General features: G+C 72.9%; 55 protein-coding genes (2 of these 55 only partly in view). 32 read left to right on the top strand and 23 right to left on the bottom strand.

What is annotated here, in order from left to right:
- From IE308_RS19000 to IE308_RS18990, 3 genes are all read right to left on the bottom strand, one after another.
- Nucleotides 1-283 carry the 5' portion of a succinate dehydrogenase hydrophobic membrane anchor subunit gene (locus IE308_RS19000; RefSeq protein ID WP_110629955.1) on the bottom strand. Its footprint begins 200 nt before the window's first position, so only the first 283 of its 483 coding nucleotides appear in the window; the start codon lies at nt 281-283; its stop codon lies beyond the left edge, outside the window.
- A 5-nt stretch (nt 284-288) separates the two neighbouring features.
- On the bottom strand, nt 289-669 hold the full coding sequence (sdhC, locus tag IE308_RS18995; RefSeq protein ID WP_110629956.1) for a succinate dehydrogenase, cytochrome b556 subunit: 381 nt from the start codon (nt 667-669) through the stop codon (nt 289-291).
- Nucleotides 670-890: 221 nt separating this feature from the next.
- Nucleotides 891-1,475 carry a 2-oxo-4-hydroxy-4-carboxy-5-ureidoimidazoline decarboxylase gene (locus IE308_RS18990; RefSeq protein ID WP_190218815.1) on the bottom strand — a complete coding sequence of 195 codons (585 nt, stop codon included), beginning with the start codon at nt 1,473-1,475 and terminating at the stop codon, nt 891-893.
- Between the two features lie 155 nt (nt 1,476-1,630).
- Between IE308_RS18990 and IE308_RS18985 the strand changes: the two genes are divergently transcribed.
- The 5 genes from IE308_RS18985 (at nt 1,631) to IE308_RS18965 (ending at nt 6,795) form a co-directional block, all read left to right on the top strand.
- Nucleotides 1,631-3,292: a beta-N-acetylhexosaminidase gene (locus IE308_RS18985; RefSeq protein WP_190218814.1), complete on the top strand. Its 1,662-nt coding sequence runs from the start codon at nt 1,631-1,633 to the stop codon at nt 3,290-3,292.
- 148 nt (nt 3,293-3,440) lie between these two features.
- Nucleotides 3,441-3,947, top strand: a complete 507-nt coding sequence (locus tag IE308_RS18980; RefSeq protein WP_190218813.1) for a hypothetical protein — start codon at nt 3,441-3,443, stop codon at nt 3,945-3,947.
- Nucleotides 3,948-4,024: 77 nt separating this feature from the next.
- On the top strand, nt 4,025-4,582 hold the full coding sequence (locus tag IE308_RS18975; RefSeq protein ID WP_190218812.1) for a hypothetical protein: 558 nt from the start codon (nt 4,025-4,027) through the stop codon (nt 4,580-4,582).
- 176 nt (nt 4,583-4,758) lie between these two features.
- A complete protein-coding gene (locus IE308_RS18970; RefSeq protein WP_110629961.1) occupies nt 4,759-5,160 on the top strand; it encodes a hypothetical protein in 402 nt (133 codons plus the stop codon).
- Nucleotides 5,161-5,322: 162 nt separating this feature from the next.
- Nucleotides 5,323-6,795 (top strand): MFS transporter, encoded by a 1,473-nt coding sequence (locus tag IE308_RS18965; RefSeq protein WP_110629962.1) that lies wholly within the window; start codon nt 5,323-5,325, stop codon nt 6,793-6,795.
- A 268-nt stretch (nt 6,796-7,063) separates the two neighbouring features.
- Here the strand turns inward: IE308_RS18965 and IE308_RS18960 are convergent, their stop codons facing one another.
- Entirely contained in the window at nt 7,064-9,766 is a 2,703-nt protein-coding gene (locus IE308_RS18960) for an FG-GAP-like repeat-containing protein (RefSeq protein WP_229908932.1), read from the bottom strand.
- 248 nt (nt 9,767-10,014) lie between these two features.
- Between IE308_RS18960 and IE308_RS18955 the strand changes: the two genes are divergently transcribed.
- The 6 genes from IE308_RS18955 to IE308_RS18930 all read left to right on the top strand — a co-directional run bounded on the left by IE308_RS18955 (nt 10,015) and on the right by IE308_RS18930 (nt 15,212).
- Nucleotides 10,015-10,530: a hypothetical protein gene (locus tag IE308_RS18955; RefSeq protein WP_190218811.1), complete on the top strand. Its 516-nt coding sequence runs from the start codon at nt 10,015-10,017 to the stop codon at nt 10,528-10,530.
- Nucleotides 10,531-10,718: 188 nt separating this feature from the next.
- Nucleotides 10,719-11,195 (top strand): hypothetical protein, encoded by a 477-nt coding sequence (locus IE308_RS18950; protein ID WP_373314519.1) that lies wholly within the window; start codon nt 10,719-10,721, stop codon nt 11,193-11,195.
- A 151-nt stretch (nt 11,196-11,346) separates the two neighbouring features.
- Nucleotides 11,347-11,955: an RNA polymerase sigma factor gene (locus IE308_RS18945; RefSeq protein WP_110629965.1), complete on the top strand. Its 609-nt coding sequence runs from the start codon at nt 11,347-11,349 to the stop codon at nt 11,953-11,955.
- A 174-nt stretch (nt 11,956-12,129) separates the two neighbouring features.
- Nucleotides 12,130-13,008, top strand: a complete 879-nt coding sequence (locus tag IE308_RS37245) for a hypothetical protein (protein ID WP_190218810.1) — start codon at nt 12,130-12,132, stop codon at nt 13,006-13,008.
- 375 nt (nt 13,009-13,383) lie between these two features.
- Entirely contained in the window at nt 13,384-14,046 is a 663-nt protein-coding gene (locus IE308_RS18935; RefSeq protein WP_190218809.1) for an RNA polymerase sigma factor, read from the top strand.
- Complete coding sequence (locus IE308_RS18930; RefSeq protein ID WP_190218808.1) at nt 14,046-15,212, top strand: hypothetical protein; 1,167 nt, start codon at nt 14,046-14,048, stop codon at nt 15,210-15,212. The genes IE308_RS18935 and IE308_RS18930 overlap by 1 nt, the downstream gene beginning before the upstream one ends.
- 233 nt (nt 15,213-15,445) lie before the next feature.
- On the opposite strand, the gene IE308_RS18925 is transcribed toward IE308_RS18930, so the two are convergent.
- Entirely contained in the window at nt 15,446-16,282 is an 837-nt protein-coding gene (locus tag IE308_RS18925) for a L,D-transpeptidase family protein (RefSeq protein WP_444545357.1), read from the bottom strand.
- 197 nt (nt 16,283-16,479) lie between these two features.
- On the opposite strand from IE308_RS18925, the gene IE308_RS18920 reads away from it, so the two are divergent.
- On the top strand, nt 16,480-18,060 hold the full coding sequence (locus tag IE308_RS18920) for an acyl-CoA mutase large subunit family protein (RefSeq protein WP_110629972.1): 1,581 nt from the start codon (nt 16,480-16,482) through the stop codon (nt 18,058-18,060).
- A gap of 78 nt (nt 18,061-18,138) precedes the next feature.
- Entirely contained in the window at nt 18,139-18,789 is a 651-nt protein-coding gene (gene leuE / locus IE308_RS18915; protein ID WP_190218806.1) for a leucine efflux protein LeuE, read from the top strand.
- A gap of 31 nt (nt 18,790-18,820) precedes the next feature.
- On the opposite strand, the gene IE308_RS18910 is transcribed toward leuE, so the two are convergent.
- Entirely contained in the window at nt 18,821-20,233 is a 1,413-nt protein-coding gene (locus IE308_RS18910; protein WP_190218805.1) for an FAD-dependent oxidoreductase, read from the bottom strand.
- Nucleotides 20,234-20,316: 83 nt separating this feature from the next.
- On the opposite strand from IE308_RS18910, the gene IE308_RS18905 reads away from it, so the two are divergent.
- The gene (locus IE308_RS18905; RefSeq protein WP_190218804.1) at nt 20,317-20,967 is read left to right on the top strand and encodes a TetR/AcrR family transcriptional regulator C-terminal domain-containing protein; all 651 of its coding nucleotides are present in this window, start codon (nt 20,317-20,319) and stop codon (nt 20,965-20,967) included.
- A gap of 37 nt (nt 20,968-21,004) precedes the next feature.
- Here IE308_RS18905 and IE308_RS18900 read toward each other — a convergent pair whose 3' ends face one another.
- From IE308_RS18900 to IE308_RS18885, 4 genes are all read right to left on the bottom strand, one after another.
- Complete coding sequence (locus tag IE308_RS18900; protein WP_190218803.1) at nt 21,005-22,000, bottom strand: class I SAM-dependent methyltransferase; 996 nt, start codon at nt 21,998-22,000, stop codon at nt 21,005-21,007.
- Between the two features lie 136 nt (nt 22,001-22,136).
- The gene (locus tag IE308_RS18895; RefSeq protein ID WP_190218802.1) at nt 22,137-23,309 is read right to left on the bottom strand and encodes an acyltransferase family protein; all 1,173 of its coding nucleotides are present in this window, start codon (nt 23,307-23,309) and stop codon (nt 22,137-22,139) included.
- Nucleotides 23,310-23,371: 62 nt separating this feature from the next.
- Nucleotides 23,372-24,709 carry an alpha-2,8-polysialyltransferase family protein gene (locus tag IE308_RS18890; protein WP_190218801.1) on the bottom strand — a complete coding sequence of 446 codons (1,338 nt, stop codon included), beginning with the start codon at nt 24,707-24,709 and terminating at the stop codon, nt 23,372-23,374.
- Complete coding sequence (locus tag IE308_RS18885) at nt 24,706-25,683, bottom strand: glycosyltransferase family 2 protein (RefSeq protein ID WP_110629979.1); 978 nt, start codon at nt 25,681-25,683, stop codon at nt 24,706-24,708. Before IE308_RS18885 ends, IE308_RS18890 begins: the two co-directional genes overlap by 4 nt.
- A 198-nt stretch (nt 25,684-25,881) precedes the next feature.
- On the opposite strand from IE308_RS18885, the gene IE308_RS18880 reads away from it, so the two are divergent.
- The 4 genes from IE308_RS18880 (at nt 25,882) to IE308_RS18865 (ending at nt 30,837) form a co-directional block, all read left to right on the top strand.
- Nucleotides 25,882-27,237: a DUF6716 putative glycosyltransferase gene (locus tag IE308_RS18880; RefSeq protein WP_190218800.1), complete on the top strand. Its 1,356-nt coding sequence runs from the start codon at nt 25,882-25,884 to the stop codon at nt 27,235-27,237.
- 242 nt (nt 27,238-27,479) lie between these two features.
- Entirely contained in the window at nt 27,480-28,733 is a 1,254-nt protein-coding gene (locus IE308_RS18875; RefSeq protein WP_110629981.1) for an acylneuraminate cytidylyltransferase, read from the top strand.
- Between the two features lie 14 nt (nt 28,734-28,747).
- Nucleotides 28,748-29,686 carry an N-acetylneuraminate synthase family protein gene (locus IE308_RS18870; RefSeq protein ID WP_190218799.1) on the top strand — a complete coding sequence of 313 codons (939 nt, stop codon included), beginning with the start codon at nt 28,748-28,750 and terminating at the stop codon, nt 29,684-29,686.
- Between the two features lie 56 nt (nt 29,687-29,742).
- Entirely contained in the window at nt 29,743-30,837 is a 1,095-nt protein-coding gene (locus IE308_RS18865; RefSeq protein ID WP_190218798.1) for a hypothetical protein, read from the top strand.
- Nucleotides 30,838-30,850: 13 nt separating this feature from the next.
- Here IE308_RS18865 and IE308_RS18860 read toward each other — a convergent pair whose 3' ends face one another.
- The gene (locus tag IE308_RS18860) at nt 30,851-32,155 is read right to left on the bottom strand and encodes a phospholipase D-like domain-containing protein (RefSeq protein WP_190218797.1); all 1,305 of its coding nucleotides are present in this window, start codon (nt 32,153-32,155) and stop codon (nt 30,851-30,853) included.
- Between the two features lie 99 nt (nt 32,156-32,254).
- Between IE308_RS18860 and IE308_RS18855 the strand changes: the two genes are divergently transcribed.
- On the top strand, nt 32,255-32,920 hold the full coding sequence (locus IE308_RS18855) for a class I SAM-dependent methyltransferase (RefSeq protein WP_229908931.1): 666 nt from the start codon (nt 32,255-32,257) through the stop codon (nt 32,918-32,920).
- A gap of 11 nt (nt 32,921-32,931) precedes the next feature.
- Here the strand turns inward: IE308_RS18855 and IE308_RS18850 are convergent, their stop codons facing one another.
- Complete coding sequence (locus IE308_RS18850; RefSeq protein ID WP_229908930.1) at nt 32,932-33,771, bottom strand: class I SAM-dependent methyltransferase; 840 nt, start codon at nt 33,769-33,771, stop codon at nt 32,932-32,934.
- 304 nt (nt 33,772-34,075) lie between these two features.
- Here IE308_RS18850 and IE308_RS18845 point away from each other — a divergent pair, with 304 nt between their 5' ends.
- The 7 genes from IE308_RS18845 to IE308_RS18815 all read left to right on the top strand — a co-directional run bounded on the left by IE308_RS18845 (nt 34,076) and on the right by IE308_RS18815 (nt 42,556).
- Complete coding sequence (locus IE308_RS18845) at nt 34,076-35,302, top strand: amidohydrolase (protein ID WP_190218862.1); 1,227 nt, start codon at nt 34,076-34,078, stop codon at nt 35,300-35,302.
- Between the two features lie 301 nt (nt 35,303-35,603).
- Nucleotides 35,604-36,662, top strand: a complete 1,059-nt coding sequence (locus tag IE308_RS18840) for a BMP family lipoprotein (protein WP_110629986.1) — start codon at nt 35,604-35,606, stop codon at nt 36,660-36,662.
- Nucleotides 36,663-36,859: 197 nt separating this feature from the next.
- On the top strand, nt 36,860-38,395 hold the full coding sequence (locus tag IE308_RS18835; protein ID WP_110629987.1) for an ABC transporter ATP-binding protein: 1,536 nt from the start codon (nt 36,860-36,862) through the stop codon (nt 38,393-38,395).
- On the top strand, nt 38,392-39,519 hold the full coding sequence (locus tag IE308_RS18830; protein WP_110629988.1) for an ABC transporter permease: 1,128 nt from the start codon (nt 38,392-38,394) through the stop codon (nt 39,517-39,519). Before IE308_RS18835 ends, IE308_RS18830 begins: the two co-directional genes overlap by 4 nt.
- A complete protein-coding gene (locus tag IE308_RS18825; RefSeq protein ID WP_190218796.1) occupies nt 39,519-40,805 on the top strand; it encodes an ABC transporter permease in 1,287 nt (428 codons plus the stop codon). The genes IE308_RS18830 and IE308_RS18825 overlap by 1 nt, the downstream gene beginning before the upstream one ends.
- On the top strand, nt 40,802-41,206 hold the full coding sequence (locus IE308_RS18820; RefSeq protein ID WP_190218795.1) for a cytidine deaminase: 405 nt from the start codon (nt 40,802-40,804) through the stop codon (nt 41,204-41,206). The genes IE308_RS18825 and IE308_RS18820 overlap by 4 nt, the downstream gene beginning before the upstream one ends.
- Nucleotides 41,207-41,272: 66 nt before the next feature.
- A complete protein-coding gene (locus IE308_RS18815; protein WP_190218794.1) occupies nt 41,273-42,556 on the top strand; it encodes a thymidine phosphorylase in 1,284 nt (427 codons plus the stop codon).
- Between the two features lie 45 nt (nt 42,557-42,601).
- On the opposite strand, the gene IE308_RS18810 is transcribed toward IE308_RS18815, so the two are convergent.
- Nucleotides 42,602-43,522 (bottom strand): AEC family transporter, encoded by a 921-nt coding sequence (locus IE308_RS18810; protein ID WP_190218793.1) that lies wholly within the window; start codon nt 43,520-43,522, stop codon nt 42,602-42,604.
- Nucleotides 43,523-43,584: 62 nt separating this feature from the next.
- On the opposite strand from IE308_RS18810, the gene IE308_RS18805 reads away from it, so the two are divergent.
- Nucleotides 43,585-43,971, top strand: a complete 387-nt coding sequence (locus IE308_RS18805; protein ID WP_190218792.1) for an STAS domain-containing protein — start codon at nt 43,585-43,587, stop codon at nt 43,969-43,971.
- Here IE308_RS18805 and IE308_RS18800 read toward each other — a convergent pair.
- Both IE308_RS18800 and IE308_RS18795 read right to left on the bottom strand, forming a co-directional pair.
- On the bottom strand, nt 43,855-44,868 hold the full coding sequence (locus IE308_RS18800; protein ID WP_190218791.1) for a sigma-70 family RNA polymerase sigma factor: 1,014 nt from the start codon (nt 44,866-44,868) through the stop codon (nt 43,855-43,857). The genes IE308_RS18805 and IE308_RS18800 overlap by 117 nt on opposite strands.
- Before the next feature lie 242 nt (nt 44,869-45,110).
- Nucleotides 45,111-46,394: an MFS transporter gene (locus IE308_RS18795; protein WP_190218790.1), complete on the bottom strand. Its 1,284-nt coding sequence runs from the start codon at nt 46,392-46,394 to the stop codon at nt 45,111-45,113.
- Nucleotides 46,395-46,457: 63 nt separating this feature from the next.
- On the opposite strand from IE308_RS18795, the gene IE308_RS18790 reads away from it, so the two are divergent.
- Nucleotides 46,458-47,408, top strand: a complete 951-nt coding sequence (locus IE308_RS18790; protein ID WP_190218789.1) for a LysR family transcriptional regulator — start codon at nt 46,458-46,460, stop codon at nt 47,406-47,408.
- Nucleotides 47,409-47,454: 46 nt separating this feature from the next.
- On the opposite strand, the gene IE308_RS18785 is transcribed toward IE308_RS18790, so the two are convergent.
- Nucleotides 47,455-48,216 (bottom strand): alpha/beta fold hydrolase, encoded by a 762-nt coding sequence (locus tag IE308_RS18785; protein ID WP_190218788.1) that lies wholly within the window; start codon nt 48,214-48,216, stop codon nt 47,455-47,457.
- A 113-nt stretch (nt 48,217-48,329) separates the two neighbouring features.
- On the opposite strand from IE308_RS18785, the gene IE308_RS18780 reads away from it, so the two are divergent.
- Nucleotides 48,330-49,493, top strand: a complete 1,164-nt coding sequence (locus IE308_RS18780; RefSeq protein WP_190218787.1) for an adenosine deaminase — start codon at nt 48,330-48,332, stop codon at nt 49,491-49,493.
- Between the two features lie 139 nt (nt 49,494-49,632).
- On the top strand, nt 49,633-49,992 hold the full coding sequence (locus IE308_RS18775) for an ATP-binding protein (RefSeq protein ID WP_190218786.1): 360 nt from the start codon (nt 49,633-49,635) through the stop codon (nt 49,990-49,992).
- Nucleotides 49,993-50,073: 81 nt separating this feature from the next.
- Here IE308_RS18775 and IE308_RS18770 read toward each other — a convergent pair whose 3' ends face one another.
- The 5 genes from IE308_RS18770 to afsQ1 form a co-directional block, all read right to left on the bottom strand.
- Complete coding sequence (locus IE308_RS18770) at nt 50,074-50,274, bottom strand: PspC domain-containing protein (protein WP_110629998.1); 201 nt, start codon at nt 50,272-50,274, stop codon at nt 50,074-50,076.
- 81 nt (nt 50,275-50,355) lie between these two features.
- Nucleotides 50,356-50,937 carry a VanZ family protein gene (locus IE308_RS18765; RefSeq protein WP_190218785.1) on the bottom strand — a complete coding sequence of 194 codons (582 nt, stop codon included), beginning with the start codon at nt 50,935-50,937 and terminating at the stop codon, nt 50,356-50,358.
- Between the two features lie 311 nt (nt 50,938-51,248).
- Nucleotides 51,249-51,851, bottom strand: coding sequence for a hypothetical protein (locus IE308_RS18760; RefSeq protein ID WP_190218784.1), 603 nt, complete (start codon nt 51,849-51,851; stop codon nt 51,249-51,251).
- Nucleotides 51,848-53,413, bottom strand: coding sequence for an ATP-binding protein (locus IE308_RS18755; RefSeq protein ID WP_110630001.1), 1,566 nt, complete (start codon nt 53,411-53,413; stop codon nt 51,848-51,850). The genes IE308_RS18760 and IE308_RS18755 overlap by 4 nt, the downstream gene beginning before the upstream one ends.
- Nucleotides 53,410-54,087 (bottom strand): two-component system response regulator AfsQ1, encoded by a 678-nt coding sequence (afsQ1, locus tag IE308_RS18750; RefSeq protein ID WP_043503601.1) that lies wholly within the window; start codon nt 54,085-54,087, stop codon nt 53,410-53,412. The genes IE308_RS18755 and afsQ1 overlap by 4 nt, the downstream gene beginning before the upstream one ends.
- A 226-nt stretch (nt 54,088-54,313) precedes the next feature.
- On the opposite strand from afsQ1, the gene IE308_RS18745 reads away from it, so the two are divergent.
- On the top strand, nt 54,314-55,081 hold the full coding sequence (locus IE308_RS18745) for a SigE family RNA polymerase sigma factor (protein ID WP_190218783.1): 768 nt from the start codon (nt 54,314-54,316) through the stop codon (nt 55,079-55,081).
- Between the two features lie 170 nt (nt 55,082-55,251).
- Here IE308_RS18745 and IE308_RS18740 read toward each other — a convergent pair whose 3' ends face one another.
- Nucleotides 55,252-55,956 (bottom strand): uridine kinase, encoded by a 705-nt coding sequence (locus tag IE308_RS18740; RefSeq protein WP_190218782.1) that lies wholly within the window; start codon nt 55,954-55,956, stop codon nt 55,252-55,254.
- Nucleotides 55,957-56,027: 71 nt separating this feature from the next.
- Here IE308_RS18740 and IE308_RS18735 point away from each other — a divergent pair, with 71 nt between their 5' ends.
- Nucleotides 56,028-56,456 (top strand): hypothetical protein, encoded by a 429-nt coding sequence (locus tag IE308_RS18735; RefSeq protein ID WP_110630004.1) that lies wholly within the window; start codon nt 56,028-56,030, stop codon nt 56,454-56,456.
- Nucleotides 56,457-56,535: 79 nt separating this feature from the next.
- Here the strand turns inward: IE308_RS18735 and IE308_RS18730 are convergent, their stop codons facing one another.
- Nucleotides 56,536-56,921 carry the end of an aldehyde dehydrogenase family protein gene (locus IE308_RS18730; RefSeq protein WP_110630005.1) on the bottom strand. Its footprint extends 502 nt past the window's final position, so the window shows 386 of its 888 coding nt (coding positions 503-888); its start codon lies off the right edge, out of view; it ends in the stop codon at nt 56,536-56,538.

The raw sequence follows: 56,921 nt of genomic DNA, 5'->3' as shown, positions 1-56,921 counted from the left end.
GGCTGGCCCAGCGGCCGGCCACGAAGGCGAAGCCGATCTTCGAGACGCCGCCGTCCAGCACCAGCTGGATCAGCAGGTGCCCGATGACCAGCACGACCAGCACGACACCCGACAGGCGCATGAAGAGCCAGGCGGCCAGCTCGAAGTTGCCGCGGGTGGACTTCGGGGTCTTCTTGGTCCGCTTGCGCGGGGCCTCGATGAGCGGCGCCGGGTTGTCGACGGTGTAGACGGACCCGCCCTCGACCGGGCCGATGCCGGCAGCGGTGGATTCAGTCGTGGACATGGGCGTCAGCTCCCGAACAGTTCACGGTAGGCGTGGCCGAGGACGGGGTAGATGGCCCCGATCATCAGCAGCAGCCACAGGACGACGACGGTCCAGAGCATCTGCTTCTGGTAGCGGGGGCCCTTCGACCAGAAGTCGACGGCGATGACGCGGAGGCCGTTGAGCGCGTGGAAGAGGATGGCGGCGACGAGGCCGTACTCAAGGCAGGCGACGATCGGCGTCTTGTAGGTGGCTACGACCTTGTCGTAGTCCTCGGGGGAGACACGAACGAGAGCGGTGTCCAGCACGTGAACGAACAGGAAGAAGAAAATGAGGACGCCGGTGACTCGGTGAGCCACCCAGGACCACATTCCTTCCCGGCCGCGGTACAGCGTTCCAGCCGGCACGGAAGTTTCCTCCGGGAGCGGGGATTGGGGCCGCGCCGGCGTCGGGGTCGGTCGGGCCCGGCCGGGTACGGTCCACCGGCCCCCAGCATCGTAGCGATGCGCTGCCGCTGGGCTCAGCCGGGGCATACGGGTGTGATCAAACTGGCACTCTAAAGGGGTGCGGGTGGCCTAGTGAGGCCTGCGAGACGGGCGGTTTCTCCTGATATGCCGGGATCAGGCCGTCAGTGGTTGCTCGCGCGGTTCCCCGCGCCCCTGAGGGCATCGCACAACCGTTCCCTCGCCAGGCGCCGCAGCTCCTCCGCCGCGATGACCCGCTCCTCCTCCGGATCGTTGGCCAAACGTGATCGGATGCCTTCCAGGACGTGATCGAGGGCCTCGTCCGGGCTCAAGCCGCCCAGGCAGATCACGAACACGTGTCCGAATTTTGCCTCGTAGGCCGCGTGCGCCGCGCTCAGTGCCGTGTGGGCCGCCCCGTACGAGTCCGCCGGCAGCGTCGGCATCGGCTCCGCCGCCAGGGCCTCGGCCAGGTCCGCCGGGGAGAGGTCGTACGCCGCCTCGTCGCAGGCCGCGAGCAGGGCGTCCAGGTCGGGGTAGGGGCGGTGGGCCGTGAGGCGGTGGGCCCAGCGGTTGCTGCGCAGGCAGGCCAGCAGGGCGCGGTGGGCCTCGTCGGCGGGGGCCGTGTTGAAGGCGTCGAGCCGCGGCCGGGGCGGTGGGCTCGTGCGCGGCTGCGCGGGCAGTGCCGGTACGGCCAGGCGGCCGGACGGTGGGGGAAGGCGGTGCGCTGGCAGCGTGGGTCCTCGCGTCACGTGGGTGGTGGCAGGGGAAAATGTGAGAGGTGTGACGACACGTTATCGAGTGTGGTCTTGACGTGTCCGACAGATGCCCGAATTTCACTCGGACGGGAGAGTTTCAGAACGTGTGGTGGACGCACTCCACCCGGCGAGGGTCGTAGGTTGGCGAGGTGAGCCAGCACAGGCGCCGGGCTCCGGCGAAGAAGATCAGGCAGAGGCGAGGGATCGTCGCGGCGGCGTTCGCGGGGACGGTGGCCCTCGGGGTCGGCCTCGGCGTGTGGGCGTCGTCCGGCGGCAGCGGCACGCCCACCGGGTCGGCCGCCACCACACGGCAGCCCTCCGACACCAAGTCGGGGGCGGCGCAGGCCGCGTCCCGCACGCCGTCGCCGAGCCCCACCCGCAGCTACCCCCTGTCCACGGCGCCCCGCACGATTCCGGCCGTGCGGGCGCACACCCCTGCCCGCGGGCCGGGCTGGAAACCGGCGCGCGGTGAGCGGGTCGTCGTCAGCGACCCCGAGCTGGCCGACGAGGGACGGCTGATCGCGGGCGAGCTGGGGCTGGCCTACGGCGGCGAGTCGGGCGACGTGCGCCCCGGGGACGTACGGCTCGCGCTCAACGACGACGAGGGCGCGAACCCGGAGTCGTACACCATGACCGTGCGCGGCGGGCACGTCGTCATCAGCGGGCCCGGCGAGGCCGGTGTCTTCTACGGCACCCGCACGCTCAAGCAGGAGGTGCACGGCGGCGGCAGCGCGCCGGAGGGCGTGGTGCGCGACGAGCCGGCCAAGCCGGTGCGCGGGCTGATGCTGGACATCGCGCGCAAGCCGTACAGCGCGGCCTGGCTGGAGGACCGGGTGCGCGAGCTGGGCGACCTGAAGTTCAACCAGCTCGGGCTGCACTTCTCCGACGACCAGGGCTTCCGGATCGAGTCCTCCACGCACCCGGAGATCGTCTCCAGGAACCACCTCACCAAGGCGCAGGTCAAGCGGATCGTCGACCTGGCGGCCAGTCGGCACATCACCGTCGTGCCCGAGATCGACTCCCCTGGGCATCTGGGCGCGGTCCTCGCCGCCCACCCCGACCTGAAGCTGTACAGCGCGCGCGGCAACGTCGCCCGCGGGGCCATCGACATCTCCAAGGACAAGGCCGCCTCGATCGTCGACGACCTGCTCGACGAGTACGCCGACGTCTTCCCCGGCGGCACCTGGCACCTGGGCGGCGACGAGTACGTCGCGCTGATGGCGTCCAACCCCGAGGCGTCGTACCCGCAGCTCGCGGCCGCCGCCCGGGACGCCTACGGCTCCGGCGGCACGATCGCCGACCTGGCCACCGGCTGGCTCAACGACCGCGCCGACACGGTCCGCGCCCACGACCGCACCCTGGTGGCCTGGAACGACGGCTTCTTCCGGAACACCTCCGTGCAGCCGGCCAAGGACCTCCAGGTCGGCTACTGGACCGGCAAGGAGATCGGCGCCCGGCCGCCCCTGGACTATCTGAGGGCGGGGCGGAAGGTCCTCAACTACAACGACAAGTACCTGTACTACGTGCTCGGGCAGCCCAACCAGTTCGTCTACCCGACCGGGCAGCGCATCTACGAGGAGTGGACGCCGCGGGTGCTGCGCGGCAGCACGGCCGTCCCGGCCTCGTACGACGCGCAGATCCCCGGCGGGTCCTTCGCGGTCTGGGGCGACCTGCCGAACAGCCAGACGCAGGCGCAGGTCGCGGCCGGGATCCGGATGCCGCTGCGGGCCACGGTGCAGAAGCTGTGGAATCCGGGTAAACCCTCTCTCACCTGGGCGCAGTTCCGGGCGCTCGCCGACCGGCTGGGGTGAGCGGCGCGCCGCATCCCGCCGTCCGGCTGCGAACACGGGTACGACTGTGGTGTATTCGGTCGGCCGGGGTGTCCGCGCCGGCGGTGAGCGTCCGGCCCGGGCCGTGCGGGCCGGCCGCACGGCGGGCCGGGAGAGGCGGGGGGACGGGATGGGCTACTGGGGGTACTTCGTCGTCGGGCGGTCGGTACGGCCGCTCACCGAGACGGAGGCGCTGACCGGCGTGGCCGGCGAGCTGCGGCAGCGCACATCGGCGCCGGACGGCTGGCAGGTCTGGGAGTTCCCGAGCGCGGACGGCGACGTCGGCAGCATGAACACGCTGGCCCGGGAGACCGGCGCGCCCGCGCTCTTCGGGTACGTCATGGACGGCGCCTGCGTGGTCGTCGAGGCGGCGGCGCCCGAGAGCGGGGCGTGGACCACGTGCCTGGCGCGGGCCGCGACCGCCCGCTACCTCGGGGCCGGCGACGCCGGGCTGACCCTGGAGGACTACTTCCTGCCGCCGGACGAGGCGAGTGCGCGGGCCGTCGCCTGGGCGGCCGAGGCGGGGCGCGAGGCGGACCCCTCGGCCCTCCTGGAGGTGCTGACCGCCGACGGCGACGAAGTGGCCGAAAACCTGCTGTTCCGTCTCCTCGACCGGCTCGGGGTCGTGCCCCTGTGACACTCCCGGGCCGTCGCACGCAGTAAGGGAAAGTGCGGGCTCCGTGTCGGGATGGCGCCCCGTCGAGGGAGGCGTGGATGAGCCTGGTGGAGCTGATCTCTCAGGCCGACGAGCGCGGACTGGCCGCGAGCGGCCTGGCTTGTTTGGATCGGTGCGTGCCCCTGCTGGGCGGCGACGACGAGACACTGCGACCGCTGTGGGGCAGCCTCGCCGAGGGCGCCGACGGCAGCGCCTGGGGCACCTCGCTCGAACAGGTGCGCGGCAAGCTGGCCGGGCCCGACGACACCGGCGAGGACGAGGCCGCGCAGCTGGCCCGGCGCATGCTGGCCGCCGCCCCCGCCGAGCCGGCCGCCCCCGCGGTGCGGGTGTGGGCCGACGCCTGCTCGGTGGCCTCCCTGCAGATCCACCGGCTGCTCGACCCCGCCACCGACGCGGGACCGGTCGACGCGCACCGGGAGGGCCGTACGGAGGGCATGTCGCCGCTCGTCACGGCCGAACTGCGCCGCCAGGTCACCGTGCTGGAACTGCTCGCCGAACACGGCGCGGCCGGCCTGCGCCCGGCCCTGGAGGTCTCCACGGAAGGCCGCCGGGTGCTGCGCGCGGTCGTCTCGCGCCGGGCGCGCGGGCGCGGCTGACCGTCGTCTGGCGCCGGGCGCGCGGGCCCGGCCGACCCTGCCCGTCCCTGCTCAAACCCCGGCGGGTGGGGGAGTCCTGTGACCGTCCTGGGGCGGAGCGGGGGCGGTTCCGCGCCGGTTGCGGGGAGCCGCCGGATCCGAGTGACGAATCGCCGGAGCCCGGCGCTCTTGGGGGTGTGACGACTTACCAGGCGACACCCCACGACACCCGGCCCTCGGCGGCGGCGAAGCCCGTGCGGTGGGCGGCGGACGCCGTCGCCGCCATGCGCGAGGGCGCGCGGCTGTACCTCGACTACTCGGCGCAGAGCCTGTGGCGCGTCGACCGGATGATCGACGAGATACGGCGGGACGGCGCCCCGTACGCCGCCGTGGAGCACGTGCTGCGCGGTTTCGGCGCGTACGCCGGCGAGGTCATCGCCCGGCAGGCCGGCGCCGAGTGGTGGACCGCGGGCGGCGACCACTGGATCCGCACCCCCGACGGCCGGCTCTGGGACCCCTTCGACGAGGCCCGCCGCTGCTTCGCCGGGAACGGCTCGCTGCGGCTGCTGTGCCGCGACGCCACGGGCGCGGGGCACTGACCGGAGGCGGATACCGGGGACGGACCGGGGCACTGGCCCGGACCCGGGCGTGCGGGGCGCAAAATCGCCGTAATTAAGAGACGGCGGCGTTCCCAAACGGGCGGATCGCGAGGGACGATGGAGGGCGACCTCGGGGACTGACGGTCCGATCCGGGAGGCCACATGGCCGAGAACCGACGGTGGTGGGCGCTTGTCGTCATCGCGCTCGCCCAGTTGATGGTCGTGCTCGACATGACCATCGTGAACATCGCACTTCCCTCCGCCCAGGCCGACCTGAACATGTCGGACGGCAACCGGCAGTGGGTGATCACCGCCTACACCCTCGCCTTCGGCGGACTGCTGCTGCTCGGCGGGCGGATCGCCGACCTCGCCGGCCGGAAGAACACCTTCATGATCGGGCTGCTCGGCTTCGCCGCCGCGTCCGCGCTCGGCGGAGCGGCGAACGGCCAGGGCATGCTCTTCGGCGCCCGCGCCCTGCAGGGCGTGTTCGCCGCGCTGCTCGCGCCCTCCGCGCTGTCGCTGCTCGCGACGACCTTCACCGATCCCAAGGACCGCGGGCGGGCCTTCGGCGTGTTCGGCGCGATCGTCGGCGCCGGCGCGGCGATCGGGCTGCTCGCGGGCGGCTTCCTCACCGAGTACCTGGACTGGCGCTGGTGCCTGTACGTCAACGTGCCCATCGCGCTGATCGCCTTCGCGGGCGCCTGGGCGCTGCTCGCCCCCGGCGAACGCCACCCCGACGCCCACCTGGACGTGCCGGGCGCGCTGCTCGGCTCGGGCGGCATGCTGGCGCTGGTGTACGGCTTCTCCGAGGCGGAGTCCCGCGGCTGGGGCGACGCCCTGGTGCTGACGCTGCTCTTCGGCGGCCTCGCCCTGCTCGCCCTGTTCGGGCTGTGGCAGACCCGCGCCCGCGTCCCGCTGCTGCCGATGACGGTGGTGAAGGACCGGCAGCGGGTCGGCGCCTTCCTGACGGTGCTGCTGGTCACCGTCGGCATGTTCGGCGTCTTCCTGTTCCTCACGTACTACATGCAGGGCGTCCTCGGGTACTCCCCGGTCAGGACCGGCCTCGCCTATCTGCCGCTCACCGCCGGCATGATCGTCGGCTCCACGCAGATCGCGGCCCGCCTGCTGAACAAGGTGCCGCCGCGCACCCTGATGGTGCCGGGGCTGCTGCTGGCCGCGGGCGCGCTGGCACTGATCGCGCAGGTCGGCGTGGAACCCGCGTACGCCTCCCACATCCTGCCCGGCATGATCATGCTCGGGCTCGGCATGGGTACGGCGATGATGACCTCGGTGTCCCTGGCCACGGGCAGCGTGGCGCCGCGCGACTCGGGCGCCGCGTCGGCCACCTTCAACACCGCCCAGCAGGTCGGCGGCTCGATCGGCACGGCCCTGCTCAACACCATCGCCGCGAGCGTGACCTCCCGCTATCTGACCGCGCACGGCGGCCCCGGCGTGAACCGCCGCGCCCTGCAGGCCGAGGCGACCGTGCACGGCTTCAACGTCGCCACCTGGTGGGCCATGGGCGCCCTGCTGCTGGCCGCGCTGATCGCGGGCGTGGTCGTGGACGCCCCGCGCGCCCCGGCACCGCGGGGCGCGGAGACGGCACCGGAGCCGGTGGAGTCGCGGGCGGGGTGAGGCGTCCGGCGGGTGCGCGGGGCCGGGCGGCGGCGCGGGACCGGGTCGGGCGTGAGTGACGTACCGGGCCGGGCTGAGGGACGTACCGGGCCGGCCGGACCCCGTGCGTGGCGGGGGCCGGCCGGCCCGGGGCTCCCGCCGCGCCGCCCCCGCAGGAGGAGGTCGGGAGCGGCCCGTGCGACGGGAGAGGGGTCTCCCGCCGCACCGCCCCCGGGGGGAGACGGGCGGTACGGCGGGACGCGAGCGGCCCGGTCCGGCCGGGCGCCGGCTACGGCGTGAGCTGCTGGCCCAGGTGGGCGCCGGCCGGGGTGCCCAGCGCCGACCGGCTGAGGACGAGCATCGTCGAGTAGCCGAGGCCGGAGCTGTTGCTCGGCAGGTACATCACCACGCCGTCGCCCGCGTCCTCGCCGGACACGCCGAAGGTCAGGTCGGCGCGCCCGCCGCCGGTCAGGTCGGTCAGCGACACCGCGGAGCCGAACCGGTCGCCCGTCTCGGTGGCGCCCGGCACGCCGGAGGTGTCCTGCGAGACGCTGATCGCGCCCGCGTCCGTCAGACCGGTGGACGACCCCCGCAGCAGGACCGCGCTGCCCGCGTTGCCGCGGTTGGCGCCGTCCCGGGTGAGGTCTTCGTCGGGTACGCCGACCAGGGCGTCCGGGTAGCCGTCGGCGTTGAAGTCGCCGGTCGAGACGGCGGTGCCGAACGCGTCCCCGGACTCGTTGGCGCCGGGCACGCCGCCGGTGTCCTGCTGGATGACCTTCATGCCGGTCGTGGTGAACCCGGTCGACGTGCCGAGCAGCATCGTCACCTGGCCGCCCGAGACGCCCCCCGACTCGGCGGCGTACGGCTGCCCGATGACGATGTCGTCGTAGCCGTTGGCGTTGAAGTCCCCCGCGGCGATGGACCGGCCGCCCTTCACGGACAGCACCCCGGCCTTGGTCAGGCCGGTCGCCGAGCCCGCGAACCGGATCACCCGGCCGATGCCGCCGCTGTCGCGGAGGTTCAGCGCGACGTCGGCGTACCCGTCCCGGTTGAAGTCGCCCACCGCGGAGTCCAGGGACGACACCCCGGCGGTCGAGGTGGTCAGCGTGCCGTAGGTGGTGGCGCCGCCGGTGAGGCGGACGTTGTAGGTGCCGCCGCGGCCGGTGCCCGCCGAGAAGACGTCCGCCTTGCCGTCGCCGTTGAAGTCACCGACGGCGACGGACGAGCCGAGCTTCGCGCCGCCCGCGGTCACCCCCGAAGTGGTGTACCAGAAGCCGGAGTTCAGCCCCGGCCCGTACAGGACCGTCACCGCGCCGCGGTCCGTGACGCCGGTGGTGTCCTCGCCGGGCGCGCCGATCGCCAGGTCGGCGTAACCGTCGCCGTTGACGTCGCCCCACGCGGTGGAGGCGCCGAAGTAGTCACCGGCCTCGGTGGAGTCGGGGACCCCGGCGCTGTTCTGGGTGAGCGTCAGCCTGCGCGAGGCGACCGGCCCGTCGACCCCGCCCGGGACCACGGTGACCGTGTTCGGGCCGGGCACGGGCGCGACCAGGTCCGCCGCGCCGTCGCGGTCGTAGTCGGAGGTCGGCAGGGCGTGCGAGATGCCCGGCGTCTTCGCGAGCGCGGCGATGAAGCCGAGCTTCGGGAAGAGGTTGGCGCCCGGGCAGGCGGTGTAGTTGGTGTCCCGGTGGCCGAAGACCCGCGGCAGGGTGACCGACTGCCCCTTGGGGATCTTGTTGCCGTCGACGCCCGCGTCGCTGCCGGAGGTCAGCGTCACCTTGCCGGTCGGGTCGATGCCGTACATGCCGAACTTCCACGCCACGATCCGCGCGATCGCGTCCATCGCGGCGCGGCTCGGCCTCGCGCTCTCGAAGTTGCCGATGTACGAGATGCCGACGGTGTTGGTGTTGAAGCCGATGTCGTGGGCGCCGACCACCGGCAGGTCCATGCCGCCGCTGCGGCCCTCGAAGATCTGCCCGCACCGGTCGACGACGAAGTTGTAGCCGACGTCGAAGTAGCCGCGGGCGAAGTGCGCCTGCTGGATGGTGCGCATCCGGGCCCGTGAGTCGACGCAGGAGACCGTGTTGTCGGTGTCCTCGCCGGTGTGGTGGACGACCGCGGCCTTGATCTCCGTGCCGTAGCTCGGCGTGCCGTTGTACCGCGTCGACGCGCCCCACTCGGCCTGCGTGATCACAGGCGGCTTGACGACGGTCGAGGGGCGGGGGGCGGGCACGGTGGAGGTCGGTGAGGGGGAGGCGGTGGCCGTGGCGGACGGGGACGTCGAGGGCGATCCGGTCACCGTCGGGGAGGCCGACGCGGAGTCCGTCACCGCCGGGGTTGCGCTGTCCGTCGCGGATTGCGTCACCGCCGGGGCCCCGCCGTCCGTCGCGGACCCGGTCGGCGTCGGCGCCGCGGACGTCGTCGCCGGTGCCGTCGTCTCCTCCGCGTACGCGGCGGGCTCCGTGGCGCCCCGCGGGTCGGTGCCCGGGTCGAGCAGCCGTACGTCCATACCGGCCGGCTGACCGCCCGCCGGCTTGCCGTCGGCGCCGACGATCCGCACCTCGACGCCGTCGGCGTCGCCGGTCCACATCGACTCCGTACCGCCGCGCACCGCGGTCCGCTCACGCTCGGCGCCGTCGGCCTGGTTGGGGTCCGGGGTCAGCCTGCGCCACGGGGACCACTTGCCGGTCTCCAGATCGCGGGTGCGCACCTGCGGTGTGCCCTTGGCGCGCGCGGCCGGATCGTCCCAGGTCAGCACCACCGCACTGAACCGGTCCGTATCCTGCTGAGCCAGGCCGCGGCGGCCGCCGCCCTGGTCCTTGAGCCTGACCGTGTGCACGGACGGCCCGCGCACCTCCGCCCCGGCGCGCGCACCCGGGTCCGCGATCGCGTACGTGACGACGCCCGCGCCGCTCACCAGCACGGCACCGGCCGTCAGCCACGCTCTGCGCTTCAGGCTCAGCGGCCGGTACGCACGCGTCCTGCGAGGACTCACTTGTTCCACCCCTGCTCGGCAAAAGAGAAGACGCCGTCGGTCCCGTCCCAGGGGACACAGGCGTCACTTGCGCAGCGCGAGGAGCGGTCGAAACGTCACTCCGGCCGTCACCGGCGGCCCTCTCCGGCCCTCTCCGGCCCTCTCCGGCCCTCTCCGGCCCTGTCAAGCCACGAAAAGCAGGGAAGTGACCGGGTGGGCCGTCCCCGGGCCTACTGGAGACACCCCGGCTCCAGAAGGAGAGAACCCCCATGACGACGCCGCCCCCCTTCCCGTACGACCGTCACCCCGCACCCCCCGCGCCCCCTGTTCCGCCCGCTCCCCCCGGGCCGCCCGTCCGCCCCCGCGCCGCGCGCAGTGCCGGTGCCGTCGTCGAGGGGGTGGTGCGCGGGGCGCAGGTCCGGACCGAGTACCGCGGCGAGCACGCGTCCGAGGTGATCTGGACCTTCCGGGTGGAGGAGTACGACACCGCCGGCACCCTGCTCTCCCTCGTCCCCGTCGAGATGCGCGGACTGACCTTCGAGGGGTCCGTCGCCGACGGCGACTGGGTGCGCGCCCGGGGCCGGACGAAGGCCGGCACCCTGCGGGTCACCCGGCTGGAGAACCTCACGACCGGTGCCGCCGTGCGCGCCAAGGGTGTCTCGCGGCCCGCCGTGGTCGTCGCCTACGTCCTGATGGCCGCGATCGCCGCGTTCGTCGCGTGGGGCTTCTACACGACCTTCTTCGGCGGGCCGGACCTCCCGCCGGGCTTCCCGGGCGACTGGTGAGACAGCGACCGGCGGACAGCGACTGACACGCGAGGACGGAGAAGGGTTGTACATGATGCCTGAGGCAACCGTGTGGTCATCGACACAGAAGCGACCCGTGATGTTCCGGGGCCCCGCCCCGCTGGGACATCCGGGGGAGTGGCGAGCGCGGCCTCCCCCTCGGCCGAGCGACAAAGGGGTGGGTACCGGTGAGCGCAGTGGACGAGCGGGTGCCGTGCGCCCGTGACATGCGGCCGGGCGCGGCGGCCTTCGTGGCCCGGCTCACCGCCCGCCGGCCGCTGCCCCTCGACTACACCGTGGCGAGCCTGCGCGTCGTCGACTTCCTCCTCGACGGGCTGCGCAAGGGCGGCGCCGACCGCGAGGGCGCGGCCGGGACGCTGTTCGGGCTCGGGGCGTACGTCGGTGAGGTGCTGGTGCGGCACGCGGGCGCGGTCTGGGTCGACCTCGACGCCGACCAGCGGGCCTACTTCGGCCAGCCGGTCGGGGTGCGGATGCCCGACGGCCGGGTGTGGAACCCCCTCGGCAAGGTCGTCAACCGGTTCGCCTCGGGCAGCCCCGACGACTCCCTGCGGACCTTCTACCTGACCCTGCACGGCCGCGCCCGCCGCCCGGCCGCCCGCCGCGGGACCGTGTCCGGCGGCCCCGGGCACCGGTCCGGGATCTGACACGCTGTGACACTTCTGTGAACCGTGACGCTGATCAGCGTGGAGGCGTGACCGCGGTCGGGGCGTCGCGGACGACGACGCCGGCGCGGGGGACGCGCCCCACGACGGCCGCCCGACGGCGGCCGTGACCCGGTACGAACGAGGACAGTCTTTGGGCCAGGGAGGCAAACCCCGGCGCGCGCAGGCGTACGACGGGGAACTGGGCGCCGCGGTGACGCGGGCCCAGCAGGGGGACGAGGCGGCGTTCGCGGTCGCGTACCGGATCGTGCAGCCCGGGCTGCTCGGCTATCTGCGGGGCCTGGTCGGCGAGGACGCCGAGGACGTGGCCTCCGACGCCTGGCTGGAGATCGCCCGTGACCTCGGGCGGTTCCAGGGCGACGGGGCGGGCTTCCGCGGCTGGACGGCGACCATCGCCCGGCACCGGGCCCTGGACCATCTGCGCCGCCAGCGGGTCCGGCCGCGCTCGGCGGTGCTGGAGGCGGACGTACTGGAGCTGCCCGGCCCGCACAGCACCCACGAGCAGGCGCTGGAGTCGCTGTCCACGGCGCGGGCGCTGGAGCTGGTGCGCGGGCTGCCCCGCGACCAGGCCGAGGCGGTGCTGCTGCGGGTGGTCGTCGGCCTGGACGGCCCCGCCGCCGCACGGGTGCTCGGCAAGCGCCCAGGCGCCGTACGGACCGCCGCCCACCGGGGCCTGAAGCGGCTCGCCCGGGAGCTGGGTGTGACGGATGAGGCCCGCCGGACGCTGGGTGAGTCGAAGTGAACAGCGTCGTCCGGCACGGCGACGCCCTGACTGGAACGGTCGGCTCCGCTCGCTCGTCTGTGTCACATGAACCCCACAGATCATGTGAGCCGTACAGAGTCCTCGAACCACTGACCTCACCAGTACCCACGACAGCATGTGCAGCAGCGAGACCGGACAGGGACGGAAACCGACATGGGTGAACGGCTGAGCGGCGGCGGTACCTCCGGCCGCCGTGCGCACCCTGACGCCGTCTTTGGGCCCCGGCACACGGAGGGCGACGCCGGCCTGGAGGCGCTGATCGCCGCCGCCGTACGGCAGGACGTCATCGACGCCGAGGCCGAGCAGCGGGCCGTGGCCGCGTTCTGCGCGGCCCGGGACGCGGGCGCCCACCGGGCACGCTCCCGGCGCCGTGACGACTGGAGCCCGAGCGGGCGGCGCACGCGCCTGTCGGTGCGCGCCACGCTCTCCGTCCTCGCGGCGAGCCTCACCCTGGGCGGGGTGGCGTACGCCACGATCGGCTCCGGCGCCTTCCCCGACGGCCCCGACGGCCGCACCGGACGCCCGCAGCCCGGCACCAGCGCCCCCGACCGCGCACCGGAGCAGGCCGTCACCGACCCCTCCGCCTCCACCACTCCTTCCGGCTCCCCCTCCGCCGACCCCGACCGGCCGGCGACCGCCGAGGACACCGAGGCCCACTGCACCGCCTACGAGCAGGTCCGCGCCCAGGGCCGGGCGCTGGACGCGACGGCCTGGCGCCGGCTGGTGAGCGAGGCGGGCGGCGAGGACAAGGTCGAGGACTTCTGCGCCCGCCGGACCGACGCCGCGACGACATCCCCCCGCCCCTCCGCCGGGGCCGACCGCTCCGTCGGCAACGCGGGCTCCTCCCAGGCCGGCAGCGGCGCCGCCAACGCGGGGGAGGGCGCCGGCAACGCCGAGGGCGGTGGCGGCAACGCGGAGGAGGGTGCCGGCAACGCGAACGCCGGAGCGGACAACGGAGGTGACGCCGGCCGCGCGCCGACGCCGGCCCCCTCCGCCGCCCCGACCGGCGGCGCCGGGAAGAACCGGCCGTAGACATCCGCGGCGGCTCCGGCCGCCGTACGCGACAAGGGCCGCCCCACGTCCGCAGGGCGGCCCTTTCGCATGGTCGTGCGTGGCTGTGACGTGCCGCCATGGCAACGGCCGGGGCCGCCACCCCCCACAGGAGAGGCCCCGGCCGTCGCGCGGCACGGGCCGCGCGGCGGCCCGTACTCACTACAGCGCCGGGAGTGCGTTTTCTGTCACACCCCGTGGACGCCGCAGCTCGTCACGAGATAGTTGCATCTTGTACAGACATGGACGCGCAGTGGTTTCAGGTCGTAACGTGCCTTTCGCGCCGGACCGCGGGGGGCCCGGATCACCGCACTCACCTGCGGTCTTGAAACCGCGACCATTCGATCGAGGAACCAGGTGCTGGGGGACGACGCGGAGCTGACGGCCGCGGTGCTTGCGGCACAGGACGGGGACGAGACCGCGTTCCGGACTGTGTACCGCTCCGTGCACCCGCGGCTGCTCGGATACGTCAGGACGCTCGTCGGCGAACTCGACGCCGAGGACGTCGCCTCCGAGGCCTGGCTGCAGATCGCCCGCGACCTCGGCCGGTTCAGCGGCGACGCCGACCGCTTCCGCGGCTGGGCCGCCCGGATCGCCCGCAACCGCGCCCTGGACCACATACGGATGCGCGGCCGCCGCCCCGCCATCGGCGGCGACGAGACGGAACTGACCGGCCGGCCCGCCGAGTCCGACACCGCCGGCGAGGCAATCGAGGCCCTGGCCACCGACCGCACCCTCGCCCTCATCTCCCGCCTCCCGCAGGACCAGGCCGAGGCGGTCGTCCTGCGCGTGGTCGTCGGCCTCGACGCCAAGACCGCCGCCGACACGCTCGGCAAGCGGCCCGGCGCCGTCCGCACCGCCGCCCACCGCGGCCTCAAGCGCCTCGCCGAACTCCTCGGCACCGACCCGGAGTCGGCCGGAGTCCTCGACGCACTGCCCGCCCAGCGAGAGCCGTGCCCCCGCGCGGTGACGTCCGCCGGTGTGACGCATCCACGCGCGCGGACGCAGAAGGACATGTGATGGCCGACGAGCGCAGTGACCTCCCGGGGGACGGCTCCAGGGCCACCGGCCGGTGGCTGGACCGCGACACAGCCGAACGCCTGCTGCGCGGCGAACCCCTCGACCACCTCGCCCCGCCCGCCCGTGACCAGGCCGGACAGCTCGCCGACGCCCTCGGCGCGCTGGCCGCCGCGGCCGAACCGAGCGGCACCGCCCTCCCCGGCGAGGACGCCGCCCTGGCCGCCTTCCGCGCCGCCCGCTCCGAGTACGCCCACCAGGGCGCCGGCGCCGGCCGCCCGGCCCGCGACCAGCACCCCGCCGACGCCGGCCTCGTCCGCATCGGCCCCGCCTCCGCCGCGCGGGACCGCGCCCGCCGGTTCCGCCCGGCACGCTTCGCCGTCGCCGCCGCGCTGACCGCCGGCCTGTTCGGCGGAGTCGCCGTCGCCGCCGGGACCGGCGCCCTGCCGTCGCCCTTCGACGGCCCCGCCGCACCCGGCACCGCCGCCTCCGTGTCGGCCGACCCCACCCCCGGCCGCCCGCTCACCTCGCCGTCCCCGGGCGGCACCGCCACGCCCGGCGGCGACGCGCACGCCACCACCGGTCCGGGTGGCACCCGCGACACGGCCGGCGGCGCCACCACCGACCCCCGCGACCCCGCCGGATCCGGCCGCCCCGAGCCCGGCTGGCCCGGCGCCGCCCGCGCCTGCCGGGACCTGCACTCCGGACACCCCCTGGACGACGCGCGCCGCCATGCCCTGGAGGGGGCGGCGGGCGGGTCCGCACGGGTACGGACGTACTGCAAGGGCGTCCTCGCCAAGGAACCCGGCAGCGGCCACGAGCAGGGCGGCGCCGGCACCACCGGCTCCGAAGGACACGGCAAGGGCCAGGACAAGGGCAACGGCAACGGCAACGGCCAGGGTCAGGGCCAGGGCAAGACCGGCGGCACCGGCAAGGGTGACGACGACGAGGACCGGGACGGCCCCGGCGCCGGCAACGAGAGGGGCCGCGGCGACGGGAACGGCGGGGGCGGCGACGCCGACGGCGGAAACGGCAGCGGCGGCGGCAATGCCAACGGCGGCGGCAATGCCAATGGTGGGGGCCAGGGCGGCGGCCCCGGCCACTCCGGCGGAGACCCCGGCCGTCACTCCGGCGCGCACTCCGGCGACCGCGCCCCGTCCCACCCGTGACAGCCTCTGACCTGCGTAAACACACCCCGCAGAAATTTCTTCTCGCGGGGTGTGACGTTTTCGGGGGCGCGAGCGCAGTAACTAGTGAGCCGACTGGTCATCGGCCGTCGCACTGAGCCGGGGTTCCCCCCGTACCTACGGCTCGTGCACCTGGCGCGGGCGGGACACGTTCCCCCGGTCCCGCTCGCGCCCCACTCTCCTCACCGGCGGACCAGCCGCACCGCGCGCGGGTCTCACCAGTAGATGACGACCTTGTCGCCGCTGCGCACCTGCGCGAACAACTGCGCGATCGCCGTCTCGTCCCGGACGTTCACGCACCCGTGCGAGGCACCGCCGTACCCGCGGGCCGCGAAGTCGTACGAGTAGTGCACGGCCTGGCCGCCGCTGAAGAACATGGCGTACGGCATCGGCGAGTCGTACAGCGTGGAGACGTGGTGCCGGGACTTCCAGTAGACGTGGAAGACGCCCTCCCGGGTGGGCGTGTACTGCGAGCCGAACCGCACCGGCAGCGTCATCACGGTCCGCCCGTCGACCATCCAGCGCAGCGTCCGGCTGGTCTTGCTGATGCACAGTGCCCGTCCGGTCAGACAGCGCGCATCCGGCGCGGCCGCCGGCTGGCCGCCCATGCGGTACAGCTCCCACGTGCCCGGCTCGCGGGTCATCCGCAGCAGCCGCTGCCAGGTGACGGTGTCGACCTCGCCGGTGCGGGGCAGCCCGCGCTTGCGCTGGAAGCCCTCGACGGCCTCCTCGGTCAGGTCGTCGTACGTCCCCGTCGGGCCGTCCCAGAGCCAGGCCACCTGCCGCAGCCGGGCCTGCAGTTCGCGCACGGCGAGGCCGGTGTCGCCGGGCCGCCACAGGACCGCGGGCGCCGGAGCCGTCCCGGGCGCCGTACGCTCCCCGGCCGGCGGGGACGCGGCGGACGACGGCGGCCGGCCGGTGAGGTCGATGTGCACGGGCGACCGGTGCTTGCCGTCCTGGCCGACGGTCTGCGCGGTGCACCCGCACAGCGCCGCGAGCGCCGACACGGCCGCCACCGCCGACAGCACCCTCCTGCCGCTGTTCCCACCCACCAGCACAGCCCCCCTCGGCCCACCTGCGTCCCCTGAGATGTTCCCCACGGATGACGGGTTGCGAACGGCACGGCATCGTTGTGAGGAAGGTCCCAGCGTGGGGACCTCCTCCCGGGCGCACGGGCGCCGCTACAGTCCGTGGCGAGAGTCGGGACGTACTGGCGAGTAGCGAGTTGCAAGGGAAGCGGGGAGCGATCATGGCACGCGAGTCGGAGTCCGGACTGCCCATCGAGCCGGTCTACGGGCCCGACGCCCTGGCGGGCTGGGACGCGGCGGAGAAGCTGGGTGAGCCGGGCGCGTACCCCTTCACCCGCGGCGTGTACCCGTCGATGTACACGGGCCGGCCGTGGACCATGCGCCAGTACGCCGGTTTCGGCACGGCGGTGGAGTCCAACGCCCGCTACAAGCAGCTGATCGCCAACGGCACGATGGGTCTGTCGGTCGCCTTCGACCTGCCCACCCAGATGGGCCACGACTCCGACGCGCCGATCGCGCACGGCGAGGTCGGCAAGGTCGGTGTCGCCATCGACTCGGTCGAGGACATGCGGGTGCTGTTCGACGGCATCCCGCTGGACAAGGTGTCCACGTCCATGACGATCAACGCGCCCGCCGCGCTGCTGCTGCTGATGTACCAGCTGGTGGGCGAGGAGCAGGGCGTCAGCGCCGACAAGCTGACCGGCACGATCCAGAACGACGTGCTGAAGGAGTACATCGCCCGCGGCACGTACATCTTCCCGCCGAAGCCCTCGCTGCGGCTGATCGCGGACATCTTCAAGTACTGCAAGGCCGAGATCCCGAAGTGGAACACCATCTCGATCTCCGGCTACCACATGGCCGAGGCGGGTGCCTCGCCCGCGCAGGAGATCGCCTTCACCCTCGCGGACGGCATCGAGTACGTGCGCACGGCGGTCGCGGCCGGCATGGACGTCGACGACTTCGCGCCCCGCCTGTCCTTCTTCTTCGTCGCCCGTACGACGATCCTGGAGGAGGTGGCCAAGTTCCGTGCCGCGCGCCGGATCTGGGCGCGGGTGATGAAGGAGGAGTTCGGGGCGAAGAACCCGAAGTCCATGATGCTGCGGTTCCACACCCAGACCGCGGGTGTGCAGCTGACGGCCCAGCAGCCCGAGGTCAACCTCGTCCGTGTCGCCGTGCAGGGCCTCGCCGCGGTGCTCGGCGGCACGCAGTCCCTGCACACCAACTCCTTCGACGAGGCGATCGCGCTCCCGACGGACAAGTCCGCCCGCCTCGCCCTGCGCACCCAGCAGGTCCTCGCCTACGAGACGGACGTGACCGCGACGGTCGACCCGTTCGCCGGCTCCTACGTCATCGAGAAGATGACCGACGAGGTCGAGGAGGCCGCGCTGGAGCTGATGGGCAAGGTGGAGGACCTCGGCGGCGCGGTCAACGCGATCGAGCACGGCTTCCAGAAGAACGAGATCGAGCGCAACGCCTACCGCATCGCCCAGGAGACCGACGGCGGCGAGCGGGTCGTGGTCGGCGTCAACCGCTTCCAGCTCGACGAGGAGGAGCCCTACGAGCCCCTGCGCGTCGACCCGGCGATCGAGGCCCAGCAGGCCGAGCGCCTGGCCAAGCTGCGCGCCGAGCGCGACCAGCAGGCCGTCGACGCGGCCCTGGCCGCGCTGAAGAAGGCGGCCGAGGGCGAGGACAACGTCCTCTACCCGATGAAGGACGCCCTGCGCGCCCGCGCCACGGTCGGCGAGGTCTGCAACGCGCTGCGGGACGTGTGGGGCACGTACGTGCCGTCGGACGCTTTCTGACCTGGGCGTTCGCCCTCGGCGTCCCGCTCTCCGAAAACCGGGACAGGAGTGTCGTACCCCCGTGCGACACTCCTGTCCATGTTCGGCGTCATCGACCTCCCCACCTATCTGGCCGGCCTCGTCCTGATCGTCCTGCTGCCCGGCCCCAACTCGCTCTACGTGCTGTCCGTCGCCGCCCGCCGGGGCGTCCGCGCCGGGTACACCGCCGCGGCCGGCGTGTGGTGCGGGGACACCGTGCTCATGACGCTGTCCGCGGCCGGGGTCGCCTCGCTGCTCCAGGCCAACGCGCTGCTGTTCGGGATCGTGAAGTACGCGGGCGCCGGGTACCTCAGCTGGCTCGCCGTCGGGATGCTGCGGGCGGCCTGGGGGATGTGGCGGACCCGGCGGGAGCGGAGCGTGCTGCGGGAGAGCGCGCCGGTCGCCGCCGACGAGCGGCCGTTCCGCCGCGCGCTGGTGATCAGCCTGTTCAACCCCAAGGCAATCCTGTTCTTCGTCGCCTTCTTCGTGCAGTTCGTCGACCCCGGCTACGCCTATCCGGCGCTGTCCTTCGTCGTCCTCGGCACCCTCGCCCAGATCGCCAGCTGTCTCTACCTCAGCGCGCTGATATTCAGCGGCACGAAGCTGGCCGACGCCTTCCGCCGCCGCAAGCGGCTGGCCGCGGGGGCGACTTCGGCGGCGGGTGCGCTGTTCCTGGGGTTCGCGGTGAAGCTGTCGCTGGCCAGCGCGTAACCCTTCGGCGCGGGGTTCCTCTCCGCCCGGGTCAGCGAAGGCCCACCCGCTTCGCGTACTCCGCCAGCCCCTCCTCCGCGTCGCCCGTCCAGCCGACGTACCCGTCCGGGCGGACCAGGAACAGGCCGGTGCCGTACGACGCGGGGGCCGGTGCCTGCCGGACGTGCTCCGGCAGGCCGGCCGGGCGGTGGGGTGCCAGCAGCGTCCAGTGCGGACCCCGGAAGGTGTCGAAGAGCCGTACGCCGTCCACCACCGCGTCCGGCGCGCGGTCGCCCGCCCGCACCGGGCCGGGCGTGGGCCGGGTCTCCGCGGCCAGCGACGACTCCCGGTAGCCCAGCCCCAGTTGGCCGGTCGTCGCCGTGCCGCGCCGCACCTCGCCCCGATGCACCCGCGTCGACAGGCCGAGCACCCCGGCCGCGACCGGGCGCCGCTCCTCCTCGTAGGTGTCGAGCAGCGCCTCCGGCGCGTCCCCGGCCAGCACCGCGCCCAGCTTCCAGCCCAGGTTGTAGGCGTCCTGGACGCTGGTGTTCAGGCCCTGCCCGCCGGCGGGGGAGTGGATGTGCGCCGCGTCCCCCGCGAGGAAGACGCGCCCGGCGCGGAAGCGGTCGGCGAGGGCCGCACGCGGCCGGAACTCCGACGCCCAGCGCACCTCGGTGACGTCCTCGGCGGCGAGGTGGGACCGCGCGGCGACGACCTTGCGCACGGCGTCCGCGGAGACGTCCACCACGGTGTCCTCCGGGAACTGCGCCGTCAGCTGGAAGTCCTCCGTCCCCGCGAGCGGGCAGAGCGCGAGGAAGCCGCCGTCCTCGCCGCGCGGCGGGAAGATGTGCCAGTTGTCCCGGTCGAGGCCGCTGATCCGCACGTCCGCGACCAGCGTCGGCTTCGGGTCGACGGTCTCCCCGGTCATGCCGACGCCCAGCGCCCGCCGCAGCGCGGAGCGGCCCCCGTCGGCGGCGACGGCGTACCGCGCGCGCAGCCCGGACCCGTCCGCGCACCGCAGGGTCACGCCCTCCGCGTCCTGCACGGCCCCCACGACCTCCCGGCCGAAGACGATCCGGCCGCCCAGCTCCTCCAGCCGCGCCCGCAGGATCTCCTGCGTCCGCCACTGCGGCACCATCCAGGGGCCGGTGTACGGCGCCCCGGCCCCCTGGGCCGGCGCCCCCTCGGCCTCGTCCGCGTCGAACATCCGGTGTTCGCCCAGCCGGCGGCCGTCCTGCCAGATCATCCCGACCGGGTAGGTCCCGCCGGCCGCGAGGACCGCGTCCAGCACGCCCAGGTCGTCGAAGACCTCCATGGTGCGCGGCTGCAGCCCCTTGCCCCGCGACCCCGGGAACAGCCCGTCGGCCCGCTCCACGACCAGGGCGGCCACGCCGCGCCGGGCCAGGTCGATGCCCAGCGTCAGTCCCGTGGGCCCCGCGCCGACGATCAGCACATCGGTGTCCATATCGCACCTTCTTCCTTAACGTCGTTAAGTCCCGCTGCCTATGAGGGTGCCCTTAACGGCGTTAAGGTGTCAAGCTGTGCTGCGTGAGTACGGAACGCCGCGCCCCCCTGGACCGCACCCGCGTCGCGGACACCGCCCTGCGGCTGCTGAACGAGGTCGGCCTGGAGGGCCTGACCCTGCGCGCCATCGCCCGCGAGCTGGACGTCAAGGCACCCGCGCTGTACTGGCACTTCAAGGACAAGCAGGCGCTGCTCGACGAGATGGCGACGGAGATGTACCGGCGCATGGTCGCCGGCGCCGCCCTCGATCCCGCCGACACCTGGCGGGACCGCCTGCTGAAGACCAACCGCGGCCTGCGCGCGGCCCTGCTCGGCTACCGCGACGGCGCCAGGGTGTTCAGCGGCTCACGCTTCACCGGCCTCGACCACGCCCACGAGATGGAGGAGACGCTGCGCGTCTTCACGGACGCCGGCTTCACCCTCGCCCAGGCCGTCCGCGCCACACGGACCGCGTACGCGTACACGATCGGCTTCGTCATCGAGGAGCAGGGCGTCACCCCGCTGCCCGGCGAGCGCCGCGAGGGTTACGACCTCGACGAACGCGCCCGCCGCATGGCCGACTTCCCCCTGTCGGCCGCGGCGGGCGCGGAGATCTTCCAGGACTACGACACCCACTTCGAGGAGGGCCTTGACCTGCTGCTCGCGGGCATCGAGGCCCGCTCGGGCATCGCCTGAGCCCCGCCCTGCCCGCGGGGCGCGTCGTCCGCGTGCCTCAGCTCGCCCTCATCCGGCGCAGCGCCCGGGTCACGACCGGCGGCAGCACGTCGACGGCGATCCGGCGGGCGCGGCTGCGGGGGACGGGCCGGCGCGCGGGCCGGGAGGCGGCAGGGGCGGCGGGCCGCCCGCCGGCGCCCTGCGTCGGGAAACCCGTAGCACCCGGGGTCCCCGGCCCCTGCGGGGCGTCAGCGGCTGCCGCGGCCTGCGCTGCCCGCGCGGCCTCCTCCGCCTCCCCGTGCCGGGACAGCGGGAAGGCCGGCGGCTTCATGCCGTCGGACTTCAGCCGGATGATCCGGTGCCCGGCCGCCTCCTGCACGCTCAGCCGGCAGTCCTTCCGTTCCCGTACGGCCTCCAGCAGCGCCTCCTGCCAGGGCTCCGGGTCGTCCCAGGTGCCGTACAGCTTCTGCGTGCTCAGGCAGACCGGGTTCAGGCCCCGGTTGAGGACGGCCTCCCAGGCCGCGATGGAGACGCCGGGCGTGTGCTCGGAGCGGAAGTCGTCCAGGACGACGATGCCGCCCGGCTTGAGGGCCTTCTGGGCGGCGGCGATGTCGCCGTACACGTGCTCGTACAGGTGCGAGGCGTCGACGTGGACGAACCGGCAGGAGCCGGGGTCGACCTCCTGCGGGACCACCGAGCTGGGGCCCTGGAGGACACGCGGCAGCTCGTCGTGGAAGGAGAGGTAGTTCTCCTCGAAGGCCTGCCGGGTCAGCGAGCTGTAGGACTTCGTCGACTCGGCCCGGTTGGCCTCGTCCGGCGCGTCCCCCTCGAAGAGGTCGCACACGGTGTACCGCTCGCCCTCCCGCACGTGCCGGCCGGTGAAGATGGCGCTCTTGCCCATGTACACGCCGACCTCCAGCAGGTCCCCGGTGACGCCGGTGTCCTCCTGACGGGTCAGGAACCAGTCGAACAGCGTCTGGTCCAGCACGGGGAACCAGCCGGGGACGTCGTCCAGGCGGAGCGGGCGGCGCGTGGTGTGCGGTGCGGCGGACATGAGGTGGCAGTACTCCCTTGCCGGGCAACCAATGGGAAGCGGGGACGGACCTGTGGGCCGCCCCGGCCTCCACGGTGCCTGCCCGGGCGGTCGCGGGAAAACCCACACAGAGATGAACAGCCAGCCAACTTCCGTGTCAGCCGGTGCGGTTGAGGCGCGGCGGGCCCGCCAGCGCGCGGCGCAGCCGGGGCGTGAGCCGCTCCTCGACCAGCCGGTTCAGCAGCCACGCCAGCACCAGCATGGCGCCGACGGTGAGCAGGAAGGTGGCGTACGACGGCACGTGCAGCCCGCGGTGCAGCGCGCCGATGACGACCCAGCCGAGGTGCTCGTGCACGAGGTAGAACGGGTACGTCAGCGCCCCCGCGACCGTCAGCCAGCCCCAGTTCACCCGGCTCAGCCAGCCGAGGGCGATCGCGGCGACCGCCAGGAAGCCCAGGGTGATCACCAGCATGATGCCGAGGGAGCTGCGGTAGGAGAACGCGTCCACGGAGTGCGGATGCCACAGCCGCTGCACCGCGTAGTGCTGCCCGATCAGCCAGCTCACCACCGCGATGCCCCAGCCGTAGGGGTCGCGCCGGTCGCGGTGCACGAGATACAGCCCGACGCCGCCGATGAAGAACGGCGCGTACTCCGGCATCAGCACCAGGTCGAGCAGTGGCTCGTGGGCGCTCTGCGCGACGGCCGCGGCCAGCGTCCAGCCCGCGCAGAACAGGATCACCCGGTGCCGGTTGGCGCCCGGCAGCACGATGCACAGCGCGAACAGCGCGTAGAAGCGCAGCTCCGCCCAGAGCGTCCAGCACACGCCCAGCACCCGGTCCACGCCGAGCGGCATCTGCAGCATGGTCAGGTTGACCAGCGCGTCGCTGGGCGAGACCGCCTTGTACGCCACCATCGGCAGCGCGAACACGGCGGTGACCAGCACGATCGCCACCCAGTACGCGGGCAGCAGCCGGGCCGCCCGCGAGGCGAAGAACGACCTCAGGGGCCGGCCCCAGCCGCTCATGCAGATGACGAACCCGCTGATCACGAAGAAGATCTGCACACCCAGACAGCCGTAGGCGAAGTACCCGTGCAGGGTGGGGAACTGCTCCTTGGGCGAGGAGCCCCAGGCCTGGCCGACCTCGCCGCCCCGGCCGCCGTAGTGGTACGCCGCCACCATCAGCGCGGCCAGCAGGCGCAGCCCGTCCAGCGCGCGCAGCCGCGACTGCCGCGGCCGGGCCTGCCGCGGGACCGCGGGCAGCGGGGGCGCGGACGCGGGCGCCACGGTGCCCGTGGAGGTCACCCGGGGGTCCGCGGGCGTGTCGATCACAGGAGGTTCCCCTCTTCGGGATGCGGAAGAAGAAGCAGGGACACAGGAGGCAGCCGGCGGCCTCAGCGCCGCACGCCCCGCCCCAGCGACCGCGCGCGCCGCGCCACCCGCCGGACCGTCGCGTTGCGCGGGATGAACGCGAGCTGGGCGGGCACCGCGCCGGGCAGGGCGAGCGAGGTGAGCCGCTTGCGCTTGAAGTAGCGCCAGGTGCGCTGGTCCAGATGGGCCGACAGGAAGCGCTCGGCGGCCGGGCGCAGGTCCGGGTAGATCTTGGCCTGCATGGCGTACCCGACCGCCCGCACCAGCTCGGTCAGCCGGGCCGCGTCCATGCCCCGGCGCTGCCCGTCGACCGCCGCCCGGTCCGCCAGGTCGGGCAGCAGCGCGTCGACGATCGTCACCGGCACCCGGTTGCTGTTCTCGTACGGCGTCAGTCGCTCCAGCAGCAGGGCCGTGCCCACGCGGGCGACCGGGATGCCGTAGAAGGCGGCCGCCGTCAGCAGCGCGGTGGAGAAGCAGCCGACGACCAGGGCGGGACGCATCCGCTGGTAGAGGACCTCCGCCAGAACGGGCGAGTCGAGCACGGTCAGGTCGGCGCCGAGCCGCTCCGCCTCCTTCTCCAGGCGGCGCGACCAGCGGGCCGGCGCGGAGGGGTGCGGCTTGAACACCACGCGGGTGTGCCCGGCGTCGAGCGCGCCCCGTAGCATCCGCAGGTGCAGGTCCTCCTCCTCGTCTGCGGTGAGGATGCCGAGGGCGGACAGGTACTGGCCGAGGAGCAGGGCGGGTTCCTCCGGCAGCGCGGTCAACACGTCGCCCATGTCCGCGAGTTCGCCCAGCACCTTCAGGAAGGCGTCCGTCGGCACGATCTCCGGGCGGACCCCGAACTCGGTGAGCAGCAGCGGTGTGAGGCCCGGCACCAGGTCGAGGTGGAGGAGCCGGTCGATGCGCGTGCCGACCAGCGGGTCGATCTTGTTGCGGGTGGGGCCGTAGCTCATCAGCCCGTCGGCGTACACGGTGACGGGTGCGCCGGTGAAGATCTGGCAGACGCCGAGCGCCGGGTTGACCTGGATCGACTCCACGGCCAGCTCCACCGGGTCGTCGCCCAGCCCCCACAGCAGCCGCAGATGGCGCTCCCACAGCGGGACGTCGTCCATGCGCGGCGACCAACCCCCCGGGTGGAAGGGGGAGATGGTCTCGTTCCAGGACACGACGTCGTCGAAGCGCTCGCGCAGCCGCGCGAAGCCCGGCATCTCGTCCAGGCCCGGGGACGTCTCGGGCGCCGCGGCGTTGTTGCAGACCAGCAGGACGCGGCGGTCGGCGGGGCCGAAGCAGTCGGAGTCGAGTGCGGCGGCCAGCGTCGCCGTGCCGTACAGCGTCGACGCCAGGAAGATCTGGGTGGTCACGCGGCGGCCCCCGCCGCGACGGGCCGGCGGCGCAGCCGGCGCAGCCGGGTGGCGCGCTGCACGTCCATGGAGTCCAGCGCCTCGTCCAGCACGTCCTGCGGCATCCGCCGCAGTGCCGCGGCGCTCATCGACTTCAGTTTTCTCGCCACGGCCGGCTCGAACCTCTCGATGGATCCCAGGTGGTGGGAAATGATGGCGCAATAGGTGCGCACGGCCTTCGGGAGAAGAACCGCCGCCTGTCGGTCCTGCGCGGTTTCCGCGAGCACCTGATCGAATGCGCGGATGAAATCGAGCTGCCGCACATCGCCGATCTGTGTGAGTGAGGAAGCCACTCCGCGCCGGTAGTACACACCGAGCAGACCCACCACCGCGAAGGAATCCGCCTCGCGGTGCAGTTTCCAGATCCACGGCCGGTCCTCCGCCGTGCGCAGCCCGTCGGTGAAGTGCAGCAGGCCCTTGTCGGCCAGCCGCCGGTGGTAGATGCCCGCCCAGGCGTACGCGTAGTCGACGGAGGTGGAGCGGTCGGCCGGGAGGATCGCCTCCCGCGGGTCGAGCACCACACCCCGCCGCCCGTGCGGCACCCGGTGGATGCTGCGCGCCCGCCCGGTGCACTGCACATGGTCGGTACGCAGGAAGTCGCACCCCAGCTCGTCCATGGCGGCCACGAGCCGCTCGTAGTAGCCGGGGGCCAGCCAGTCGTCGCCGTCCAGGAAGGTCAGGTACTCGCCGCGTGCCCGGTCGATGCCGGTGTTGCGGGCGGTGGCCAGGCCGCCGTTCCTGTCGTGTCTCACATGGACCGCGCCCGGCAGCTCGCGCTCGGCGCGCGCGAGAATGTCCGGTGTCTCGTCGCGGGAACAGTCGTCGACGAGAACGAACTCGAAGTCGTCCCGCGCGTTGGCGCGCAGGCTCTTCAAGGTGTCGGGCGCGTATTGCTGCACGTTGTAGAACGGCACGATGACGGAAAGCTTGACCACGCCGAAGACGGTAGAACGCGGCCCGGCCCGCGTCTTGACCGCGAGCTTGATGAAGCATGAACGACGCGTGGCGAAGCCGTGAACCCGATTGTTTTCCGGGCCGTCGGGCGCCTGATTCGCTGTTCGTCGGTGCGCTGTTAACCGTTTGTTGCATTCGGGTTGGGCGGAACCTAGAAATGCCTTCCTAGGTTCTTCGGCGTGCCAGCAAGTGCAACGAAGGCCCTGCGGGTGGCCGTTCTCGCGGATTCCGACACCCGGTGGAAATGGGGCGCCCTCACCGCGCGCCGCCTCACCGGCGACCCGGAACCCCGCCTGGACGGCTATCTCCTGCGCGGCCGAGCCACCCCGACGCCCCGTCAGCTGAAGGAGATCGGCGTCCGCGCCGACTCCCTGCGCGAGGTGACCGCCGCCGAGTTCCTGCGCGCGATGCGCGGCGACACCGCGGGCGCCGCGGGCGCCGCGGACACCGCCGACGCCTGCGCGCCGTACGACGTGGTCGTCCTCGCCCTGGTCGGCGGCGGGGTGCAGGCGATGCTGCACGGCCTGGCCCGCACCTGGCAGGGACGCGGGAAGCGGCCCGTCGTCGTCACCGGCTATGTCGGCGTCGTCTACGAGAAGCTCGCCGACGGCCTGCTGCTGCGGCACGGCGCCGACCTCGTCCTCGCCAACTCCCGCCAGGACGCCGAGCGTTTCCGCGCGGTGTACGAGGGGGTCGGCGCCGACGCCTCCGCGGTGACCGAGGTCGCGCTGCCGTTCCTCGGCGGTTCCCCGTACGCCGGCGAACACGACCCGTACACCGTCGTGTTCGCGGCCCAGCCCTCCGTACCGGAGACCCGCGCGGACCGCACGTACCTGCTGGACCGCCTGGTCCGGCACGCCCGGCTGCACCCCGGCCGCGAGGTCCTGCTCAAGCTGCGCTCCCGGCCCGGCGAGCACACCACCCACCTGGAGGAGCTGCCCTACCAGAAGCTCGCCCAGAAGGCGGGCCCGCTGCCGCCCAACCTGCGCCTGGTGTACGGCAACATGGGCGAGGTCCTGGACCGCACCGACCTGCTGGTCACGGTCAGTTCCACGGCCGCGCTGGAGTCCCTGCACCGCCGCGTCCCCACCGTCGTCCTCACCGACCTCGGTATCCGCGAGGCGCTCGGCAACCACCACTTCGTCGGCTCCGGCTGCCTCGCTTCCTGGGACCAGCTCGACGCGGGGCACACGCCGGTGCCGGACGAGGCGTGGGTGGCCCGGCAGGGCGTCGCCGCCGACGGTGCGTACGAGACCGCCTTCGACGCCGCCCGCGACCGCATCGCCGGGCTGCTCGCCGCCGACCGGCTGCCGCCCCTCACGCCGTACTACACGCCCCGCACCGCGCCCGGCTATCTGCCCGGCATCCTCGCCCGCCACCACCTCGGCCCCGACGGCAGCCCGCTGCCCGGCGCCCCCGCCGCGGACCGGCAGCCCGGCCCCGTACGGCAGATCGTGCGCCGCGCGGCCCGCGGCGCCTACCGGCACGGCGTGCAGCGGGTGGCCCCCGTGATCCGGCGGATGGGGGAGCTGTGAGCCGCCTCGACCCTGCCCGAGGAGCCGTGAGCCCCCTCGACCCGCCCCGAGGAGCCGTGAGCTGCCTCGACCCGCTTCGAGGAGCGGTGATCCGCGTCGACCCGCTTCGAGGAGCCGTGAGCCGCGTCGACCCGCTTCGAGGAGCTGTGAGCCCCCTCGGCCCACCCCAAGGAGCCGTGAGCCCCCTCGGCCCGCCCCGAGGAGCTGTGAGCCCCCTCGACCCATCCCAAGGAGCTGTGACCATGTCCGACCCGGTGGCGGAGCAGGGCGCTTCCCTGCGCCGCGTGCTCGCCGTGATCCCCGCGCGGGGCGGCTCCAAGGGTGTGCCCGCGAAGAACCTCGCGCCCGTCGGCGGCGTCCCGCTGGTCGCCCGCGCGGTGCGCGAGTGCCTGGCCGCCCGCCTGGTGACGGACGTCGTGGTCTCCACCGACGACCAGGCCATCGCCGCCGCCGCCCGCGAGGCCGGCGCCGAGGTGGTGCTGCGGCCCGCGGCCATCGCCGGCGACACGGCGACCTCCGAGGCCGCGGTGCTGCACGCGCTGGACGCGCACGAGGCCCTGCACGGGGCGCCCGTCGACGCGGTGCTGCTCGTGCAGTGCACCAGCCCGTTCCTGGTCCGGGAGGACGTCGACGGGGTGGCCGCCGCGGTCGTCGAGAACGGCGCGGACACGGCGGTGACCGTGGCGCCGTTCCACGGCTTCGTATGGCGGGAGGACGAGGCGGGGGCGGCAGACGGAGGCGTCGCGAGCGGCGTCGGCGGCGTGGGCGTCAACCACGACAAGTCCTTCCGCCCGCGCCGCCAGGACCGCCCCCAGGACCTCCTGGAGACCGGCGCCGCCTACGCCATGGACGCGGCCGGCTTCCGCGCGCACGGGCACCGCTTCTTCGGCCGCACCGAGCTGGTCCGCACCGACCCCGCCCGGGTCCTGGAGATCGACGACCCGCACGACCTGGCCCGCGCCCGGGCCCTCGCGCCGCTGCTGGACGTGGCCCGGCCGGGCGCCCTTCCCGCCTACGACGACATCGACGCCGTAGTCCTCGACTTCGACGGCACCCAGACCGACGACCGGGTGCTGATCGACGCCGACGGACGGGAGTTCGTCTCCGTGCACCGCGGGGACGGCCTCGGCATCGCGGCCCTGCGCGACAGCGGCCTCAAGATGCTGATCCTGTCCACGGAACAGAACCCGGTCGTCGCCGCCCGCGCCCGGAAGCTGCGGCTTCCCGTGCTGCACGGCATCGACCGCAAGGACCTCGCGCTGAAGCAGTGGTGCGAGGAGCAGGGCATCGCGCCGGAGCGCGTGCTCTACGTCGGCAACGACGTCAACGACCTCCCGTGCTTCGCCCTCGTCGGCTGGCCCGTGGCGGTCGCGAGCGCCCACGACGTCGTACGCGGCGCCGCACGCGCGGTCACCACCGTCCCCGGCGGTGACGGCGCGATCCGGGAGATCGCCAGCTGGATCCTCGGCCCCTCTCTCGAATCCCTCCCCAAGTAAGGACACCCCCTGTCATGAGCACCAACTCCCGTCACCGTCTGCTCGGTTCGCGCGAGGTCGGCCCCGGCCGTCCCGTCTACGTCACCGGCGAGATCGGCATCAACCACAACGGCGACCTCGACAACGCCTTCAAGCTGATCGACGTGGCCGCCGCGGCCGGCTGCGACGCCGTGAAGTTCCAGAAGCGCACTCCGGAGATCTGCACCCCGCGCGACCAGTGGGACATCGAGCGGGACACCCCCTGGGGCCGGATGACGTACATCGACTACCGCCACCGCGTGGAGTTCGGCGAGGACGAGTACCGGCAGATCGACGACTACTGCAAGGGGAAGGGGATCGCCTGGTTCGCCTCGCCGTGGGACACCGAGGCGGTCGCCTTCCTGGAGAAGTTCGACGTGCCGGCGCACAAGGTCGCCTCGGCGTCGCTGACCGACGACGAGCTGCTGCGGGAGCTGCGCGCGACGGGCCGCACGATCATCCTCTCCACCGGCATGTCGACGCCGAAGCAGATCCGCCACGCGGTCGAGGTCCTGGGCTCGGACAACATCCTGCTCTGCCACGCCACCTCGACGTACCCCGCGAAGGCCGACGAGCTGAACCTCCGCGTGATCAACACGCTGGAGAAGGAGTACCCGAACGTCCCGATCGGCTACTCCGGCCACGAGACCGGCCTGCAGACCACCCTCGCCGCGGTCGCCCTCGGCGCCGTCTTCGTCGAGCGCCACATCACCCTCGACCGCGCCATGTGGGGCTCCGACCAGGCCGCCTCGGTGGAACCGCAGGGCCTGGAGCGCCTGGTCCGCGACATCCGCGTGATCGAGGCCTCCCTCGGCGACGGCGTCAAGAAGGTCTACGACTCCGAGCTGGGCCCGATGAAGAAGCTGCGCCGCGTCACCGGCGTCGTCGCGGAGGCGGAGATCGCCGCGGCGGCGGGCGAGCCGGTCGCGGTCTGACACCTGACATCCGCGACCTGGCACCAGGTCACTCACGACGGGACGGTCGTACGACGATGAGCCCCCGCGCCGGGAGATCCGGCCCCGCGCCCGCCACTCTCGCCTTCGTCGAGAGCCCGGTCCAGCTGCTGAACGTGCTGGAGTGGGCGCACACGCGGGCGCCCGGAGCGCCGCGGGCCCCCGGCGCGGGGCTCACGCTCGTGGTCCTGTCCCCGATCGACCCGATGACCCGCGGCCAGCTGCGGCGCATGGCCGAGCTGGCCCGCGAGGAGGGCCACCAGGTCCGCTGGGAGGAGGCGCGGGGCGGCGCCACGGCCCCCTTCCAGACGATAGGCGGCCTGGCGGGCCTGCTGCGCCGGGCGCCACGCGTGGTCCTGGGCGACCCCTTCTCCCGCTACGTCCAGCTGCTCCTGACCATCACCCGCGCCCGTGACCTCGTCGTCGTCGACGACGGCACGGCCACGATGGAGTTCGTCGGCCAGCTGGCCCGCGGCGAACGCCTGGTCCGCTGGCACCGCAAGGGCGGCCGCCCGGGCCCCCGCGACCTGCTCTTCGCCCCGGTGTCCTCCCGGGCCCGGCACAAGCTGACGCCGGGGGAGGACCGCCGGGTGGAGGTCTTCTCGGCGATGCCGATCGAGGACACGCCGCGGGGCGTGACGGTCACCGCGAACGACTTCTCCTGGACCCGCTCCCGCTTCGGCCCGCCCCGCATCACCAAGGGCGCCGACCTGGTCGGCACCTCGTTGGTCGAGACGGGCGTGGTGGACGCCGACCGCTACCTGGGGGCGGTACGGGCCCTGGCGAAGGCCCAGGGCGCGACGCGCTACTTCGCCCACCGCCGCGAGAGCGCGGACAAACTCCACCGCCTGGCCACGGAGACCGGCCTGGAGGTGGTCCGCCCGGACCTCCCCCTGGAACTGATCGCCCGCCGCGGCCCCGTCGGCCGTACGATCCTCAGCTTCCCCTCCACGGTCGTGCACACCCTGCCCCTGGCCCTGACCGGCACGGGAGTCCGCGTCGCGGTCTGCGACATCGACCCGGCCTGGCTGACGGAGAAGGCGTCACCCCGGGCCCGGGGCTTCCTGTCCGGGGTGACGGGTTCGGCCCGGGACGTGCACCGGTTGGCGGCGGTGCCGGCAGCGGCCTCCTGAGCTGCCCGCCGGGTCAGTTGTGCGCGGGCCCGCAGGCGTTCTGGAGCATGTAGAAGTGGTGCAGGTACGCCGCGTGGTACGAGGCACTGGTGATCCGCACGAACGCCTCGTCCGTCACCCGCAGCGACGATCCGGTGAGGTTGTGGCTGCCGGTGTAGACGCGGGGCGTGATGTCACCGCCGTAGTCGCCGTCGATCAGCAGGTACTTGTCGTGCGGGTGCGGTCCGGCCGGGTTGCCGTCGCGGCACCAGCGGTACCGGATGTGGGCGCTGTCCAGGGCGGCCCTGGTCGTGTAGTCCATGTCCCGCACGACGAGATCGACCCAGCAGCCCTTGTTGTGCAGGTCGACGAGCTTGTCGAGGACCTGGCCGCGGTTGTCGTAGAAGAACGTGTGGGCGATCCGCACATCGGTCTGGTGCCGCTTGCCGTCGGTCCCCGTGTACCAGCAGGAGACCTCGTTCAGCGCGTTGACGAGCGGGTCGGTGGCCGGGTTCTCCTCGGCGGAGTCGGGGCGCGGCAGGAAGAACGCGCGGTACGTCGATCCGGAGGCGGTGGAGAAGTAGGGGTTGCTCGTGACGGTCTGCTGGTGCCGCGTCGTGTACTGCAGGTCGTGGTAGGTCAGGTAGCCCTGGTACACGGCGTCGTCGGCGAACGTCACCGCGTCCTGGTAGGCGCGGGCCGCGTCCCAGTCCGTGAGGTTCGAGGAGGTCTGGAAGACGACCTTGGAGTACGTGGCGCCGTCGGCGAAGGGGCCGGTGCGCGAGAAGAGGAAGTACTTGTTGTGGTTGTGGGACCCCTTCGCCGTGCTCAGGCAGCCGCGCTGCACGTCGTCGACGCCGTCCGCGTCCTCGAACCTGTCGTCGCAGACGACGACCCAGGAGGCCTTGGTGTCGTCGGTGCCGAGACCGGCCTTGAGGGCGTCGTAGGCGGGGTTGGCGAACTCCTTGCCGGTGTCGGCCGCGACGTAGGTGGAGTCGTCGAGGATCACCTTCACGGACACCCCGCGCCGCTGCGCGGCCAGCAGCGCGTCCACGATCCGCTGGTCGTTGATCGCGAACACCGAGCCGCGGATCTGCTCACCGGCGGGGGTGGCGTCGATGAGCCCCACCAGCTGATCGAAGACGGCCCGCTGCTCCTGGACGGTCCCGACGGGGTTGTTGAAGACGGGCTGCCCGACGACGGGCGCCGCGACGGCGGCACCGACGGCGGTCCCGTCCGCCGCGGCGGCGCTCTGCACACCACCGCCGAGCACCAGCCCGGCGAGGACGGCCATGGATCCGGCCAGGGCGGTGAGGGGTCTGCGTATTCTTTTGATCACGGCGGGCCATCCTAGGGATCACACCGCCAAAGGGCGTCTGAGCGAACGGAGTTGGGCGTGTCGGGACCGGACGGAGGCGCAGGCGGGTGGCTGGAGCGCGTGGCTGCCGTGCGCCGCGGGCTCGCCGAGCAGGGGCCGCCGCGGCGTCCCGACGGCGCTCCGGACTTCGCCACCGTCACGCTGCCGGAGCGCGACTGTGATCAGGTGCGTGACCTCCTGGTGCACGAGGCAGTCGGCACGGTCGTCGAGATCGGGCTCGCCTACGCCGGCTCGGCGCTGGCGATCGGCGAGGCGCTGGTGCGCACCGGTGCACCGAACCCGCGGCATGTGGTGATCGACCCGTTCCAGTACACGGCGTACGACGGTGTCGGGTGGGAGCTGCTGTGCAGCGCCGGACTGGACGGCATCGCCGAGCTGGTGACCGAACCGTCGCAGCGTTTCCTTGCCCGGCTGGCCGACGCGGGCTTCGCGGCGGACGCGGCGTTCGTCGACGGCAGCCACCACTTCCACAACGTGTTCGTCGACCTTCACTTCCTGGGCGAGATCGTCCGTCCCGGGGGCGTCGTGCTGCTCGACGACGTCTGCTGGCCGTCGGTCGGCGCCGCCGTGGCGTACTTCGAGACCCATCTGGGGTGGCGTCCGATTCCGGGCGCTGTGGCCGGGGGCGCCTCGGACCCGGCCAGTGGTCGGCCGCGGACCGGGGCCTACCGGCTGCCCGACCCGCGCCCGACGCCCGACTTCAGGGATTTCCGGCCGTTCTGCTGACCGGTGCGGGGCTACCCGTCCTTCCGCGCCACCACATACCCCCGCCCCCGCGTCTCCTCCCCCTGCGGCTCCCGTTCCACCCGCGCCCACACCCGCAGCCCCGCCTCCTCCAGCAAGCCGGCGATCGTGTTCACCGGGCGGAACCAGTAGTCCAGGTCGATCTCGTGGCCGAAGCGTTCGGAGAGGTGGAGGTGGTCCGTCCGGTCGGGGGAGGACGAGGTCTGGAAGGCGAGCAGTGCCGGGGCGCCGGGGAGCAGGACGCGGTGGAACTCCGCGAACACGGTCGGCAGGGCCTCGTCCGGAACGTGGATCGTCGAGTACAGGGCCGTCAGTCCGGACAGGGACGCCGGCGGGAGGTCCAGGGACGTCATCGAGCCCACGTGGAAGCGCAGGTCGGGGTACGCCTCCCGGGCCAGCGCCACCATGCGCGGGGAGACGTCCACCCCGAACACCGGCAGGCCCAGCGCGTGCAGCCGGGCCGTGAGACCGCCGGGGCCGCTGCCTACGTCGGCCACGGGGGCCGTACCCCCGCCCCTGCCGCTTCCCGCGTCGGCCACGGGGGCCGTAGCACCACCCCGGCCGCTTCCCGCGTCGGCCACGGGGGCCGTAGCACCACCCCGGCCGCTTCCCGCGTCGGCCACGGGGGCCGTACCCCCGCCCCTGCCGCTCCCCCCGTCGGCCGCGGGGCCCGTACCGCCGCCCCGGCCGCCACCCGTCTGCACCAGCTCCGCGAAAGCGGTCAGGAGGGCCTTCTCCAGGGGCAGGTCCGTCGACCAGTCGGGGAAGCGGGCCGTGTACTCGCGGGCCATCGTGTCGTAGGAAGCGCGGGCTGCGTCGGCGTAGTCGGTCACGGGCGGGCACCCTAGCGCCGCGCTTGCGGGGGCGTCCTCCGTTTTGCCGTACCCGCACCTCGCGCCCGCCGTCACCGTTCCGTCTGCTGAACAGATCGGCGTGGCTGTGCCGTGACGTGGTATGCGTGGAGGGAGTACATGGGTGGGTGGACCCCCGGGCCGAGAGGGCCGGCGAGTTTACCCACCTCCACCGGCACCTATGCGTCGGACGGCCAGATTTCCTTCCCCTAACGGGCTGAACTTTTGTTGATCGAGGGTCAGTTGGCCGCCTCGGCGTCCTACCCTTCAGAGGGTGAAGCAATTGATGTCGCCCAAGACCGAGGCCGATCACCCCGACGGCAGTGCCCTGCCCGGCACACTGCCGGAGGAGCTGCGCGCCGAACTCGTCGCCTTCCGCCGCGACCTGCACATGCACCCGGAGCTCGGCAACCAGGAGTTCCGCACCACCGCGGCGATCAAGGCCTGGCTGGAACGCGCCGGGCTCCACCCGCGCGTCCTCAGCGTCGGCACCGGGCTCATCTGCGACATCGGCGCCGACCTCGGCGTACCGGAGGACGGCATGCTCGCCTTCCGGGCCGACATCGACGCCCTCCCGATCCCGGACACCAAGACCGAGTGCCCGTACCGGTCGACCGTGCCCGACCGCGCCCACGCCTGCGGCCACGACGTGCACACCACCGTCGTCCTCGGCGCGGGCCTGCTCCTCGCCGAGCTGCACCGGCAGGGCCGCCTGCCCCGCCCCGTCCGGCTGATCTTCCAGCCCGCCGAGGAGGTGCTGCCCGGCGGCGCCGCCGACTCCATCAAGGGCGGCGCGCTCGACGGCGTGCGCCGGATCATCGCCGTGCACTGCGACCCCCGGGTCGACGCCGGCCGCGTCGGCCTGCGCACCGGCGCCATCACCTCCGCCTGCGACCGGCTGGAGATCTCCCTGGACGGCCCCGGCGGCCACACCGCCCGCCCGCACCTGACCACCGACCTGGTCACCGCCGCCGCCCGCGTCGTCACCGACGTGCCCGCGCTCGTCGGCCGCCGTATCGACACCCGCGCGGGGCTCGCCGTCACCTGGGGCCGTATCGAGTCCGGCCACGCCCCCAACGTCATCCCGCAGCACGCCGAGCTGTCCGGCACCGTGCGCTGCCTCGACATCGACGCCTGGCGGCAGGCGCCCGACATGGTCGTCGCGGCCATCGACGAGGTCGCCAACCTGCACGGCGCCAAGTCCGAGATCAACTACGTCCGGGGCGTGCCGCCGGTCGTCAACGACCCGGCCGTCACCGACCTGCTGCGCGACGCGATGACCGTACGGCGCGGGCCGGAGGCGATCGAGGGCACCGAGCAGAGCCTCGGCGGCGAGGACTTCTCCTGGTACCTGGAGCACGTGCCCGGCGCCATGGCCCGCCTCGGCGTCCGCACCCCCGGCGAGCGCACCGTGCGTGACCTGCACCAGGGCGACTTCGACGCCGACGAGTCCGCCATCACGGTGGGGGTGGAGCTGTTCACCGCGGCGGCCCTGCTGGACGCCGTGAGCTGACCCGCCGCGCCCACCGTGCCCCTCGGCGTCCCCGCCGAGGGGCAGGTACCGCCATCCGGCGCAATACGTTCGTAAGCCGTTCGTGCACACACCGCAACATCGGCCGGTGACCCCCAAGACCCTCAGTTCAGCCGCTGTTTGCCTCGAATCGATAACGGCTTCGGAAGAGGTCTTTTTCTGACATCTACGCGCGTTACGATGCCGCGAAGCCGACGCCGCCGGGGCGTCTCGGCTCGGGCACTGGCAAGGTGCTCACAACAAGCGCCGACATGGCGCTCAGGTCAGGTGTAAGGAGCCTCCCGTGCGCCGGGTAGCCAAGCTTTCCGCTGCGTGTATCGCGTCCGCAGCACTCGCACTGTCTGCCACTGCCTGTGGCAGCACCTCCTCCGACAACGACACCTCCTCCGGTTCGTCCGACGGCGGCAAGAACGGCGTCAAGATCGGTCTCGCCTTCGACGTCGGCGGCCGTGGCGACCGCTCCTTCAACGACTCCGCCGCGCGCGGTGCCGACAAGGCCAAGGAAGAGTTCGGCGGTGAGATCAAGGAGCTGACCGCCAAGACCGCGGACACCGAGGCCGACCGCGAGCAGCGCCTCACCGACCTCGCCCAGGCCGGCTACAACCCCGTGATCGGCGTCGGCTTCTCCTACGCCACCGCCATGGGCAAGGTCGCGGCGAAGTTCCCGAAGACGAACTTCGGCATCATCGACTCGGTCGTGGACGCCAAGAACGTCAACAGCATCACCTTCACCGAGGAGCAGGGCTCCTACCTGGCCGGCGTCGCCGCCGCGCTGAAGACCAAGAAGGACCACGTCGGCTTCATCGGCGGTGTCGACACCCCGCTGATCAAGAAGTTCGAGGCCGGTTACGTCCAGGGCGTCAAGGACACCAAGCCCTCGGTCAAGGTCGACGTCCAGTACCTGAGCCGCGGCACCGACCTGTCCGGCTTCTCCAGCCCCGACAAGGGCAAGGAGGCCGCGCAGGGCATGCTCGACAAGGGCGCCGACGTCATCTACACGGCGGCCGGTTCCTCCGGCAACGGCGCGATCGAGGCCGTCGCCGGCAGCAAGGGCGCCTGGGCCATCGGCGTGGACTCCGACCAGTACAACATCCCGGGTCTCGCCAAGTACAAGAACTCGATCCTGACCTCGATGGTCAAGAACGTCGACGTCGGTGTGTACGAGTTCATCAAGTCCGTGCACAACGGCAAGCCGATGACCGGCGTCAACAGCTACTCGCTCGCGAAGAACGGTGTGTCGCTGGCCACCAGCGGCGGCTTCATCAAGGACATCCAGCCGAAGCTGGACGAGGCCAAGAAGAAGATCGTCGACGGCACCATCAAGGTCAAGACCACCCCGTGACCTGAGGTCCCGCCGGACCTGACAAGGCTCGGCGACGGGGTGTTCCGGCACCCCTCGCCGAGCCATAACAATGTGTCAACTCTACGCGTGTAGCGCGGAGTTGCCGCGCTAGCGTCGCCGACGCCTGCCCTCCCCTTCAGCCCTTTCCCCGAGGAGAGTGCGCCATCAACGCGTCCAGCCCTCCCGCTGCCGTCGAACTGCGCGGCATCACCAAGCGTTTCCCGGGTGTCGTCGCCAACCGCGACATCGACATCACCGTCCGCAGGGGCACGGTCCACGCCCTCTGCGGCGAGAACGGTGCCGGCAAGTCCACCCTGATGAAGATCCTCTACGGCATGCAGCAGCCGGACGAGGGCACCATCACCGTCGACGGCAGCCAGGTCACCTTCCACAACCCCGCCGACGCCATCGCCCGCGGCATCGGCATGGTGCACCAGCACTTCATGCTCGCCGACAACCTCACCGTGCTGGAGAACGTCGTCCTCGGCGCGGAGAAGCTGTACGGCATCGGCGCCAAGGCCCGCGCGAAGATCCAGGAGATCTCCGACGCGTACGGCCTGAACGTCCGCCCGGACGTCCTCGTGGAGCAGCTCGGCGTCGCCGACCGTCAGCGCGTGGAGATCCTCAAGGTCCTCTACCGCGGCGCCAGGACGCTCATCCTCGACGAGCCCACCGCCGTGCTGGTGCCCCAGGAGGTCGACGCCCTCTTCGACAACCTGCGCGAGCTGAAGGCCGAGGGCCTCACCGTCATCTTCATCTCCCACAAGCTGGGCGAGGTCCTCTCCGTCGCCGACGAGATCACCGTCATCCGGCGCGGCACCACCGTCGGCACCGCCGACCCCAAGACGACCACCACCAAGCAGCTCGCCGAGCTGATGGTCGGCAGCGAACTGCCCACGCCGGAGACGGAGGAGTCCACCGTCACCGACGTGCCGCTGCTCCAGGTGGAGGGGCTGCACCTGACGCAGACCGACCTCGACGGCGTCGAGCGGGTCATCCTCGACGACATCGACTTCACCATCCACAAGGGCGAGGTCCTCGGCATCGCCGGCGTGGAGGGCAACGGCCAGTCCGAGCTGGTCGAGGCGATCATGGGCATCCGCACCCCGGACGCCGGTGTCATCACCCTCGACGGCGCCGAGATCTCCCAGCTGCCCACCCGCCGCCGCCGCGAGTCCGGCGTCGGCTACATCCCCGAGGATCGCCACCGCCACGGCCTGCTCCTGGAAGCGCCGCTGTGGGAGAACCGCATCCTCGGCCACGTCACCGAGCGCCCCAACTCGCGCGGCGGGCTCCTCGACCTGAAGGCCGCCCGCGCCGACACCGAGCGCATCGTCGAGGCCTACGACGTCCGCACCCCCGGCATCGAGGTCACCGCCGCCTCGCTGTCCGGCGGCAACCAGCAGAAGCTGATCGTCGGCCGCGAGATGAGCCACGAGCCCAAGCTGCTCATCGCCGCCCACCCCACCCGTGGCGTGGACGTCGGCGCGCAGGCCGCGATCTGGGACCACATCCGCGAGGCCCGCCGCGAGGGCCTGGCCGTGCTGCTGATCTCCGCCGACCTGGACGAGCTGATCGGGCTCTCCGACACCCTGCGGGTGATGTACCGCGGCCGCCTGGTCGCCGACGCCGACCCCGCCACCATCACCCCCGAGGAGCTCGGCTCCGCGATGACGGGTGCGGCCTCCGGCCACCTGGAGCACCCGGAGCAGACAGAGGACGACGACCGATGAACAAGCTGACCCAACGCATCGACAAGGAGCGGCTGCTCCTCGGGATCGCCGCCCCGCTGCTGGCGCTCGTCGCCGCACTCGTCGTCACCGCCCTGGTCATCCTCGCCACCGGCAAGAACCCGGGCGCGGCCTTCAGCGAGATGGGCTCGTACGGCGTCGCCAGCGACAGCCAGGTCTACATCCTCAACAAGGCGACGACGTACTACCTGGCGGGTGTCGCGGTGGCCATCGGCTTCCGCATGAACCTGTTCAACATCGGCGTCGACGGCCAGTACCGGCTCGCCGCGTTCATCGCCGCCGTCCTCGGCGGCGCGCTGACCGCGCCCGGCTGGATCGCCATCCCGCTGATCATCCTGTGCGCCATGGCGACCGGCGCCCTGTGGGCGGCCATCGCCGGCTTCCTGAAGGTGACCCGCGGCGTCAGCGAGGTCATCTCGACGATCATGCTGAACGCGATCGCCACCTCGATCATCGCCTACCTGCTCCAGCCCGGGAAGCTCGCCGAGCTGGACGCGGCCGGCACCACCGTGCTCACCCACCCGCTGCCGAAGTCGTCGTACTTCTTCAGCATCGACACCGGCCCCGCCGGCGTGCTGTGGGGCTTCCTCTTCGTCGCCGTGATTGTCGGCATCGCCTACTGGTTCGTGCTCGGCCGCACCCGCTTCGGCTTCGACCTGCGCACCGTCGGCCAGTCCGAGACCGCCGCCGCCGCGAGCGGTGTCGGCGTGAAGAAGATGGTCGCCACCAGCATGCTCATCTCGGGCGCGGTGGCCGGCCTGATCGGCATGCCGACCCTGCTCAACGACAGCCACACCTTCAGCAACGACTTCCCGACGGGCATCGGCTTCACCGGCATCGCCATCGCGCTGCTCGGCCGCAACCACCCGATCGGCATCGCGCTCGGCGCCCTCCTCTGGGGCTTCCTGGAGCGCACCACCAACCACCTCGAGTTCGAGGGCTACGACAAGGAGATCCTCGGCGTCATCCAGGGCGTCATCGTCCTGTGCGTCGTGATCGCCTACGAAGTCGTCCGCCGCTACGGCCTCAAGCGCCAGCAGCAGCGGGTCGGCGCCGAACTCGCCGCCCAGGCCGCCGCCACGACGAAGAAGCAGGAGGTGGCGTGATGACTGCCACGATGACCGACGCGCCGCCGCCCGCGGCGCCCAAGGCCGACAGTGGGCAGGCCCGTTCCGGCCGGTCCTGGGGCCAGATCCTGCTCATCGTCGCGGGCGCGCTGCTGCTCGTCGCCGCGGTCCGCGTCATCACCGGCGCCGACCAGCTCACCTCGGCGGGCCAGATCAGCGCCGCGCTCGGCCTCGCCGTGCCGATCGGCCTCGCGGGCCTCGCCGGTCTGTGGTCCGAGCGGTCCGGCGTGGTCAACATCGGCCTTGAGGGCATGATGATCCTCGGCACCTTCGGCGCGGGCTGGATCGGCTGGCAGTCCAGCCCCTGGCTCGGCCTGCTGTGCGGCATCGGCTTCGGTGTCCTCGGCGGCCTGGTGCACGCCGTCGCCACCGTCACCTTCGGTGTCGACCACATCGTCTCCGGTGTCGCGGTCAACCTGCTCGCGGTCGGCGCCACCCAGTACCTCGCCAAGCTGTTCTTCGCGGACGGCGACGCGGCGGAGGCGGGCGGCAACCCCAAGCAGTCCCCGCCCGCGGACACCCTGCCCACCATCGACGTACCGGGCCTGTCCGACGGCCTGCAGTCGATCCAGAAGCACCACTGGTTCCTCGTCTCCGACCTCGCGGGCATCCTCGGCGGCCTGGTCACCAACCTGTCCGTGGTCACCGTCCTCGCCGTGGTGCTGTTCGTCGCCACGTGGTGGCTGCTGTGGCGTACGCCCTTCGGCCTGCGGCTGCGCTCCTGCGGCGAGAACCCGGTCGCCGCGGAGTCCCTCGGCGTCAACGTCTACCGGTACAAGTACGCGGCCGTGGCCGTCTCCGGCGGTCTCGCCGGCCTCGGCGGCGCCTTCCTCGCGCTGGTCACCTCGCACATCTACCAGGAGGGCCAGACCGGCGGACGCGGCTACATCGGCCTCGCCGCGATGATCTTCGGCAACTGGCGGCCGGGCGGTCTGGCGATGGGCGCGGGCCTGTTCGGCTTCTCCGACGCGCTCCAGCTGCGCAACGGCGGTGAGACCGTGCACGCGCTGCTGCTCCTGCTGGTCGTGCTGCTGGTGCTGCTCGCCGCGTGGAAGCTGTACCGCAAGGCGCTGGTCCAGGGCATCGTGAGCGCCGTGATGGCCGCGCTGGTGCTGGTCTGGTACCTGCTGACCGACGAGGTCCCGAACGAGTTCGTGGGCGCCACCCCGTACGTCGTCACCCTCCTCGTGCTGTCGCTGTCCGCGCAGCGCCTGCGGATGCCCAAGGCGGACGGCATGCGCTACCGGAAGGGCCAGGGCAAGTGAGCCGGGACGCCGGCGCGTTCGACTGGGAGGCGCTGCGGGAGGTGGCGCGCGAGGCGATGACCCACGCGTACGCCCCCTACTCCGGCTACCCGGTCGGCGTGGCGGCCCGGGTCGACGACGGCCGCACGGTCGCCGGCTGCAACGTGGAGAACGCCTCCTACGGCCTCGGCCTGTGCGCCGAGTGCGGTCTGGTGTCGGAGCTGCAGCGCACCGGCGGCGGCCGGCTGACCCACTTCACGTGTGTGGACGGCACGGGCGGGCTGCTCGTGCCGTGCGGCCGGTGCCGGCAGCTGCTGTACGAGTTCGGCGGCCCCGACCTGCTGCTCGACACCCCGGCGGGCATCCTCCCGCTCTCCGAGATGCTGCCGCAGGCCTTCGGCCCCGACCATCTCACCCAGTAACTCCCGTACGGCCCTCCTGACACCCTCAGGAGGGCCGCACACTTCCTGAACCTCGGAAGGAACGCCATGGCCATGGACGCCATCTCCGTCATCCGCACCAAGCGGGACCGCGGCGAGCTGAGCGACGAGCAGATCGACTGGGTCATCGACGCGTACACGCGCGGCACGGTCGCCGACGAGCAGATGTCCGCGCTCGCCATGGCGATCCTGCTGAACGGCATGAACCGGCGCGAGATCGCCCGCTGGACGGCGGCGATGATCGCCTCCGGCGAGCGCATGGACTTCTCGTCGCTGTCCCGCCCGACCGCCGACAAGCACTCCACCGGCGGCGTCGGCGACAAGATCACCCTGCCGCTCGCACCCCTGGTCGCGGCGTGCGGCGCGGCCGTGCCCCAGCTGTCGGGCCGCGGCCTCGGCCACACCGGCGGCACGCTGGACAAGCTGGAGTCGATCCCCGGCTGGCGCGCGCTGCTGTCCAACGAGGAGATGCTGCACGTCCTGGACACCACGGGCGCGGTGATCTGCGCGGCGGGCGACGGCCTGGCCCCCGCGGACAAGAAGCTCTACGCCCTGCGGGACGTGACCGGCACGGTCGAGGCGATCCCCCTGATCGCCTCCTCGATCATGTCGAAGAAGATCGCCGAGGGCACCGGCAGTCTGGTCCTGGACGTCAAGGTCGGCACCGGCGCCTTCATGAAGACGATCGAGGACGCCCGCGAGCTGGCCTCCACGATGGTCGGCCTCGGCACCGACCACGGCGTGCGGACGGTCGCGCTCCTCACGGACATGTCCACCCCGCTCGGCCTCACCGCGGGCAACGCCCTGGAGGTCCGCGAGTCGGTCGAGGTCCTGGCCGGCGGCGGCCCCGCGGACGTCGTCGAGCTGACCATCGCCCTGGCCCGCGAGATGCTCGACGCGGCCGGCGTCAAGGACGCCGACCCGGCGAAGGCCCTCGCGGACGGCTCGGCGATGGACGTCTGGCGCCGCATGATCGCCGCGCAGGGCGGCGACCCGGACGCCGAGCTGCCGGTGGCGAAGGAACAGCACGTCATCAAGGCCCCCGCCACCGGCGTACTCACCCGCCTCGACGCCTACGACATCGGCGTCGCCGCCTGGCGCCTGGGCGCCGGACGCGCCCGCAAGGAGGACCCGGTGCAGGCGGGCGCGGGCGTGGAGCTGCACGCCAAGCCCGGCGACGAGGTGCGCGAGGGCCAGCCCCTGCTCACCCTCCACACCGACACCCCGGAGCGCTTCGACTACGCCCTCCAGGCAGTCGAGGACTCCTACGACATCGCGCCCCCCGGCACGGCGTTCACGCCGTCCCCGGTGGTGCTGGAACGCATCGCCTGACCCTTGCGGACAACGGGACCGGCGGAGCACCGCCGGTCCCGGCACTCACCCCAGCAGCGCCGCCACCAAGACCAGCACCGGTACCGACACCACCGTCGACACCAGGATCGCGTCGCGGGCCAGGCGCTCGGCCACCCGGTAGCTCGACGCGTACGTGTACAGGTTCTGTGCCGCGGGCAGTGCCGACGTCACCACCACGTCCAGCAGCGGGGCGCCCCGCAGGCCGAAGACACCCGTCGCCAGGGCCCAGGCGGCCACCGGCTGGCCCACCGTCTTCAGGGCGACCGCCAGCAGCACCTGACGCCGGTCCGGGCCCCGCCCGGGCAGCGTGCTGCCGCACAGGGAGATGCCGAAGGCCAGCAGCACGGCCGGGACCGACATCCCGCCGATCAGGGTCAGCGGGTCCATCACCGGCGCCGGGACCCTCAGACCCGCGGCGGACACCGCCACCCCGGCCAGCGAGCCGACCGCGATCGGGTTCCGCAGCGGCGTCAGCAGCCGCAGCCACAGCGGCCCCTTACCGCCCTTGCCGGACAGGTCCAGGATCGTCAGCGCGACCGGCGTGACCCCGACGAGCTGGAACAGCAGCGCCGGCGCCACCAGCGAGGCGTCCCCCAGCACGTACACCGCGATCGGGATGCCGAGGTTGCCGGAGTTGACGTAGCTGGAGCACAGCGCGCCGATCGTCGTCCGGCCCACACTCCAGCCCCGTACGGCCCCCACCGCCACGAAGACACCGGCCGCCGCGGCCGTGCTCAGGGCGGTCACCAGGAGCCGGCTGGAGAACACCACCGACAGGTCGGTCCGCGCGAGCGTGGTGAACAGCAGCGCCGGGGACGCCACATGGAAGGCCAGCTTGGTCAGCACCTCGCGGCCCTGCTCACCCAGCGACCCCAGCCGCCCGATGACATAGCCCACGCCGATGACGACCGCGATGACCGCGAACCCGTTCAGCACCCCCTGCACAGGGACCCACCCTCCGGGGCGGCCGCATGCCAGGTCAATGTGATCCTCGTCTGCCCCCACCGATGAGTTGCCGCCGCCCCGCCGGTCTACCGCACGTGGACGCCACGACACCCGCCGTACTCAGCCTCTCCGGCCCCGTCGCCCGCGACGAGGTACCGGAACTGTGCCATGCCGTCCGCACCCTGCTGGAGACCACCCCGACCGGCGTGGTCGTCTGCGACGTGGGCGGGCTCGGCCCGCCCGGACTGGCCGCCGTGGACCTGCTGGCCCGGCTCCAGCTCACCGCCCGCCGGGCCGGGGGCCGGATACGCCTGCGCGACCCGGACCCCGCGCTACACGCCCTGCTGCACCTCGTCGGCCTCCGCTTCGAGTGTGAGGGGCAGACCGAAGAGCGGGAACCAGCGCTTGGTGTCCAGGAAGCAGTGGAAACCGGTGATCCGCCCGTCTGAGATCTCCAGCACCTGCACCGCCCACGCGGAGAAGCCGCCGGTCTCCGGCTCGGGCTTGTAGTGCGCGAACCCCGGCAGGCCGTTGACCTGCACCGGCAGCAGCCTCGACCCCGCGCACGAGGCGCCCAGCGTGGTCATGAAGCCGGTGATGTCCGCCGGCCCGGACAGCCACAGGTCGAACGGCGGCATCGTCATGATCGCGTCTTCGTGGAGCAGCGCCGTCAGCGCCGTCATGTCGTACCCCTCGAAGGCCGCGACATAGCGCTCCAGCAGCTTCTGCTGCTCCGCGTCCAGCGGATCCGAGACCGCCGCCTCGGCGCCCGGCTCCTGCCGCTCCGCCAGCGTGGCCCGGGCCCGCTGCAGCGCGCTGTTGACCGACGCGACCGAGGTGTCCAGCAGCTCGGCGACCTCACTCGCCTTCCACGCCAGCACCTCCCGCAGGATCAGCACCGCCCGCTGCTTCGCCGGCAGCTTCTGCAGCGCCGCCATGAACGCCAGCCGCACGGTCTCCTTGGCGACCGCCGCCTCCGCGGGGTCCTGCACGCTCGGCAGTACCCGCGCGTCCGGCATCGGCTCCAGCCAGGTGTGGTCGGGACGCGGCGACAGCGCCGCCTGCGCCAGCGGCGTCGCCTCCGTCAGGTCCATCGGGCGAGCCCGCTTGTTGCCCGCCGACAGCATGTCCAGGCAGACGTTCGTCGCGATCCGGTACAGCCACGAGCGCAGACTGGACCGCCCCTCGAACTTGTCGAAGCTGCGCCAGGCGCGGACCATCGTGTCCTGCACGGCGTCCTCGGCCTCGAAGGACGAGCCGAGCATCCGGTAGCAGTACCCGGTCAACTCCGTCCGGTGCTGCTCCAGCCGGACGTCCAGGTCCGTAGTAGTCGCCGTATCGCTCATCGGTCCACCCACCCCATGTGGCACTGCGGTAGTCCGGACGTCCTGTGACGCCCACCACTTGGGAAGCTACCGCAGCCCACTGACAACGGCGCGCGTTCCCCGAAAAGAGCAGGTCACGACGGCCGACAGCCGCGGGCAGCCGCAGGCGCTCAGGGGCGCGGGGAACTGCGCGAGCAACCACGACGCACCCGCACAGGCCGCCGCAGGCACCCCCTGCAAAGCGCCGCAGGCCGCCGCAGGCATCAGGCCGCAGCGACGCGCGCCCGCACAGCCGCCCGCGACCCCACCACGGTGATCCCCACAACCCCCGCCACAGCCAGCAGCCCGACCCCCACGGTCCCGCCCCAGCCCCCCGAGTGGAACGCCATGGCCCCGACCGTGCTGCCCACGCTCGACCCGATGTAGTACGCCGACTGGTACAGCGCGGACGCCTGCGCCCGCCCCCGCGTCGCCGTCTTGCTCACCGCCGAAGAGGCCACCGCGTGCCCCGCGAAGAACCCGGCCGTGATCAGCACCAGCCCCAGCAGCACCGGCACCAGCGACCCGGCCAGCGACAGCAGCAGCCCCGCCGCCGTCGTACCGCCGGCCAGGTACAGCGCGCCGCGCCGCCCGAGCCGCCCCACCAGCCGCCCGGCCCCGGACGCGGACACCGTGCCGACGAGGTACACCAGGAAGATCGAGCCGACGACACCCTGCGGCAGCCCGAACGGCGCCTCGGTCAGCCGGTACCCGATCACCGTGTACACGCCGCCGAACACGGTCATGAACAGCGCGCCGATCGCGTACAGCCGCCGCAGCAGCGGATTCCCCAGGTGCTCCCGTACCGTGCCCACCAGCACGCGCGGCCGCAGCGAACCCGCCCGGAAGTGCCGCGGCGCGGGCAGCAGCACCCGGAACGCCACCGCGCACCCGACCGCGATCAAGCCGACGACCGCGACGGCGGCCCGCCAGCCCCACTCCTGGGCGACCCAGCCGGTGATGACCCGGCCGCTCATCCCGCCGACACTGTTGCCCGCGACGAACAGCCCGATCGCGGTGACCAGCGCCCGCGGCGTGACCTCCTCCGCGAGGTACGCCGTCGCCGAGGCCGGCAGCCCGGCCAGCGCGGCGCCCTGCACCGCCCGCAGCGCCACCAGCGCGCCCAGCGACGGCGCGAACGGCACCAGCAGCCCGACCGCCACCGCGACGGCCAGCGAGACCGTCATGACCGTACGGCGTCCGAAGCGCTCCGACAGGGCGCTCATGGGGAGGACGAACAACGCCAGACCGCCCGTCGCGGCCGCCACCGTCCAGCTCGCCTCGCCCGCCGCGACCCCGAGGTCGGCGGAGATCAGCGGCAGCAGGGCCTGGGTGGAGTACAGCAGGGCGAACGTCGCGACACCCGCGAGGAACAGCGCGAGGCTCATCCGGCGGTAGCCGGGGCCGCCGGGGGTCATACGGGAGTCGGAGGAGGGGCCGGACGGCGGAAGCGAGACGGACGGAACGGCGCCCACGGTGGTGGACGCCCCGGTACTGGCGGGAGTCATGCCTCGAACGTACGGACGCCCCGGCTCATGCGTCCAATGCACGGACTGGCGATAATCGTTCCCATGGTGCATCAGCAGAGGTCACAGCCGCGACTGTCACGGACCGGTGACACAGAAGACATGGTGATGTCGCTCGCGCCACGCCTCGCGTACTTCGCCGGGGTGGCCCGCACCGAGCACGTGACCCGGGCCGCGCAGGAGCTGAACGTCCCCCAGTCGACCCTCTCCCGCGCCATGGTCCGTCTCGAACAGGACCTCGGCGTCGACCTGTTCGCCCGGCGGGGCCGCACCGTCTCCCTCACCCCGGCCGGCCGCACCTTCCTCACCTCCGTCGAACGCGCCCTCGCGGAGATCGGGCGGGCCGCCGAGGAGGTCCGCGCGGACGCCGACCCGGCCACCGGCAAGGTCGCGTTCGGGTTCCTGCACACCATGGGCGCCGAGACCGTCCCCGGCCTGCTCCATGCCTTCCGCGCCGGCCATCCCCGGGTCCGCTTCAGCCTCGTCCAGAACCACGGCGAGGCGATGCTGGAGGGGCTGCGCGCCGGCGAACTCGACCTGTGCCTGACCTCCCCGGTCCCCGACGCCCAGGACCTGGTGGCCCGCCGCCTCGACGAGCAGAAGCTGCGCCTCGTCGTGCCCGCCGACCACCGCCTCGCCGCCCGGCGCCGGGTCCGCCTCGCGGAGGCCGCCGACGAGACGTTCGTGACCCTGGAGCCGGGCTACGGCCTGCGGCGCATCACCGACGACCTGTGCCAGGAGGCCGGGTTCAAGCCCCGGGTGGCCTTCGAGGGCGAGGAGGCGGAGACCCTCAGGGGCCTGGTCGCGGCGGGCCTGGGGGTCGCCCTGCTGCCGCCGCCCACCGTCCCGCGCCCGGGCGTGGTGGAGCTGACGGTCACGGCCCCGCGGGCGGTCCGCGAGATCGGCGTGGCCTGGCGGGCCGGGCACCCGGACACACCGCCGGTGGCGGCGTTCAAGAAGTTCCTGCTGTCGAGGAGGGGCAGCCTGCTGCCCTGACCGCCGCGGGCGGCACCCGGCCCTTCCGTCGCGGGCCGCCCCCGCCTCACCGCCGCAGTGACCTGCCGAACCCGGAGGCCAGCGGCATCCGCAGTCCTATGGGCGGCGGCGCCGCGAAGGCGTCCACGACCGGCCGGGAGAAGGCGTGCCCGAACAGCGCCCCCATGACGAAGTCCTCGGCCAGAGCGAGGACTTCGTCGCGATACTGCTGCAACCGGTGCCGGTCCGAGTGCACTTCGAACCGGCACACCTGCCGGTTCGCCTTCTTCGCCCGCACCGCCAGCCGGAACGACAGCTCCGGGTCGGTGCGCTCGTCGTTCGTGCCGTGCACCATCAGCACCTGCCGGCCCACCAGCTGTTTCACCGGTTCGGGTGGTGCCGCGACGTCCTCCTCCGGCAGCCAGGGGGCGATCGCCAGGACGGAGTTGACGGCCTCGTGGCCGCCCGCGTGCAGCGCGGCCCGGGCGCCCATGTCCAGCCCGGCGAGGCAGACGGGGACGTCCCCGTGGCGGCGTACGATCTCGTCGGCCGCCCAGGCCGCGTCGCAGGCCAGGTTGGCGTCGCTGCCGTTCCAGCCGCGGCACCGGTAGTGCACGACGTGCACCGCCAGCCCCTCCGCGCGGCCCGCCCGCGCCAGCCGCCGCCCCAGTGCGCGGACGGAGGCCGCGGCGAGCAGGGGAGAGGGTCTGCGGGCGGACATCTCGTCACCGCCGGGCAGCAGCAGCACCGCCCCGCTGACCGTCGTCGGCTCCTGTCCAACTGCCCGCCCCAGCCGGGCCGTACGAAGCGGCGTCGCTTGCTGTGCCATGACAGAACAGTGTCAGAAGCGCGGGTGTACGCCACCCGTCCGTAGGGTCACCGTTGCGTATCGACGGATGCGCGTGCCGGGCTGTCTACGCGCGTAGGAGTTACAGTGCGGAGATGACGAGCCAGACCATTCGGACGGGCACCACGCCCACCCCGGACCAGATCCGCCGGGCGCCCAAGGTTCTGCTGCACGACCACCTCGACGGCGGCCTGCGTCCCGCCACCGTCGTCGAGCTCGCCCGCGACAGCGGGTACGACCAACTCCCCGACACCGACCCCGACAAGCTCGCCCTGTGGTTCCGCGAGGCCGCCGACTCCGGATCCCTGGAACGGTACCTGGAGACCTTCTCCCACACCGTCGGCGTCATGCAGACCCGCGACGCCCTCGTCCGGGTCGCCCGCGAGTGCGCCCTGGACCTCGCCGAGGACGGCGTCGTCTACGCCGAGGTGCGCTACGCCCCCGAACAGCACCTCGCCCAGGGCCTGACCCTGCAGGAGGTCGTCGAGGCCGTCAACGAGGGCTTCCGGCAGGGCGAGCGGCAAGCCCGGGAGAACGGCCACCGCATCCGCCTCGGCGCCCTGCTGACCGCCATGCGGCACGCCGCCCGCTCCCTGGAGATCGCCGAACTCGCCAACGCCTACCGGGACGCGGGCGTCGTCGGCTTCGACATCGCGGGCGCCGAGGCCGGCTACCCGCCCACCCGGCACCTGGACGCCTTCGAATACCTCAAGCGGGAGAACAACCACTTCACCATCCACGCCGGTGAGGCCTTCGGGCTGCCCTCCATCTGGCAGGCCCTCCAGTGGTGCGGCGCCGACCGGCTCGGGCACGGGGTGCGCATCATCGACGACATCGAGGTACGCGAGGACGGCACCGTGCGGCTCGGCCGGCTCGCCTCCTACGTCCGCGACAAGCGCGTCCCGCTGGAGCTGTGCCCCAGCTCCAACCTCCAGACCGGCGCCGCCGCGTCGTACGCCGAGCACCCCATCGGGCTGCTGCGCCGGCTGCACTTCCGGGCCACGGTGAACACCGACAACCGGCTGATGTCCCACACCAGCATGAGCCGGGAATTCGAGCACCTGGTCGAGGCGTTCGGTTACACGCTCGACGACCTGCAGTGGTTCTCCGTCAATGCGATGAAATCAGCGTTCATTCCTTTCGATGAACGACTCGCGATGATCAATGACGTCATCAAGCCCGGGTACGCGGAACTCAAGTCCGAATGGCTGTTCCAGCAGACCGCCTCGACCAGCGGTTCTGCGGACACGGAGGGCTGAGTACGGGAATACGCGTGCGCGGAATGCGGACGGGCATTCACAACCCGTCCGCATTTCGATGTTTGCGGCGGGTGCCTCGGCATGTTTACGGTCGTGGACCGCTCATATCCCCGTCGTTTCCGTTACGAGGACTCATTTCATGAAGCAGTCTGCTGCCAAGACCCTCGGTGTCGCCGCCCTCGGTGCCGCCTTCGCCGCCGCGGGTGCCGGCGCCGCCAGCGCCGCCCCCGCCGTCCCCGACGCCGGCCAGGCGCTGGACGGTGTCACCCGCACCCTGCCGGCGGAGAACATCGTCACGACGCTGCCGGGTGCCGCCGAGGCGCTGACCCAGGGCAAGTCCGCGGCCGGATCGAGCCTCACCGCCGCGCAGCCGGCCGCGCAGCAGGCGCTCGCCGGCGGCCCGACCGCCCCGGTCGCCGGGCTCCTCGGCGGTCTGCCGGTGGGGAACCTGCTGCCCACCAAGGGTGTCGGCCTCAACGGGCTGCCGCTGGGCGGCTGAGCGGCCGTACCGCCCTGCACGCGCCGGCGGGGCGCATCCCTTCTCACCCGGGATGCGCCCCGCCGGCGTGTCCGCCCGCGGTCACCAGGCCGTGCGGGCCTTGTCCTCCGACGGCAGGAGGAGCCACAGCGCGATGTACAGCACGAACTGCGGGCCGGGCAGCAGACACGACAGCAGGAAGATCACCCGCATCGTCGTCGCGGACGTACCGAAGCGCCGGGCCAGCGCGGCGCACACGCCGCCGATCATGCGGCCTTGGGTGGGGCGGGCGAGGCTGGACATGGAAACTCCCGTCGGTGGATTGGCCGGTGGGCCCTCACGGCCTGCCGTTGCGGCCGGCCGGGTACCCATCTGCCGTCCACGCTACGGGGACGAAGAGGACGAAGCGTCGCTCCACGGGGCGATCCCGACCCTGGGAATCGTCGGGGTCCGACCCTGAGCCGGCTCCTCCCAGCGGGGTGCGGCGTGCTCGGCGGGCTCGTTCCTGCGGCGGAGCCACGCGCGGGCCGCCGGGACCACCGCCAGATGCGCCAGGGCCACGCCGACGGCGTTGAGGAGGAGCGAGTCGACGTCCACCACCTGACCGGGGACCCCCGTCTGGAGCAGCTCGATGCCCAGCGAGAGCAGCGTGCCCGCGGCGACGGTCCGCAGCAGGGAACCCAGCCGGGAGACCGCGAGCCGGCCGTGCGCCAGCGGGAGCAGGACCCCGAGCGGCGCCAGCAGCGCCAGACCCGCGCCGATCCGGCGCGCCGCCTCGGGCCAGCCCAGCGCCAGGTCGGCGCGGATCCCGGCGAAGGGACGCAGATTGGCCGGCATCACCCAGGGGACGTCCAGGGGTCGCAGCGTGAACCAGGCGACGAATGCGAGGTGCGCGACGAGGAGGACGCCTCCCGTCAGCCGGATGCGGAGAACGGCGTTGCCGCCGATGGAGCCTTCACGCTGCACGCCCCCCAAGACGCCACGCCCGGCGGGAACGGTTCCGGCTTCCGCGCGGACAGCCGATATCCCCGTGAGGCGTCCGCCACACCGGCGACCGCCGACAGAGGGGAGAGCGGCCCGCCCGGGCCCGCCGGGTCGCCGTGACCGGGCCTGCCGGGCAGCCGTGACCGGGCCTCCCGAACCCCTTTCCGGGCCCCCGCACCGCTGTCCAAGCCTTCCGCACCCCTGCCCGGGCCTTCCGCACCCCTGCCCGCGCCTCCCGCACCGCTGTCCCGGCCTCCCGCACCCTTGGCGGGCCTCCCGTGCCCGCGGAGGGGTCAGCCCCCCGCCCCCACCTCCGTCGACGGCGGCTCCTTCGTGCCGGGGCGGGTGCGGACCTCGTCCGTGCACTCGTAGCGGCGCAGCGGGCCCGTCGGGCCGCCCAGGACGACCGAGCCGTCGCCCTCGGCCGCCGCCGAGTCGGAGAAGGTGCACACGAGCTGCGCGAGGGCGTACGAGGTCAGGTCACCGGGGGAGGTGCTCAGACGCAGGGCGTCGTCGGGGTCGCGCGGACCGGGCCCCCGCACCGTCATGCCGCCGCGCACGTCGGTCGTGTAGCCGGCCTCCTTCTCCGCCGCCGACGGCGTCTGCGCCAGCTCGTCCAGCAGGCCCTGGGCGACGAGGACCCGGCGCTGGGAGTCCGGCGCGCCCTCCGGGACCCGTACCGACCGGTCCACGGCCACCAGCGACGAGCCGCACAGCAGGAACACCTGCACCGGCACCCCGCGCGCGGCCTGCGGGGAGACGTCCGGCTCGGCGAGCGAACAGCGCACCCGGGAGGGTGCCGCCCCGAAGTCGGTCGGGACCTCCGTGGCGCGGATGCCGCACCCGGCCAGCACCACGCCCAGCAGCGGGAGCGCGAGCAGGCGTTTGACGGTCACGTGGCTTCCCCCTCGGATGTCTCCCCCTCGTCGGACTTCCGCGCCAGCTCGGACGCGTCCCGCGGCAGCCGCAGCGTGAACACCGCGCCGCCCTCGGGGGAGTTGGCGGCAGTGATGTCGCCGCCGTGGATGTGCGCGTTCTCCAGGGCGATGGACAGGCCGAGGCCGCTGCCCTCGGAACGGGGGCGGGAGGCGCTCGCCTTGTAGAAGCGGTCGAAGACGTGCGGCAGGACGTCCTCGGGGATGCCAGGCCCGTGGTCGCGGACCGCGATCACCACCGAGTCGTCCGACTCGCGCACCGACACCCGTACCGGCGACCCGCCGTGCTTGAGCGCGTTGCCGATCAGGTTGGCGAGGATGACGTCCAGGCGGCGCGGGTCCAGATAGGCGTGGATGCCGCGCTCGGCGTCCAGCTCGACCGCGTCCAGCCAGGCCCGCGCGTCGATGCAGGCGGTGATCTGGTCGGCCACGTCGACGTCGTCCAGGACCAGCCGGGCGGTGCCCGCGTCGAAGCGGGTGACCTCCATCAGGTTCTCGACCAGGTCGTTCAGCCGGCGCGTCTCGCTGACCACCAGCCGTACGGCCGGCTCGATCATCGGGTCGATGCCGCCCGCCTCCGACTCCAGCTCCTCCTCCAGCACCTCCGTCACGGCCGTGATCGCGGTGAGCGGGGTGCGCAGCTCGTGGCTCATGTCGGCCACGAAACGCCGGGAGGCATCGTCCCGGGCCGCCATGTCCGCGACCCGCTTCTCCAGGGCCTCCGCCGCGTTGTTGAACGTCCGCGACAGATCGGCGAGTTCGTCCGTGCCCGACACGCGCAGCCGCGTGTCCAGCTTGCCCTCGCCCAGCCGGCGGGCGGCGATGCCGAGCCGGTGCACCGGCTTCAGCACGGTCGTCGCGGCGGCCTGCGCGAGCAGCGCGGCGCCGATCAGAGCCAGGCCCGTGGCGATGCCCAGCGACCAGGCCAGCGAGTTGAGGTCCTTCGCCTCCGGCTCCAGCGACTTGAGCATGTAGCCGGTGGGACCGCCCCCGATCACCTTCGTCCCGGCCACCAGATACGGCGTGCCGTCGTCCACCACCCGCTGCCAGTACAGGTGGTACGGCGACTTGTTGGCGGAGGTGACCTTCTGCTGCCGGTTCACCGCCTCGCGCAGCGACACCGGCACGTCCCGCAGCGCGAAGCCGTTCAGGCCGCCGGAGTTGCCGTACACCGTCTTGCCGCTCGCGTCCTGCGCGACCAGCAGCACGCTGAACCGCTGGCTGCTGTTGGCCATCTGCCCGGCGGTGTGCTGCAGCTCGTCCTGCGAGGGGTGCTCGGGCAGCGCGCCCGCCCGGTTCTGCATCTCCTGCTGGAAGTCACGCAGCACCGCGTCCTGGGTGCGGGTGAGCACGGCCTCCCGGTTCAGCCAGTAGGCGATCCCGGACGCCGACACGGCGGCCGTCAGCGCCACCAGGCCGAACACGACGACCAGCCGCAGTCGCAGGCTGGTGAAGCGCAGCCGCGACAGACCCCTCTTGCGATCCGCGGCCCAGCCGCGGAAACCCCCTTGCCGTGTCGTCACTGAGGCGGATCCAGGCGGTAGCCGACACCACGCACGGTACGGATCAGCGTCGGGGACGAGGGCACGTCCTCCACCTTGGCGCGCAGGCGCTGGACGCACGCGTCCACCAGCCGGGAGTCACCCAGGTAGTCGTGCTCCCAGACCAGGCGCAGCAGCTGCTGGCGGGAGAGCGCCTGCCCCGGCCGCCGGCTCAGTTCGAGCAGCAGCCTCAGCTCGGTCGGCGTGAGCTGAAGATCCTCCCCGTTCTTCGTCACGGTCATCGCGGCCCGGTCGATCACCAGGCTGCCGAAGCTCGCCGCGTCGTTCGACTCGCGTTCGCCGCGGCGCAGCACGGCCCGGATCCGGGCGTCGAGCACCCGCCCCTGCACCGGTTTGACGACATAGTCGTCGGCCCCGGACTCCAGCCCGACCACGACGTCGATGTCGTCGCTGCGCGCGGTCAGCAGGATGATCGGCAGCTGGTCGGTGCGCCGGATGCGCCGGCACACCTCGAAACCGTCGATGCCGGGCAGCATCACGTCCAGCACGATCAGATCCGGTCGCTGCTCCCGCAGGAGCTTCAGACCGTCCTCACCGCTGGCAGCGGTCGCCACACGGTGTCCCTGGCGCGTCAGTGAGAGCTCCAGGGCCGTACGGATGGCGTCGTCGTCCTCGATCAGCAACAGGGAAGGCACGGGCTCATTCTGGCCCATGGAGGGGCCGCTGTTCGACCTGTGGGCCGCACGGGTGCGATCTCCGGACCCCGGGAGGCTGTGTCCGATCTTGGAAGAGACCGTCACCGACCCCTGTGACAGGTCTGTGACAGTCGGCGGACACGGCGATGAAGTGACCCCGGCAAGCTTTTCGGCACAGGCAACACCGCAAGCGAAATACCGGGAAGTCCACGACGGGAGGCGCGAGATGAACACGCTGCACGGCACCAGCACCAGCGCAGTGGTCACGCGTCTGCACGACGTGCACACGCACCGGGGTTCGGAGAAGTCCGGTGCCGTGAGCGGGCGGGGGTGCGCTCGCGGCACCGGGCGTCAGCACACCGCGCATGCGCAGCAAGGGCTTCAGCCCTACATGACGGTGGTTGACGCGCACACGGGGGACACGCACGGGGGAAGCGCGTACGGGGAGGGCTCGGGGGAGCGGACGTCCCTGTCGGAGGCGGAGTTCACCGCCTACGTCCAGGAGCGCCGCGCCTCCCTGTACGCCACCGCCTACCACCTGACCGGCGACCGCTTCGAGGCCGAGGACCTGCTGCAGAGCGCGCTGTTCTCGACGTACCGGGCGTGGGACCGGATCAGCGACAAGGCCGCGGTCGGCGGATACCTGCGCCGCACCATGACGAACCTGCACATCAGCGCGTGGCGCCGCCGCAAGCTGAACGAGTACCCGACCGAGGAGCTGCCGGAGACGCCCGGCGACACGGACGCGATGCGCGGCACCGAGCTGCGCGCGGTCCTGTGGCAGGCGCTGGCCCGGCTGCCGGAACTCCAGCGGACGATGCTGGTCCTGCGCTACTACGAGGGCCGCACCGACCCGGAGATCGCGGAGATCCTCGACATCAGTGTCGGCACGGTGAAGTCCAGCATCTGGCGCTCGCTGCGCCGCCTGCGCGAGGACGAGGTCCTCAGCTTCGGCCGTGACGAGGAGGACGCCTTCGGGGAGCTTGTCGCCTGAGGGTGAGGGGGGACACGGGGGAAACAAGGGGAAACACGGGGGTCCCTGGGGGGGATCCACGGGGGTGGTACGGGGGAAGAGAGCGGGGCTGGAGGGCCGGGGGGTCCGTCCAGTCCCGTTTTCGCGTGCCGTACGGCCTTACGGTCGCGACTCCGCGGTGCCGTACGGCCTCACGCCGCCGTCCGGTCGGTGAACCTGGCCGCCCAGGCCGCCGCCGCCAGCCGGACCAGCGCCTCGTCCCGGTCGCAGGCGTACGCGCCCAGCGCGGTCTGCCGGGCCACGATGGAACGCTCGGCGCGCATCAGCCGCCAGCCGCGCCGCAGCAGGAACGGCACCGACTTGCGGCCCTCGCGCAGGTCCCGCAGGAACCGGCGCCGGAAGGTGGTCACGGCACCGCGGCTCAGGCACAGCGCGTCGGAGAGGACGCCCAGCTCCCGGCAGCGGGTGACGATCTCGGCGGCGAAGATGCCCTCCGCGATGAACAGCGGGGCGCGCCCGATGTCGACGGTCTCGGTGCCGGTGCGGGCGCTCAGCGAGAGGTCGTACACCGGCACGTCGGTACGGCCCCCGCGGCACAGGTCCACGATCGCGGCGACGGCCGCGTCCGCGTCCCAGGAGCCGGGGGCGTCCCAGTCGATGTCGGAGCTCCCGGCCACCAGCGGCAGCGTGGGGTCGTCGCCCTCCTTGTAGAAGTCGTCGAGCCGGAGCACCGGAAGGCCGGAACGGGCGGAGAGGAGCGACTTGCCGGAACCGGAGGGGCCGCAGAGCAGCACGACGCGCGCGGACAAGGACGGAAGGGAACTCACGGGACACCAGTGTGAGGCATCCCCCGGCCGTCGAACGACCCCGCGGGTCGGCTTTGATACACGACTCACACCTCAACTACGCTTCGCACCGACCTGATTACGTCTCGTAGCTCTTTTCCGTAGCAGAGGTGGCAGTGGCGATGGCCCGACACGACTCCCCCCAGACCCCGGCCGGCCGGCGTGCCCTGGTCGCCCTCGCGACCGCGGGCGTCGCCCTCGGAGCGGGCGCGGCGAGTGCCTCCGCGGCCGAGGCCGAGCCCGTCCTGGACGTGGTGCAGACCCGGCCGTCCAGCCTGGGCAAGATCGACCCCCGGGCGGGCCTCGCCGCGCTGACCGGGACCGTGGGGTACGTCACCGGGCCGGTCGCCGGCCTCAAGCCCAACCCGCTCGCCGGTACCGGTGTCGACCCGCTCGACAACGGTGTGGGCACCCAGCTCGGCGACTTCCAGCCGCTGACGTCCCAGGCCCTGACGGGGCCGGTGGCGCAGGCCCAGTCGCTCGGCGCGGTACCGGTGCTGGGACAGCTCACGGGGCTGCTGGGCGGTGTGCAGGGCGGCCCGGTGGGCTGACGCCGCCGCGCGCACGCAAAGAGCCGCGCCGCCCCCGGACGGAGGGGCGGCGCGGCTCGTTCGTGGGGCGGTCCGCAGCTCAGTAGGACGAGCCGGAGGCGCCCAGGGAGCCCGTCGGGTGCCAGACGGTCTTCGTCTCCAGGAACGCCGTCATGCGGTCCAGGCCCGGCGAGGCGAACCAGTCGTCCACAGGCTGTGGACGCAGGACGCGCTTGAGGTTGTCCGCCGCCGCGATCTCCAGCTCCTTCGCCAGCGCCTCGTCGGCGCCCGCGAGGTCGATCGCGTTGACGTCCTGGTGCGCGGCCAGCGGCGCCGCGATCTCCGCCGTACGGCCGGAGAGGATGTTGACCGTGCCGCCGGGGACGTCCGAGGTGGCCAGGACCTCGCCCAGGGACAGGGCCGGGAGCGGGGCCTTCTCGGAGGCCACCAGCACGGCCGTGTTGCCGGTCGCGATCACCGGGGCGA

It is taken from the genome of Streptomyces griseosporeus (genome assembly GCF_014656055.1).
Classification (GTDB): Bacteria; Actinomycetota; Actinomycetes; order Streptomycetales; family Streptomycetaceae; genus Streptomyces; species Streptomyces griseosporeus.
Note: the sequence above shows the minus strand (reverse complement) of the source record. Positions and strands in the feature narration are given on the sequence as shown.

Coding starts and splice junctions, on each gene's coding strand:
- IE308_RS18845 (WP_190218862.1), top strand. CDS start 34,076: ATGTCGCCCAAGACCGAGGCCGATCACCCCGACGGCAGTGCCCTGCCC.
- IE308_RS18770 (WP_110629998.1), bottom strand. CDS start 50,274: ATGTCCAGCCTCGCCCGCCCCACCCAAGGCCGCATGATCGGCGGCGTG.
- IE308_RS18775 (WP_190218786.1), top strand. CDS start 49,633: ATGAAGCAGTCTGCTGCCAAGACCCTCGGTGTCGCCGCCCTCGGTGCC.
- IE308_RS18825 (WP_190218796.1), top strand. CDS start 39,519: ATGACTGCCACGATGACCGACGCGCCGCCGCCCGCGGCGCCCAAGGCC.
- IE308_RS18980 (WP_190218813.1), top strand. CDS start 3,441: ATGGGCTACTGGGGGTACTTCGTCGTCGGGCGGTCGGTACGGCCGCTC.
- IE308_RS18735 (WP_110630004.1), top strand. CDS start 56,028: ATGGCCCGACACGACTCCCCCCAGACCCCGGCCGGCCGGCGTGCCCTG.
- IE308_RS18830 (WP_110629988.1), top strand. CDS start 38,392: ATGAACAAGCTGACCCAACGCATCGACAAGGAGCGGCTGCTCCTCGGG.
- IE308_RS37245 (WP_190218810.1), top strand. CDS start 12,130: ATGGGTGAACGGCTGAGCGGCGGCGGTACCTCCGGCCGCCGTGCGCAC.
- IE308_RS18805 (WP_190218792.1), top strand. CDS start 43,585: ATGAGTTGCCGCCGCCCCGCCGGTCTACCGCACGTGGACGCCACGACA.
- IE308_RS18870 (WP_190218799.1), top strand. CDS start 28,748: ATGAGCACCAACTCCCGTCACCGTCTGCTCGGTTCGCGCGAGGTCGGC.
- leuE (WP_190218806.1), top strand. CDS start 18,139: ATGTTCGGCGTCATCGACCTCCCCACCTATCTGGCCGGCCTCGTCCTG.
- IE308_RS18800 (WP_190218791.1), bottom strand. CDS start 44,868: ATGAGCGATACGGCGACTACTACGGACCTGGACGTCCGGCTGGAGCAG.
- IE308_RS18900 (WP_190218803.1), bottom strand. CDS start 22,000: ATGTCCGCCGCACCGCACACCACGCGCCGCCCGCTCCGCCTGGACGAC.
- IE308_RS18795 (WP_190218790.1), bottom strand. CDS start 46,394: ATGACTCCCGCCAGTACCGGGGCGTCCACCACCGTGGGCGCCGTTCCG.
- IE308_RS18965 (WP_110629962.1), top strand. CDS start 5,323: ATGGCCGAGAACCGACGGTGGTGGGCGCTTGTCGTCATCGCGCTCGCC.
- IE308_RS18875 (WP_110629981.1), top strand. CDS start 27,480: ATGTCCGACCCGGTGGCGGAGCAGGGCGCTTCCCTGCGCCGCGTGCTC.
- IE308_RS18930 (WP_190218808.1), top strand. CDS start 14,046: ATGGCCGACGAGCGCAGTGACCTCCCGGGGGACGGCTCCAGGGCCACC.
- IE308_RS18955 (WP_190218811.1), top strand. CDS start 10,015: ATGACGACGCCGCCCCCCTTCCCGTACGACCGTCACCCCGCACCCCCC.
- IE308_RS18975 (WP_190218812.1), top strand. CDS start 4,025: ATGAGCCTGGTGGAGCTGATCTCTCAGGCCGACGAGCGCGGACTGGCC.
- IE308_RS18865 (WP_190218798.1), top strand. CDS start 29,743: ATGAGCCCCCGCGCCGGGAGATCCGGCCCCGCGCCCGCCACTCTCGCC.
- IE308_RS18920 (WP_110629972.1), top strand. CDS start 16,480: ATGGCACGCGAGTCGGAGTCCGGACTGCCCATCGAGCCGGTCTACGGG.
- IE308_RS18815 (WP_190218794.1), top strand. CDS start 41,273: ATGGCCATGGACGCCATCTCCGTCATCCGCACCAAGCGGGACCGCGGC.
- IE308_RS18790 (WP_190218789.1), top strand. CDS start 46,458: ATGGTGCATCAGCAGAGGTCACAGCCGCGACTGTCACGGACCGGTGAC.
- IE308_RS18785 (WP_190218788.1), bottom strand. CDS start 48,216: ATGGCACAGCAAGCGACGCCGCTTCGTACGGCCCGGCTGGGGCGGGCA.
- IE308_RS18910 (WP_190218805.1), bottom strand. CDS start 20,233: ATGGACACCGATGTGCTGATCGTCGGCGCGGGGCCCACGGGACTGACG.
- IE308_RS18780 (WP_190218787.1), top strand. CDS start 48,330: ATGACGAGCCAGACCATTCGGACGGGCACCACGCCCACCCCGGACCAG.
- IE308_RS18745 (WP_190218783.1), top strand. CDS start 54,314: ATGAACACGCTGCACGGCACCAGCACCAGCGCAGTGGTCACGCGTCTG.